56 protein-coding genes and 1 other annotated feature (2 of these 57 cut by a window edge) are annotated in these 57671 nt (G+C 44.1%); of the genes, 48 read left to right on the top strand and 8 right to left on the bottom strand.

The annotated features are described in order from the left end of the window. The 5 genes from typA to A8708_RS35710 all read left to right on the top strand — a co-directional run. Positions 1-1203 carry the 3' portion of a translational GTPase TypA gene (gene typA / locus A8708_RS32185; protein WP_068670741.1) on the top strand. Its footprint begins 639 nt before the window's first position, so only the last 1203 of its 1842 coding nucleotides appear in the window; its start codon lies off the left edge, out of view; its stop codon occupies positions 1201-1203. 146 nt (positions 1204-1349) lie between these two features. Then, positions 1350-1625, top strand: a complete 276-nt coding sequence (locus A8708_RS32180) for a YlaH-like family protein (protein WP_068671052.1) — start codon at positions 1350-1352, stop codon at positions 1623-1625. A 21-nt stretch (positions 1626-1646) separates the two neighbouring features. Continuing rightward, positions 1647-2081 (top strand): hypothetical protein, encoded by a 435-nt coding sequence (locus A8708_RS32175; RefSeq protein ID WP_068670740.1) that lies wholly within the window; start codon positions 1647-1649, stop codon positions 2079-2081. Between the two features lie 5 nt (positions 2082-2086). Further along, positions 2087-2368, top strand: a complete 282-nt coding sequence (locus A8708_RS32170; protein ID WP_068670739.1) for a hypothetical protein — start codon at positions 2087-2089, stop codon at positions 2366-2368. Positions 2369-2557: 189 nt separating this feature from the next. After that, positions 2558-2701 (top strand): hypothetical protein, encoded by a 144-nt coding sequence (locus A8708_RS35710; RefSeq protein WP_157265149.1) that lies wholly within the window; start codon positions 2558-2560, stop codon positions 2699-2701. A gap of 40 nt (positions 2702-2741) precedes the next feature. On the opposite strand, the gene A8708_RS32165 is transcribed toward A8708_RS35710, so the two are convergent. Then, complete coding sequence (locus tag A8708_RS32165) at positions 2742-3290, bottom strand: YhcN/YlaJ family sporulation lipoprotein (protein ID WP_068670738.1); 549 nt, start codon at positions 3288-3290, stop codon at positions 2742-2744. A gap of 113 nt (positions 3291-3403) precedes the next feature. Here A8708_RS32165 and A8708_RS32160 point away from each other — a divergent pair, with 113 nt between their 5' ends. Continuing rightward, entirely contained in the window at positions 3404-4735 is a 1332-nt protein-coding gene (locus A8708_RS32160; RefSeq protein WP_056609685.1) for a PhoH family protein, read from the top strand. A 44-nt stretch (positions 4736-4779) separates the two neighbouring features. On the opposite strand, the gene A8708_RS32155 is transcribed toward A8708_RS32160, so the two are convergent. From A8708_RS32155 to A8708_RS32145, 3 genes are all read right to left on the bottom strand, one after another. Next, positions 4780-5271, bottom strand: a complete 492-nt coding sequence (locus A8708_RS32155; RefSeq protein ID WP_068670736.1) for a hypothetical protein — start codon at positions 5269-5271, stop codon at positions 4780-4782. Between the two features lie 40 nt (positions 5272-5311). Beyond that, complete coding sequence (locus A8708_RS32150) at positions 5312-6409, bottom strand: murein hydrolase activator EnvC family protein (RefSeq protein WP_068670734.1); 1098 nt, start codon at positions 6407-6409, stop codon at positions 5312-5314. Positions 6410-6509: 100 nt separating this feature from the next. Beyond that, entirely contained in the window at positions 6510-7478 is a 969-nt protein-coding gene (locus tag A8708_RS32145; protein ID WP_068670732.1) for a hypothetical protein, read from the bottom strand. Positions 7479-7568: 90 nt separating this feature from the next. Between A8708_RS32145 and A8708_RS32140 the strand changes: the two genes are divergently transcribed. Beyond that, on the top strand, positions 7569-8699 hold the full coding sequence (locus tag A8708_RS32140; RefSeq protein ID WP_082927943.1) for a class I SAM-dependent methyltransferase: 1131 nt from the start codon (positions 7569-7571) through the stop codon (positions 8697-8699). 34 nt (positions 8700-8733) lie between these two features. On the opposite strand, the gene A8708_RS32135 is transcribed toward A8708_RS32140, so the two are convergent. Beyond that, complete coding sequence (locus A8708_RS32135) at positions 8734-8964, bottom strand: DUF2626 domain-containing protein (protein WP_028558057.1); 231 nt, start codon at positions 8962-8964, stop codon at positions 8734-8736. A gap of 389 nt (positions 8965-9353) precedes the next feature. Between A8708_RS32135 and A8708_RS32130 the strand changes: the two genes are divergently transcribed. From A8708_RS32130 to ileS, 38 genes are all read left to right on the top strand, one after another. Next, positions 9354-10007 carry an RsfA family transcriptional regulator gene (locus A8708_RS32130; protein ID WP_068670729.1) on the top strand — a complete coding sequence of 218 codons (654 nt, stop codon included), beginning with the start codon at positions 9354-9356 and terminating at the stop codon, positions 10005-10007. Positions 10008-10109: 102 nt separating this feature from the next. After that, entirely contained in the window at positions 10110-11063 is a 954-nt protein-coding gene (locus A8708_RS32125; protein ID WP_068670727.1) for a ketopantoate reductase family protein, read from the top strand. 13 nt (positions 11064-11076) lie between these two features. Further along, positions 11077-11478 carry a DUF3397 domain-containing protein gene (locus A8708_RS32120; protein ID WP_082927942.1) on the top strand — a complete coding sequence of 134 codons (402 nt, stop codon included), beginning with the start codon at positions 11077-11079 and terminating at the stop codon, positions 11476-11478. Between the two features lie 389 nt (positions 11479-11867). Beyond that, positions 11868-13550 carry a peptide ABC transporter substrate-binding protein gene (locus A8708_RS32115; protein WP_068670725.1) on the top strand — a complete coding sequence of 561 codons (1683 nt, stop codon included), beginning with the start codon at positions 11868-11870 and terminating at the stop codon, positions 13548-13550. A 98-nt stretch (positions 13551-13648) separates the two neighbouring features. Beyond that, positions 13649-14581, top strand: a complete 933-nt coding sequence (locus A8708_RS32110) for an ABC transporter permease (RefSeq protein WP_068670723.1) — start codon at positions 13649-13651, stop codon at positions 14579-14581. Between the two features lie 3 nt (positions 14582-14584). Further along, positions 14585-15517 carry an ABC transporter permease gene (locus tag A8708_RS32105; RefSeq protein WP_068670721.1) on the top strand — a complete coding sequence of 311 codons (933 nt, stop codon included), beginning with the start codon at positions 14585-14587 and terminating at the stop codon, positions 15515-15517. A 16-nt stretch (positions 15518-15533) separates the two neighbouring features. After that, positions 15534-16568: an ABC transporter ATP-binding protein gene (locus tag A8708_RS32100; protein ID WP_239696916.1), complete on the top strand. Its 1035-nt coding sequence runs from the start codon at positions 15534-15536 to the stop codon at positions 16566-16568. Further along, positions 16561-17535 (top strand): ABC transporter ATP-binding protein, encoded by a 975-nt coding sequence (locus tag A8708_RS32095; protein WP_068670717.1) that lies wholly within the window; start codon positions 16561-16563, stop codon positions 17533-17535. The genes A8708_RS32100 and A8708_RS32095 overlap by 8 nt, the downstream gene beginning before the upstream one ends. 156 nt (positions 17536-17691) lie before the next feature. Further along, positions 17692-19326, top strand: a complete 1635-nt coding sequence (gene bshC / locus A8708_RS32090; RefSeq protein WP_068670715.1) for a bacillithiol biosynthesis cysteine-adding enzyme BshC — start codon at positions 17692-17694, stop codon at positions 19324-19326. An 11-nt stretch (positions 19327-19337) separates the two neighbouring features. Beyond that, positions 19338-20600: an adenosylhomocysteinase gene (locus A8708_RS32085; RefSeq protein WP_068670713.1), complete on the top strand. Its 1263-nt coding sequence runs from the start codon at positions 19338-19340 to the stop codon at positions 20598-20600. A gap of 152 nt (positions 20601-20752) precedes the next feature. After that, on the top strand, positions 20753-21835 hold the full coding sequence (locus tag A8708_RS32080; RefSeq protein WP_068670711.1) for a DUF4349 domain-containing protein: 1083 nt from the start codon (positions 20753-20755) through the stop codon (positions 21833-21835). 125 nt (positions 21836-21960) lie between these two features. After that, positions 21961-22398 carry a division/cell wall cluster transcriptional repressor MraZ gene (gene mraZ / locus A8708_RS32075; RefSeq protein WP_068670709.1) on the top strand — a complete coding sequence of 146 codons (438 nt, stop codon included), beginning with the start codon at positions 21961-21963 and terminating at the stop codon, positions 22396-22398. Between the two features lie 69 nt (positions 22399-22467). Further along, a complete protein-coding gene (gene rsmH / locus A8708_RS32070) occupies positions 22468-23418 on the top strand; it encodes a 16S rRNA (cytosine(1402)-N(4))-methyltransferase RsmH (protein ID WP_068670707.1) in 951 nt (316 codons plus the stop codon). 18 nt (positions 23419-23436) lie between these two features. Then, entirely contained in the window at positions 23437-23898 is a 462-nt protein-coding gene (locus A8708_RS32065) for a septum formation initiator family protein (protein ID WP_068670705.1), read from the top strand. Between the two features lie 84 nt (positions 23899-23982). Next, positions 23983-26202 carry a penicillin-binding transpeptidase domain-containing protein gene (locus tag A8708_RS32060; protein ID WP_068670703.1) on the top strand — a complete coding sequence of 740 codons (2220 nt, stop codon included), beginning with the start codon at positions 23983-23985 and terminating at the stop codon, positions 26200-26202. Positions 26203-26288: 86 nt separating this feature from the next. Next, positions 26289-28217, top strand: a complete 1929-nt coding sequence (locus tag A8708_RS32055) for a stage V sporulation protein D (protein ID WP_068670702.1) — start codon at positions 26289-26291, stop codon at positions 28215-28217. 111 nt (positions 28218-28328) lie between these two features. Beyond that, entirely contained in the window at positions 28329-29819 is a 1491-nt protein-coding gene (locus A8708_RS32050; protein WP_068670701.1) for a UDP-N-acetylmuramoyl-L-alanyl-D-glutamate--2,6-diaminopimelate ligase, read from the top strand. After that, positions 29816-31198, top strand: a complete 1383-nt coding sequence (locus A8708_RS32045) for a UDP-N-acetylmuramoyl-tripeptide--D-alanyl-D-alanine ligase (protein ID WP_068670700.1) — start codon at positions 29816-29818, stop codon at positions 31196-31198. The genes A8708_RS32050 and A8708_RS32045 overlap by 4 nt, the downstream gene beginning before the upstream one ends. Positions 31199-31333: 135 nt before the next feature. Beyond that, a complete protein-coding gene (mraY, locus tag A8708_RS32040; protein ID WP_068671046.1) occupies positions 31334-32269 on the top strand; it encodes a phospho-N-acetylmuramoyl-pentapeptide-transferase in 936 nt (311 codons plus the stop codon). 3 nt (positions 32270-32272) lie between these two features. Further along, positions 32273-33667 carry a UDP-N-acetylmuramoyl-L-alanine--D-glutamate ligase gene (murD, locus tag A8708_RS32035; protein WP_068670699.1) on the top strand — a complete coding sequence of 465 codons (1395 nt, stop codon included), beginning with the start codon at positions 32273-32275 and terminating at the stop codon, positions 33665-33667. Between the two features lie 56 nt (positions 33668-33723). Beyond that, the gene (gene spoVE / locus A8708_RS32030; protein WP_068670698.1) at positions 33724-34821 is read left to right on the top strand and encodes a stage V sporulation protein E; all 1098 of its coding nucleotides are present in this window, start codon (positions 33724-33726) and stop codon (positions 34819-34821) included. A 7-nt stretch (positions 34822-34828) separates the two neighbouring features. Then, a complete protein-coding gene (locus A8708_RS32025; RefSeq protein ID WP_068670697.1) occupies positions 34829-35899 on the top strand; it encodes an undecaprenyldiphospho-muramoylpentapeptide beta-N-acetylglucosaminyltransferase in 1071 nt (356 codons plus the stop codon). A 212-nt stretch (positions 35900-36111) separates the two neighbouring features. After that, on the top strand, positions 36112-37017 hold the full coding sequence (gene murB, locus A8708_RS32020; RefSeq protein ID WP_068670696.1) for a UDP-N-acetylmuramate dehydrogenase: 906 nt from the start codon (positions 36112-36114) through the stop codon (positions 37015-37017). Between the two features lie 15 nt (positions 37018-37032). Beyond that, entirely contained in the window at positions 37033-38301 is a 1269-nt protein-coding gene (gene murA, locus A8708_RS32015; protein ID WP_068670695.1) for a UDP-N-acetylglucosamine 1-carboxyvinyltransferase, read from the top strand. Between the two features lie 109 nt (positions 38302-38410). Beyond that, positions 38411-39247, top strand: a complete 837-nt coding sequence (locus A8708_RS32010; RefSeq protein WP_068670694.1) for a cell division protein FtsQ/DivIB — start codon at positions 38411-38413, stop codon at positions 39245-39247. Positions 39248-39546: 299 nt separating this feature from the next. Continuing rightward, positions 39547-40791, top strand: coding sequence for a cell division protein FtsA (ftsA, locus tag A8708_RS32005; RefSeq protein ID WP_068670692.1), 1245 nt, complete (start codon positions 39547-39549; stop codon positions 40789-40791). A 28-nt stretch (positions 40792-40819) separates the two neighbouring features. Continuing rightward, positions 40820-41947: a cell division protein FtsZ gene (gene ftsZ, locus A8708_RS32000; RefSeq protein ID WP_068670690.1), complete on the top strand. Its 1128-nt coding sequence runs from the start codon at positions 40820-40822 to the stop codon at positions 41945-41947. Positions 41948-42168: 221 nt separating this feature from the next. After that, the gene (spoIIGA, locus tag A8708_RS31995) at positions 42169-43104 is read left to right on the top strand and encodes a sigma-E processing peptidase SpoIIGA (RefSeq protein ID WP_338044257.1); all 936 of its coding nucleotides are present in this window, start codon (positions 42169-42171) and stop codon (positions 43102-43104) included. 99 nt (positions 43105-43203) lie between these two features. Beyond that, positions 43204-43926, top strand: coding sequence for an RNA polymerase sporulation sigma factor SigE (gene sigE / locus A8708_RS31990; protein ID WP_068670686.1), 723 nt, complete (start codon positions 43204-43206; stop codon positions 43924-43926). A 160-nt stretch (positions 43927-44086) separates the two neighbouring features. Further along, the gene (gene sigG, locus A8708_RS31985) at positions 44087-44869 is read left to right on the top strand and encodes an RNA polymerase sporulation sigma factor SigG (protein ID WP_056612640.1); all 783 of its coding nucleotides are present in this window, start codon (positions 44087-44089) and stop codon (positions 44867-44869) included. A gap of 142 nt (positions 44870-45011) precedes the next feature. Then, positions 45012-45311: a YlmC/YmxH family sporulation protein gene (locus A8708_RS31980; protein WP_056612638.1), complete on the top strand. Its 300-nt coding sequence runs from the start codon at positions 45012-45014 to the stop codon at positions 45309-45311. 114 nt (positions 45312-45425) lie between these two features. Next, the gene (gene pgeF, locus A8708_RS31975; RefSeq protein ID WP_068670684.1) at positions 45426-46283 is read left to right on the top strand and encodes a peptidoglycan editing factor PgeF; all 858 of its coding nucleotides are present in this window, start codon (positions 45426-45428) and stop codon (positions 46281-46283) included. A 39-nt stretch (positions 46284-46322) separates the two neighbouring features. Continuing rightward, positions 46323-47009 carry a YggS family pyridoxal phosphate-dependent enzyme gene (locus A8708_RS31970; RefSeq protein WP_068670682.1) on the top strand — a complete coding sequence of 229 codons (687 nt, stop codon included), beginning with the start codon at positions 46323-46325 and terminating at the stop codon, positions 47007-47009. Between the two features lie 54 nt (positions 47010-47063). Next, the gene (locus A8708_RS31965) at positions 47064-47486 is read left to right on the top strand and encodes a cell division protein SepF (RefSeq protein WP_056612633.1); all 423 of its coding nucleotides are present in this window, start codon (positions 47064-47066) and stop codon (positions 47484-47486) included. 71 nt (positions 47487-47557) lie between these two features. Further along, entirely contained in the window at positions 47558-47800 is a 243-nt protein-coding gene (locus A8708_RS31960) for a YggT family protein (protein WP_239696915.1), read from the top strand. 5 nt (positions 47801-47805) lie between these two features. Further along, the gene (locus A8708_RS31955; protein WP_068670680.1) at positions 47806-48585 is read left to right on the top strand and encodes a YlmH family RNA-binding protein; all 780 of its coding nucleotides are present in this window, start codon (positions 47806-47808) and stop codon (positions 48583-48585) included. 150 nt (positions 48586-48735) lie between these two features. After that, entirely contained in the window at positions 48736-49212 is a 477-nt protein-coding gene (locus tag A8708_RS31950; RefSeq protein ID WP_068670678.1) for a DivIVA domain-containing protein, read from the top strand. A gap of 72 nt (positions 49213-49284) precedes the next feature. Then, positions 49285-49533: a binding site (T-box leader), on the top strand. Positions 49534-49596: 63 nt separating this feature from the next. After that, the gene (gene ileS, locus A8708_RS31945; protein ID WP_068670676.1) at positions 49597-52365 is read left to right on the top strand and encodes an isoleucine--tRNA ligase; all 2769 of its coding nucleotides are present in this window, start codon (positions 49597-49599) and stop codon (positions 52363-52365) included. A 70-nt stretch (positions 52366-52435) separates the two neighbouring features. Here the strand turns inward: ileS and A8708_RS31940 are convergent, their stop codons facing one another. Beyond that, positions 52436-53173, bottom strand: coding sequence for a TraR/DksA C4-type zinc finger protein (locus A8708_RS31940; RefSeq protein ID WP_068670674.1), 738 nt, complete (start codon positions 53171-53173; stop codon positions 52436-52438). A 178-nt stretch (positions 53174-53351) separates the two neighbouring features. On the opposite strand from A8708_RS31940, the gene lspA reads away from it, so the two are divergent. The 3 genes from lspA to A8708_RS31925 are packed head-to-tail and all read left to right on the top strand — an operon-like array spanning position 53352 to position 56002. Next, positions 53352-53870, top strand: coding sequence for a signal peptidase II (lspA, locus tag A8708_RS31935; protein WP_068671042.1), 519 nt, complete (start codon positions 53352-53354; stop codon positions 53868-53870). After that, positions 53845-54795: an RluA family pseudouridine synthase gene (locus A8708_RS31930; protein ID WP_068670672.1), complete on the top strand. Its 951-nt coding sequence runs from the start codon at positions 53845-53847 to the stop codon at positions 54793-54795. Before lspA ends, A8708_RS31930 begins: the two co-directional genes overlap by 26 nt. Positions 54796-54847: 52 nt before the next feature. Beyond that, positions 54848-56002, top strand: coding sequence for an aminotransferase A (locus tag A8708_RS31925; RefSeq protein ID WP_068671040.1), 1155 nt, complete (start codon positions 54848-54850; stop codon positions 56000-56002). Between the two features lie 495 nt (positions 56003-56497). Here the strand turns inward: A8708_RS31925 and A8708_RS31920 are convergent, their stop codons facing one another. Both A8708_RS31920 and dapD read right to left on the bottom strand, forming a co-directional pair. Further along, positions 56498-57619: an N-acetyldiaminopimelate deacetylase gene (locus tag A8708_RS31920; RefSeq protein ID WP_068670670.1), complete on the bottom strand. Its 1122-nt coding sequence runs from the start codon at positions 57617-57619 to the stop codon at positions 56498-56500. Positions 57620-57646: 27 nt separating this feature from the next. Further along, on the bottom strand, positions 57647-57671 hold the final stretch of the coding sequence (dapD, locus tag A8708_RS31915) for a 2,3,4,5-tetrahydropyridine-2,6-dicarboxylate N-acetyltransferase (RefSeq protein ID WP_068670668.1). Its footprint extends 686 nt past the window's final position; only the last 25 of its 711 coding nucleotides appear in the window; its start codon lies beyond the right edge, outside the window — the gene reads right to left on this strand; its stop codon occupies positions 57647-57649.

The following is a 57671-nucleotide window of genomic DNA, read 5'->3' as shown; positions in this document are numbered from 1 at the left end:
ATGGATTACAATGAGTACTTGGGTCGTATCGGTGTAGGCCGTGTGAACCGTGGTAAAATCCGTCAAGGACAAACTGTTGCAGTTATGACACGTGAAGGCGGACAAAAACAAGCTAGAATCGAGAAACTTTTCGGGTTTAGTGGTTTGAAACGTATTGAAATTGAAGAAGCAGCTGCAGGGGACATTATTGCCATAGCAGGTATCAAAGATATTAACATTGGTGAAACAGTAGCTGATCCTACGAACCCAGAAGCTTTGCCAGTTTTGAAAATCGATGAGCCAACGCTTCAAATGACATTTATCGTGAACAACTCGCCATTCGCAGGTCGTGAAGGTAAATGGGTTACTTCCCGTAAAATCCGTGAGCGTCTATACAAAGAGCTTGAAACAGACGTTTCTCTTCGTGTTGAAGATACAGACAGCCCGGATGCCTTTATCGTATCTGGCCGCGGTGAGCTTCACTTAGGTATTTTGATCGAGAACATGCGCCGTGAAGGCTTTGAATTGCAAGTTTCCAAACCAGAAGTTATCATTCGTCAAATCGACGGACAAAAAATGGAGCCGATTGAGCATTTAATCATCGACGTTCCAGAAGATAGCATGGGTTCCGTTATGGAGAGCCTAGGTTCCCGTAAAGCCGAAATGGTCAACATGATTAACAACGGTAGCGGCAACGTTCGTCTAGAGTTCAAGATTCCTGCACGTGGTTTGATCGGTTACAGAACGAACTTCTTGACATTAACGCGTGGTTACGGAATTATGAACCATGCATTTGACAGCTATGGCCCTTACCAAGGAGCTGGCGTTGGCGGACGTCATGAAGGCGTACTTGTATCCAGCGAATCCGGTGTATCCACACTTTACGGAATTCTTTCCGTTGAAGATCGCGGTATCTTGTTCGTACATCCACAAACAGAAGTTTACGAAGGTATGGTTGTTGGTGAGCACACGCGTGACAATGACATCATCGTTAACATATGCAAAGAAAAAGCAGTAAACAACATCCGTTCTGCGAACAAAGAAGAAACCGTGAAAATGAAAACACCTCGCTCGTACTCTTTGGAGCAAGCGCTTGAGTACTTGAACGATGATGAGTATTGTGAAATTACACCGAAATCGGTTCGTATTCGTAAAAAGATTTTAAACAAGAGCGAGCGCGAGCGTGCTGAGAAGCACCGCAAAACAGCGGAAGCTAACGTTTAATTCACAAAGTATTCGAATAAAGGGAAATGTGGGCTTTCTAGCCGCATTTCCCTTTATTTTATTGTCGTTTTAAGGGATAATGAAGAATGACTTACCTTGGATGACTGAACCTATTAATGAAATGGAGTGTATATTCGTTGACTGCCCTGAATGAATGGTTTGCCGATCACCTCTTTATAACGTATCTTTTAATCTTTATTTTCATGTCCTATGTGTACAATAAAGTATTTCGTACCCGTAAGCTGCCTGTGCTTAAAACAGCTCTAATCTATGTGTTGTTAGCAATCGGTTCGGTAATGCTGCTCGTATTCCAAATTGTAGGCTTGCCAATTGTACTTTGCTTGGCTGTAGCGATTTCTTTGATGTTCATGGTGAGAATTCGTTATTTTATTGAAAAAAGAACCGGCAAAAGGCCGACTTAACGAGTAAGGAGTTCATGCCTTATGACCCGATTTTGGTTGACGCCTATTCTTAGTTATTCACCGCTTGTGTTAGGTGCCGAGCGCATAAGCTGCCTCCCCGACGCGGAGCTCGAATCGTTCCGTCAACTGGCAAGCAATCAACATCCTCGCTTGCTGCCTATGTTCAAATCGAGCCTGCTGCTCAGTGATGAAGAAGAGGTATGTGGTTCAGACTTCGTAGAATTAGATTTAATGCGTGAAGGTGATATTGTCTTTGATTCTAAGCCTTTTCATCTTTCGCACTGTGCAGAAGCCTTTATGGACCGTTTGTTGACTAGGTTGGAAGTCAAGGCACTTCTAATGGCGATGGATGAACATCGGGAAGTTAGCTTTGGCAAGCATGCAGTATGGATCAAACAATGGATGGATTGGTTACATGCCGGTTATGATATTGTTCTACTAAGAGAGGATGGCTGATTTCAATGAAGTTAGGGGATGCTTTTTTCAATTGGCTGCAAATGCATATCGTATCTCAGGCTCGTCCTGAGGATGAAGCGGCGAAGGATACGTTGGATTTCTTTGCTCTTATTTTAGTTGAAGATCACGGGGTCAGCAATCTTGAAGTTCTCCCCATAGATGATCCGATGAAAATATGGATTGGCTATGATCATGAGGGCGAATATCATAAGCATTGTTTCGACCGGGAGAGTGCGGAAAAGCTGTTGGATGATATCAACTCGAATCCGATTTACAATAATCAGTAGCGGTCAGACCCTATGAACATCCGTGGACATAACTTTAACAAATCAACGTACACTTAAATATATCTGGGCAATAAAGGAGTGCCTGTTGATTTGAAAATAGATACATAATGGTGGAACGCTTGGCACTCACTATGCTATACTGTAAGTGTAAGGAGCGTTTTCAACCACCTAGTAGGAGGCGCAAACGATATGGCTGAATATCTTACTGCTGCACCGATGCAATGGATAGCTAGCGCCCACATGATGAATCCAGCCCAATATGCGAAAGCTTGTGAGAGCCGAGATGCCCTTATTTCACTCGGCCAAGTTTTTGATGCGATAAAAAAAGCCTAGATCTGCGTTTGCAGTCAGGCTTTTTGTCATCTACAGCCAATTATCGGGCTGGTACCTGGGTGCTATCTCCATTCGGACCTGCGTTATCGATGTCTGGATCGTTTCGGATATCACGTGGCAGTTGCGGCATGACGCGACCGACGATATCAGCCATTTGTTCTGCAAAGCCTTGTATAGGTCTTCCTGCTTGAATGTTATCCCGGATGTTGCGTAAGCGTTGATCCAAATCCATATCAGCCGTTACGATCGCATTAACCCCATAAGGATCTTTCTTGAGTGCTTCGGCGACCGAATATTTAACGGTTCCGACTTTGGCTCGATCAAGCTCCTTCTTAATATTAATGCCGACAACAGCTGTATTGCCGAAGACGACGCAATGTGCGCTTTCAACCTGCGGGATACCCAATGCTAGGTTTTCCAAATGCGCTGCAACCGCCTTAGAATCTTTGATTTCTAGCTTTTGCGGAGCAATTTGTTGAACTTTTACTTGATTTTGATTCGTATCTTGAGAGGGGGCACCACTTTTCGGCGCTTGACTGCAGCCTACCGCGAGGATCAGTATCAGTCCGCATACGTATATTAGTCTCACCAGAATCGTTCCCTTCTTTCCTTGAATCTCGCGTTTAGTTTGTCCTGTACAGTTAGGTTGTATGTATGAATATAACCAATGATCTAACGCCAAATCTGGGAGGGGACACACCAATGAAAAAAATTTACGTGTTAGATACCAATGTACTTCTTCAGGATCCCAATGCTTTATTCGCATTTGAAGATAATGAAGTGGTCATACCCGCCGTGGTGTTGGAAGAAATCGATTCTAAGAAACGAAATGCGGATGAAATCGGTCGCAATGCTAGACATGTTTCGAGATTACTAGACGGATTAAGAGCGAAAGGCAATTTATCCGATGGTATTACACTTGGACATGGCGGCAGCATTAAAGTGGAGCTTAATCATCGCAGCTTTGCCAAGCTGCAAGATACGTTTGCGGAATTAACGAACGACAATCGCATTCTAGCGGTTGCTCTTAATTACCATTTGGAAGAACAAGAGAATGATGTGGCAAGACCTGTCGTTATTGTTAGTAAAGATACACTGGTCCGAATTAAAGCGGACGTACTGGGTATCCCGGCGCAGGATTACTTAACAGATCGGATTGTCGCCCAAACCGATATGTATACGGGCTATATCACACTCTTTGTTCACCCTTCGATTATTGATGAATTCTATTCGTATCGCTTCTTGACCGTGACATCACTTAATTTGAGCTATATGCTGCATCCGCATGAATTCGTGATTCTTCGTGATGAGCTAGGCTCCTCCAAGTCCGCATTGCTCAAAGTTACACCAGATGCCAAAAAGCTTGAGCCGCTTTACATGAGTAATGATCCCATCTGGGGAATCGCCGCGCGTAACGCGCAGCAGCGAATGGCACTTGAGCTACTGCTCAATGACGATATCCCGCTCGTCACCCTAACTGGGAAAGCGGGTACAGGTAAAACGCTGCTTACGTTAGCTGCGGGGCTCATGAAAATTGAGGATGATCGTAAATATAAGAAACTGTTAATTGCTCGTCCGGTCGTTCCGATGGGCAAGGATATCGGTTACCTGCCTGGTGAAAAAGATGAAAAGCTGCGCCCATGGATGCAGCCGATCTATGATAATTTGGAATACCTTTTCGATACCAAAAAACCAGGTGATATAGAAAAAATACTTGCCGGTCTAGGTAGTATTCAAGTGGAAGCATTAACGTACATTCGTGGACGCTCCATTCCTGGGCAATTTATTATTATCGATGAAGCACAGAACCTCTCGAAACACGAAGTGAAGACGATTGTATCTCGGGTTGGAGAGGGCAGTAAAATCGTTCTCCTTGGCGATCCTGATCAAATCGACCATCCTTACCTCGATGCTTCCAGCAACGGGCTTACGTATGTGGTAGAACGCTTTAAACAGGAAGGTATCAGTGGACATATCACATTGGAACGCGGTGAACGGTCACATCTGGCCCAATTGGCAGCCGATTTGCTCTAAAACAAGAAAAGCCCACATCAGCTGATGTGGGCTTTTTGCTGCATTTAACGTACGATTTCAATGCTGACACGATAGGCTTTGGCGATGCCGTGCATCAGCTCCTCGAATTGTCGATCAGCAATATACACGTCGCGGTGCTCAGCGTCCTTATATTGTGCAATAAGGTGCTCTTCGACCTGAAGAGCTGCTTGATCAACTTCAACGGGGGAGCTATCCGCAGTAAAGCGGAAGGGAATCACGATTTTATCGTACACATAGTTATGCTCTGCGCGGCTGGTGAACCCGTAATCACTGAATAGGTCTGTTAATTCGGCCGATTCATCCAGAAGGCGAAGTTCCATTATAGATGTCTCAATGTGAAAGTGGTTCATCACTTCAAGCGCAGCACGTTGCTGTTCCTCATTGCTGACAATTAGCATTTCTTTATCACGATCGAATAGCTGGACTTTACCGGCAAGTGCTTTGACGATTTGGGCATAGAAGCCAGGTATTTTTCCGTCTGGTAAATCCATCATTATACCTATCTTGAATTCCATGGTGGGTTGTCCTCACTTTACATTCATTATCCCTACTAGTTTACAGAGATAATTTAAGTTTAACAACTGCCACGCCTTTTTTGGTTTCGACACTGGTCACATCAAGGTAACTGATTACTTTTTTTGGTACAAAACCAAGTGAGAATTCCTTCGTAAAGTCCTCAATGGTTGTGTCGGGCAGCTTAAAGCTATTAAATTCTAGATTATTAACAACAAATCGTATTTCATTTAACTTTTCAGCGTTCGTAAGAAGAACGAAGTTGCCCTGTATCGCGATCTGCAAGTCACCTTTTTTACCAGTAGCGACCATTGAGCCATCATTGAATTCGAAATTTAACGTTTTTAGAAGTTCACTCTTGGAGTGAAGATACGCATTGAAATCGGCATCCGTGAGATTGATGATTGGCGTAGTTGAAGTCATGCTAATATACTTGGTATCTCCGATCAAGAATTGTGGCAACTCGCGGAAAGCCATAGATAAATTGTCTAAGTAATCTCTGGCCAAAGGCAAACCTTCCTGTTTCCATTGATCATTCAAGCTTTTAATCTGCGTTGCAATGACTTGTGCTTGGGCATTCACGGCCAATTGTTTGTCCAATTCTTCTTGGAGTTTAACGAGTCTCTCGCGCTGCTGTAGAAATTTATCTTTGGTAACTTGTAAATCAGTCCTAGCAGTTGCGAGTTCCGTTTGCAACTTGGTGAGTTGCTTGAAGGAATCCGTAAACTTCTCTAGGGAGCGATGGTCATTTGTGACGATCATCTGTAAGTATTCGAACATGCGCAAGACGTCGGTGAAAGAGTTTGCCGCGAAAAGCAGCATCCAGATGGAGTCTCGATCTCCTGTATAGTACGCACGGAGCACTTTGCCTGCATGCTTGCGAGTTGCATCCACATTACCGCTTTGTTTTACGATATCTTGTTCATTCTGTTTGATCTGCTCACCGATTTTGGAATCCTGCTCATTGAGTCGAGCGACCTCTTTATCGATTTCGAAAATCGTGAGCCCTTTCTGAAGCAGTTCCTTGGCTTCATCTTGTGATGATTTGGTTTCCTCGGCCAAAGCACCGCCATAAGGCATTGTAAGTTGTGTGAATAAAACAATGGATAACAGCAAGGCTGTGAGTTTTTTAGAATTCATTGATGGTATTCTCCCCCTATGAATAGATTATCATATTTCTATTAAATGAAGCACAAAAAAATACTTACCATTGGGGAAAGGTAAGTATTTAACCTTGTTCCTATTTTTTTGCGGCAGGTGTTAAGAGCTTAAGAATATCATCGAAACTCTTCACTTTAGCAGGAATTTCCTTTGTCAGTGGGGTGCCTTGATTAATCGCATCACTGGTTTGATGAAGGGTAATGTGATTGTCGAGGGCTTTGCCATCGAGGGTCACTGTGAACGTGATATCGAGTGTTTGATCACGAATAAATCCTTGATCGTCTATTGCGATCTTCATGCTGCTCGGTGCTTTAAGTGCAATGCTGTTCATCCCATTTTTCTTGAGTGCATCTGCTTTATCGGCAGTTAATAATCCGTTGGTTTGTAGAGTTCCAATGAACTCTGGTAACTTGGCTTGGAATTGAGTGTTTATTTCTTTTACATTTTTGGAAGTTAGCTCAACTTGAATCGATTTGGCTGAGGAGCCATCTGCTAGCTTAATGGGGTCTTTGGCTTGTTTAAACCATTTCGCATCGAGTCCTTCAAAAACCAATTTCGTAAGTGCTGTAGAGACTTGAGGTGTGTTCTTTAATGTATCAGCCGAAAGTGGACTTGGCGATGTACTGCTCATTTTGGTCAAATCAATTGTATAGAACTCATCCGATGTCTTATTTAATGCTGGCATATTAAAATACAATAGGCTATCTTTAATGAGGATTGGTATATCGATAGGGGATGTAGATCCCTTGGGAGTTATACGTAAATCTGATTGATATTGTAGGGGCTCTACTTGGCTAATACCTTTCCAAGTGATCGTGCTCTCTCTAATCAAAGATAACAGCCCGTTCGTAAGTGGGTTAGCTGATTTCATGAGGCCATCACTAATCGCGAGAGCTGTGCTTCCATCAAACGTATACGATTTCAGTTCCGATTGTTTGTTAACGGATTGTTGAAATGCTTCTTTAACTTGCGTATTGTCTGTACATGCGGTCAATGAGACTAGGCCAATTGCCGTAATCGCTGTTAGGGTAATCCATTTTTTTGTCATGCTGGGCTGTCTCTCCTTCCATAATCCTTTATCATTATAAGGGTTTCTCATTCATTTGTCTGTAAGTAAAGAACTGGGGGTTTTACAATCGTGAATCAACTAGGGTCAACTAGCATTGCGGCTATACTAAAGGAACGTATTGGCTCGACGCGAGATCAACGAATATCCTTTCGAGACTATATGGAAATATGCTTATACGAAGATACTGTCGGTTATTACCAGAAGGATCGAATAAAGATAGGCAAGCAAGGAGATTTCTATACAAGTTCTTCAATTGGTACCGTAATGGGGGAAATGGTTGCCGCTTTCATATCTAAACAGTTGCACACACGTGCCAATCACCTTCATGCAATTGAAATCGTGGAATGGGGTGGAGGCAACGGGCGAATGGCGCGCCAATTACTTGATGAAATGAAGCGGGTTGATCCCGACTTATACCAACTTATCACGTATACACTTATCGAATCGAGTGCCTATCATCGTGGGTTGCAACAAGATCAGCTTGTGGAACACGTGGAACGAATTCGTTTCTTGGATGAAACTAGTTGGCTAAGTGAGTCTCCGCGTGATCATGTGTTTGTATTAGCGAATGAATTGTTGGATGCCTTCCCGGTTCACCGACTGCAATACAGGGATCGGGCCTTTCATGAATCGCATGTGATCTGGCAGGATCGTGAGCCCTATTTGCAAGAGATCTGGTCACCGCTTGAGCCTGGACGCATATTAGACTATCTAAACGCATTAGAAGTTCAATGGCAAGATGGACAGATGAGCGAAATGAATTTAGAAGCAATAGATTGGTATGTCCGGCTAACGAACCGGATGCTAAGCGGGTGTGTAATTGCCATTGATTATGGTGATATAGAGGAGGAGTTGTATGCCTCTCATCGCCATCAAGGGACATTAATGTGCTATCAGAAGCACGAAGCGCACGATAATCCTTTTATCGCCCCAGGTGAACAGGATATTACGGCGCACGTCAATTTCAGTTTATGTCACAAGGCGGCGGTTTCCGCAGGTTTTGAACCGTTCGTGTTTCAGACGCAACGTCAGTTCTTAGTAGAGCAGGGCATATTGGAAAAATTGCAAAATCATTTCGATCCGAATCCATTTAGTGAGGTGTCCAAAAGAAATCGGTCGATCCGACAATTGCTGTTAAGTGATGGCATGAGTGAATTGTTTAAAGTATTTGTTGCTATTAAAAAAGGTGAACCGGCATAATGCCGATTCACCTTTTTGTTTGTTGTCATCAGTGTTAGATGGACATTTTGAAAAATGACCAATACGTAAATCCGCTGAAGGAGATAATCATATATCCCCAGAACAGCAATATGTAAGTACGTTCTGACAAGCGCATATAGCCTAGAATGACGAATACGGCAGTTTGAAAAAAGAAAATCAGAGACATAGGTATCATATCGCCAGCTAAGCTCATTAGTGCGATAACAAGTGTCCAAAACCCTAGAACCCGAAACATGCGATCCATTCTCGTTACATCCCCCTCTCGTACCACGTTGCACAATAACTACAACACATTATACCGTTTGATCTTAGTGGTGTAAACCGTCAAACGGTGACGAAATTGAAAACATTTCATCATATAGACGTAGTATGTCTTTTTATACGAATCCCATGTATGAGGGTCAAAAAATTTGGCAATACCATTTAGTATCAAATAGATTCTATGAACTCTAGTACGGGCATAGAAATAGTAATAATGGCAACGAATCAATTGATACCTGTCTGACTAATTGATTCTTATTTATGATGTATCCGCAGGTAGGAGAGAATTTGATCAGGATTCGAAGCTCCCGAAAAGGAGAGACTTTGCTCTCCGACCAAAGATCCCTATAATTTGTTAGGAGGTTTGGCCTTATGTCGGCTATTAGACAAGATGCTTGGAGCGATGAAGACGACTTAATTTTAGCGGAGTTGACATTGCGTCATATCCGAGAAGGAAGTACACAACTATCTGCGTTTGAAGAAGTTGGGGAGCGCATTGGAAGAACCGCAGCAGCGTGTGGATTTCGTTGGAACAGCTTTGTCCGGAAGAAATATGAAGCAGCTATACAAATTGCAAAAGCACAGCGTCAGAAACGGACGCAGCTGAAAAAGCATGCACCAGTTTCTATTTCCGGATCTTCTTCGATTAGTTTATTGGAGAATCCAGATGTATCTACTGGCAAGAATGAAGTGTTTACGGAAGAAACGTTATCGATTGATGCCGTTATTCGTTTCTTGCGTCAATGGCGGAGTACCTATCAGGATATGAATCGACATATCAAAACGTTGGAAAAAGAACTGCAGGATAAAGAGGACGAACTCGATAGACTTGGCAGAGAAAATAATAAGTTGAATAAACAAGTCAATGAAGTTGAAACCGATTATCGTGTTGTAAATGATGATTATAAAGCGCTTATTCAAATCATGGACCGCGCTAGAAAAATGGCCTTTCTCGTTGAGGAAGAGGAAGAAGAGAAGCCGCGTTTCAAAATGGATGCCAATGGTAATTTGGAAAGAGTCGATTAATCTTCAAACTGCTTAGTATAGAAAGCCGCGAATCAAGGGGAGCCTTGGTTTGTGGCTTTTTTGCTGTATAATAATGGCTAATAAGTTAAAGGTGGTATTTACATGCATATCATGATCATCGGCGCAGGTTCTCTCGGCCTTCTCTTTGCTGCTAAACTCGCTCCAATTTGTTCGCGGTTAACGGTAGTAACACGATCTGAAGGACAAGCTGCTGAATTGGCGGCATGTGGTATTCAAATCGTTGGCATGGACTCGCAAGAGCCGACTCTAGAGAAGTCTATCCGATTTCGATGCTATTCCGAGGCGACGAGCGAAGATGTAGATCCGCTTGCGCAGCAAGTCGATTATATTCTCCTTATGGTAAAGCAGCCAGCAATATCTCATGAACTTATCAATTATATTCAAAGCCAGATGACTTCGAACACTTTCCTTATATGCTTTCAAAATGGCGTTGGCCATGAAGTGAAATTAAGTCAAGCTATCGGGTGGAGCAAGCTTTTATTTGCCGTCACAACAGAAGGGGCCAAGCGAGTAGGACCTGCATCTGTCAAACATACAGGACATGGCATAACGTATCTGGGGGCGTTGCAGACAGATCGTATTGAAACTTCTAATGATCAACATATTTTCATTGTACAGATGTTAGAGTTAGCAGGATTTTGCGCGGAATTGTCGAAAAATATGGAAGTTAGAATCTGGAGTAAGCTAGTCATCAATGCCGTCATTAACCCACTTACAGCTATTCTAGGTATTCCCAATGGTGAATTACTGCATTCAACATGGCGTCTTTCTTTAATGAAAGATCTTTATCAAGAAGCGATTGGATTGGCTGCTGCCAAAGGTGTTAAGCTGCCAGCTGAGTTATGGGATACCATTCCGGCTGTATGTGAGGCGACACAAGCGAACCATTCCTCCATGTTGCAAGATATCGAGGCGTCGCGACTTACGGAAGTTGACTATTTAAATGGCAGTTTAGTGGAGATGGGCAATGAAATAGGCTTAGAACTACCTATACATAGCTTGGTGTATAGATTGATAAAAGCGATAGAAAATTAAGAGGTGAAACCTTTTGCTGAATAGTTTCGTTAGTCTATTATCTACCATATATGCCACGTTGGCTGTGGCGCCATTTATCACGTTTGTTTTGGTATGGTTCCTCATCTTCCTATTTCTGAAGGATAAGAAGATGACAACGAGGTTTACAATGGATGTCACAACTATGTTTCTGCTAGGGTCTGTATCCTTGATGTGGAATAAATTATTTCACACCCAATTTGGTTTCTGGTTAATTGTCCTAGTCTTATTAATTGCTTTTGGGATTATTGGTGGTTATCAAAATCATTTGAAGGGGGAAACTAATCTAATCAAAGTAGGCAGACTGGTATGGCGGCTTAGCTTTGTTGGCCTATCTGCGTTATATATTCTGTTGTTTTTCGTTCACATAGGTAAAAACTACCTTTTTTCAACATGAAAATCATTTTATTTTCCACAAATTAAATATTATGGGCAAAAATTAAGCGGATGATTGTAATATTTCTTTGAGATTTGTAGAAAATAACAAAGAAAATCGTCTAGATTTTATTGACCGATGGTTGTATAATTAAAAATCGTTAAGGTAAATTTTTTTACTTGTTATTTAGTCAAAGGTAAATTAATTGTAGACAAACTCTATGTATATGTTATAATTCCTTGCGTAGACTCTAGTAAATTTTTTTACCAGAGGTTTGAGGGATATAAACTAACATTGAAAAAGCGGTTTCACTAGTTTTTGGGTTGAAGGTGTAATGCTTATGTAATGAAAGCTAACAAAACACCTGACCATAGATGTCTAGACATACATATTTTAAAGGAGGAGTTTATATGAAAGCGACAAAGTGGGTTACTACAGCAGTAGCATTAACGCTTATGGGTAGTGTGGCAGTTGGTTGTGGTAAAAGTGAGGAAACTCCATCAGTGTCACCAACGGATGGTACAAAAGGTACTTCGGCTCCAGCTTCCAACAAACCTCAAGAAATTAAGATCAACTTCTCTGCTGAGCCTCCGATTATGGACAGCTCCAAAGCAACTGCAAATGCTGCTTTTACTTTTATTAGCGCATTTAACGAAGGTCTATATCGTACAGATAAAGACGGTAAAGCAGTAGCTGGTCTTGCAAAAGATATGCCTAAAATCTCTCCTGATGGTTTGACGTATACGATCGACATTCGCGACAATGCGAATTGGTCTGATGGACAACCAGTGAAAGCACAAGATTTCATTTATTCCTTTAAACGTACGTTGGATCCTGCTACAAAAGGGCAATATAGCTTCGTAGTAGCTTGGATTAAAGGTGGAGAAGCTGTTACTAAAGCGAAAACTCCTGAAGAAGTTAAAAAAGCACAAGATGAACTTGGCGTTAAAGCGATCAGCGACAAGCAAATTGAAATTAAACTAGAAAAACCAGTTGCTTTCTTTACACAAATGCTTGCATTCGGAACTTTCTTGCCACAACGTGAAGATTTCGTAACGAAAGCTGGCGACAAATATGGTGCAGAAGCTGATAAAGTTATCGGTGCAGGTCCGTTTATTTTGAGCAAATGGGATCATGGCCAAACACTTGAGCTAGTTAAAAATGAAAAATATTGGGATGCTGCGAATGTGAAATTAACAAAAGCAACAGTCAATATCGTTAAAGACACAAACACAGGCCTTAACCTATATGAAACAGACGCGGCTGATTTGACAGAAATCAATCGTGATCAATTAACTTTGTACAAAGGAAAACCGGACAACCTACCTAAACCAGAGTTGACGAACTCTTACTTGATGTATCAAGTGAAAAAACAACCAGCTCTTGCGAACAAAAAAATTCGTCAAGCACTCGGTATGGCAATCGATCGTCAAGCTTATGTAGATACAGTTCTAGCTAATGGTTCCGTTGCTTCCACGGGTCTAGTGCCAGGTGGTACTTCCGACGGTGCTGGCGGTGAATTCCGTAAAACAGCTGGTGAGACACAACCGAAGTTCGATGCAGCAAAAGCAAAAACGTTGCTTGCAGAAGGTTTGGCTGAGCTTGGTTTGAAAGAACTTCCTAAAATGAAAGTGAACGCAGACGATACTGAAACTGCAAAAAAATCACTTGAGTTCATCCTTGCACAATGGAAACAAAACCTTAACTATGTTGCTGAAGCGAACCCAGTTCCTCACGCATTGCGTATCGAGCTTTCCTCCAAGAAAGATTTCGATATCGTTCTATCCCTATGGGGAGCAGATTACAACGATCCAATGACGTTCTTGGATATGTGGGTAACAGGCGGAGAATTTGACGAAGGCGATTACAGCAATCCTGAGTACGATAAGCTTGTGAAATCCGCTCAAACGGAAACCGATACAACGAAACGTGCTAAATCTTTGGTTGAAGCTGAGAAAATCCTTATGGATGATCAAGGTGTAGCTCCATTGTACTTCCGTACTCGTGCGTACCTGAAAAAAGCTAATATTGATGGTTTGATTCTTCCATCTTTTGGTCAAGAGTGGGAATTGAAATGGACTTCGGTTAAGTAATCTTGAAAAGTAGTTTGAATCAGAAGAGGCCGTTCGCACCTCGTGGGAGCGGCCTCTTCTAACTTTCTTGTCTTATATTTTAATAAAGGAGGAGCAATATGATTAAGTTCATTCTTCGCCGTTTCCTATATGCGTTGATTACGTTATGGCTAATCGCAACATTTACTTTCGTTCTAATGAAAAACTTGCCAGGTAATCCATTAGGAGAAGGCGCTGAGAAGATTCCGAAAGCTACGAGAGATATGTTGATGAAGCAATATGGTCTTGATAAGCCATTGTGGGAACAATACTTAACATTCATGAACAATATCATCCATGGCGATTTAGGAGCTTCCTTTCAATTTCCTGCTCATAAAGTTACGGATATCATCAAACAAGCTTTCCCGTCATCCTTAGAACTTGGATTAATCTCAATTGTGATCGCAATTGTTGTTGGTTTAACTTTAGGGATTATTGCAGCCTTGAAACATAATAAAGCTGGGGATTACACAGCTATGTTCATTGCGATTCTTGGTGTTTCCATTCCTTCCTTCGTACTTGGGCCAATGCTTTCTTATTACGTAGGTGTTAAGTGGGGGATTTTACCTGCTGGTTTATGGAAAGGTCCTGAATACAAAGTATTGCCAGCTATTGCCTTGTCCTTTGGTACAATTGCAATCTTGGCGCGGTTAATGCGTACTTCTATGTTAGACGTTTTGAATCAAGATTATATTAAAACAGCGAAATCAAAAGGTTTATCAACTATGACAGTTGTAGTTAAGCATACAATTCGTAATGCAATATTGCCGGTTATCACGATTATCGGTCCAATATTTGTAAACGTCATCACAGGTACGTTAGTTGTTGAACAAATTTTTAGTGTACCAGGTTTGGGTAAACATTTTGTATCGTCTGTATATTCGAATGACTATACAATGATTTCTGGATTAACGATATTTTACTCAGCAATTCTGATTGTCGTTATTTTTATTACTGATGTTGTGTATGGCATAGTAGACCCCAGAATTCGTCTTGGGAAAGGCGGGAAATAGTTCATGCAAACTCCAAAAGATTCAACAGAGACTTCCTTCAAGTTTGCTCCCGTTGCAAATAAATCTCTAACTGGTGAAGTCATTGTTAGACCTTCACTCAATTATTGGCAGGACGCTTGGAGACGACTTAAGAAAAATAGACTGGCTATGGCTGGCTTAATTATATTGGTTGCTTTAATCGTACTTTCGATTATCGTGCCATTTGTTTCAAGCTACGATTATCAGACGCAAAACTTAAAGCTTAAAAATGCAGTTCCAAGCAGTTCACACTTTTTCGGGACAGATGACTTCGGTCGAGATGTCTGGACACGTGTATGGTGGGGGACGCGAATCTCCTTATTTATTGGTATTACAGCTGCATTAATTGACCTAGTGATTGGTGTCATATACGGAGGGATTTCTGCGTATTACGGTGGGAAAGTTGATGAAGTCATGCAACGTTCCATTGAGATTGTCTACGCTATTCCATTCTTGTTGATTGCTATTCTACTGATCATGGTTATTGGCTCAGGGGTTTCTTCGATTATTATCGCCTACAGTATTACAGGCTGGGTTCCCATGGCGCGGCTTGTGCGTGGTCAAATGCTTACGCTCAAAGAACAAGAGTTCGTATTGGCTTCGCGCACACTGGGAGCTTCTCCCATGAGAATAATTATGCGTAGTTTAATCCCCAATGCGCTTGGTATCATTATTGTACAGATCACATTCGTTGTGCCATCTGCAATTTTTACTGAAGCATTCTTGAGCTTTATCGGTCTTGGTGTAAAGCCGCCGCTGGCATCGCTAGGTAACTTGTTGTCAGATGGGGCTAACTATATTCGGTTATATCCGCATCGCCTTATTTTCCCGACGATTGTGTTCAGCTTAATTCTATTGAGCTTCAATCTACTCGGCGATGGGCTTCGTGATGCGCTAGATCCAAAAATGCGCAAGTAAGAAGGGGTGAATCATGATGAGCACCAAAGACAATTTACTAGAAGTGAAAGATTTGAGAGTTTCATTCCAGACTTATGCGGGTGAAGTTCAAGCTGTTCGCGGCGTATCTTTTTCTTTGAAAAAAGGTGAAGTGTTGGCGATTGTAGGTGAATCCGGATGCGGTAAATCCGTAACGGCACAAACGCTCATGCGTTTAATTCCTACTCCGCCTAGTTATATAAAAAGCGGTTCGATCATGTTTGATGGGAAAGTGGACATTACCAAGCTTTCCAACAGACAAATGGAGAAGATCCGCGGCTCAGAAATGGGTATGATTTTCCAGGATCCAATGACTTCATTGAATCCAACGATGAAAATCGGTGATCAGATTACGGAAGGTTTGATCAAGCACGAAGGTTTAAGTAAAAGTGCTGCAAGAGAAAGAGCGATTGAAATTCTAAAGCTTGTTGGCATCAATTCGCCTGAAGGTCGTATTCATCAATATCCACACGAACTTTCTGGTGGTATGCGCCAACGTGTTATGATCGCAATTGCTCTTGCGTGCTCGCCTAAACTTCTAATTGCCGATGAGCCGACAACAGCGTTAGACGTTACTATTCAGGCACAGATTATTGATTTGATGAAGAAAATTTCTGTCGAAACGGACTCATCCATCATCCTGATTACCCACGATCTTGGTGTTGTTGTTGATATGGCAGGGCGTGTTGTCGTTATGTATGCAGGTAAAATTATTGAGCAAGGCACCGTAGATGAAATATTCTATGAGCCGCAGCATCCATATACATGGGGTTTGCTTCGTTCTGTACCGCGGTTGGATACGAACACAAATGAGGAGCTTGTACCAATTCCAGGTACTCCACCAGATTTGTTCGCTCCACCGAAAGGGTGTGCTTTCGCAGCAAGATGTCCGTACGCGATGAATCACTGTTTGGAAGAAGATCCAGCACATTCCGTACTGTCTGAAACACATTCAGCAGCTTGCTGGCTGCTTCACCCGGATGCGCCGAAGGTTGAACGCCCAGTAGGAGTGGGAGGTAATAGGCATGTCTAACACATTGGCGAAGTCTGAAAAGCCGATTTTGCAAATCCGCAATATGAAGAAGCACTTCAATCTTGGAAACGGCAAGATTCTGAAAGCCGTAGACAACTTTTCTATAGAAATTAAACGTGGTGAAACGTTTGGTCTTGTTGGTGAATCCGGTTGTGGGAAATCAACGGCTGGAAGAACCATCATTAAGCTTTATGATGCAACGGAAGGCGAAGTTATTTTCGATGGCGAAGATGTTCATAAGCTGACTGGGAAAAAGTTAAAGGAATTCAACCGGAATATGCAAATGGTATTCCAAGATCCCTACGCATCCCTAAACCCGCGAATGACTGTTGGAAATATCATTGCTGAAGGTATTGATATCCATGGTTTATACAAAGGTGCCCAGCGGAAGGAACGCGTTATGGAATTGCTCCGCGCAGTTGGGTTGAATGATGAACATGCTAGCCGTTTCCCGCATGAATTCTCAGGCGGTCAACGTCAGCGTATCGGGATTGCCCGTGCGCTTGCAATTGAGCCGAAATTCATTATCGCGGATGAGCCGATTTCCGCTTTGGACGTTTCCGTACAAGCACAAGTCGTTAACCTTTTCAAAAGATTACAGAAGGAAATGGGCTTGACATACTTGTTTATCGCGCATGATTTGGCGATGGTTAAGCACATCTCTGACCGTATCGGGGTTATGTACTTAGGAAACCTTGTAGAAGTAACGACATCCGATGAACTCTACGCAAAACCGTTACACCCGTATACACAATCATTGCTATCTGCAATTCCGATCCCAGATCCGGAAATTGAACGCACGCGTGAGCGTATCATTCTTCAAGGTGATGTACCGAGCCCGCTCAATCCACCAAGTGGTTGCCCGTTCCGTACACGTTGTCCACAAGCGATGGCGAAGTGTGCGGATTCCATGCCGCCTAGTAAAGAAGTGGAACCAAATCATTTTGTAGCTTGTCATTTATACTAATCAGGTTAACCGTCCCGCGAGGGGCGGTTTTTCCTCGTTGCTAGCTACGTGCATAATTGTAATTAGAAAAAATACAGTTTTGACGATTTCAGAGCTACCGTGTACAATCAAAGGATAGATGTTTTATTTGTTATGAAGAGGAGAAACTGGTCGCATATGCAAATGGAAACTTTTCATTGGAAGAAAAATCAGACTTTGGCGGAAGATTATATAACAGATAAAGGCAATGCGAAATCGTTGTTCCCTTATCATTTTGGAAATGTGGAAGATTGGCAAGGGCGTGTTCAATGGTTGGATGGAGCTAATGCTGCTCCGCACGTCGACCGAAAGCGGCTTGTAGGGGCGCTAGAAGCCTATAATAGACGTGTAGGGAATACGGAAGAGGCGCTTAAACATATCGCGGCATTAGGGGATGAGGGGACGCTTGCCATCGTTGGTGGCCAACAAGCAGGATTGTTTGGCGGACAGTTAATGATTCTATACAAAGCCATCACGATTATTCAATTGGCAAGAGAATGGCGCACCAAGCTGCAGCGCGCAGTTGTCCCGATTTTCTGGATCGCTGGAGAGGATCACGATTTCGATGAAGTCAACCACGTCCATGTGCTTTCGAACACGGGGCAAATTGAGAAGTTGAAGGTAGACCATCCCTCTGGTATTAGGACCTCTGTGAGTCGCCTGCCATTATCCTCAGAAGCGTGGGAAGAGGCCTTGCATAAGTTGGATCAATCGTTAATGGATACGGAGTTCAAGGCGTCGTTATTAGAGAAAATGCGTTCAACAGTTGGAGATGGAGCAACGCTTTCAGATGCATTTGCTCGTTGGATGGCGATGCTGTTCGGTGAGTACGGGCTTGTGTTGATCGATGCTGATGAACCTTCGGTTCGTGCGTTAGAATCATCAATGTTTGAGAATTTAATCGAGCAGAATGAATCGTATGCCGCTTCCTTAATGCGAAGTCAAGCTGAAGTCAGCCAAGCGGGATATGGCATACAAGCAGAGATTCATGAAGATGCAGCGAACCTCTTTGTTTTCGCCGATGGTGCGAGGTTGCTGCTCCATCGTGAGGATGAGCACTTTGCAGATAAGAAAAATACAGTTAGGTACACGAAAGCAGATCTGCTTGATAAAGCAATATCAACACCAGATCAGTTGAGTAACAATGTTATGTCTAGGCCGCTTATGCAGGAATATTTATTTCCGGTTCTGGCGACAGTGCTAGGCCCTGGGGAAATTGCTTACTGGGCACTGACGAAGCAAGCGTTTGAGCATTTTCATATGCGTATGCCGATAGTGGTGCCGCGCTTGGAGTTCACTTTGATCGAGGGCACGGTCAAGAAACAGATGAATAAATATGAGCTTACTTTGACGGATGTTCTGGAACGCTTCGATGAGAGGAAACAAGCTTGGTTGGATGCACAAGACACACTTCAGCTTAACGAACGCTTCCAGGCTGTTAAGGAATCCTTCCTAAGCACATACGCTCCTCTAGTTGAGTCTCTTGGTGGGATCAATCCCGGCGTCAAAAAGCTTGGCGATACGAATCTAGCTAAAATCGTGGAACAAATCGATTATTTGCATCATAAAGCAAGCGAAGCGTCGCATACGCAATTCGATGCTGCAATCAGGCAGCTGGACCGGGTTCGATTAACTATTTTTCCGTTAGCCAAGCCCCAAGAAAGAGTGTATAATGGGTGTGCTTATCTCAATCGTTATGGGAATGTTTGGCTTCAACATTTGCTTGAGACGCCAATACCGGTAGACGGCACGCATCGTATCTATTATTTGTAGGAGGAACGAAGATGACAACGGCAACGAATAGTATTGTAACTGATATGGCGCTCGCGCCAGAGGGGCATTTGAAAATTGATTGGGTTCAGGCGCATATGCCTGTTTTGAATCGAATTCGTGAGCAATTTGAGAAAGAACAACCGTTCAAAGGGTTGAAAGTTACAATTTCTTTGCATTTGGAAGCTAAAACAGCTTATTTGGCCAAAGTTGTCAAAGCTGGCGGTGCTGAAGTTACGATCACAGGAAGTAACCCCCTGTCCACGCAAGATGATGTATGTGCGGCGCTTGTGGAAGATGGAATCACGGTATTTGCTAAATACAACCCGAGCTCAGAAGAATACAAAGAACTTCTAATTAAATCTTTGGAATCCAAACCAGATCTCATCATTGATGACGGTGGCGACTTAGTCTCACTTCTTCACTCGGAACGTAAAGATCTGGCTGTTAATGTGCGCGGTGGCGCAGAAGAAACAACAACTGGTATCCTTCGATTGAAAGCGATGGAGAAAGAAGGGAAGCTTGGTTTCCCGATGGTAGCTGTTAATGATGCATACTGCAAATACTTGTTTGATAACCGTTACGGTACAGGTCAATCCGTTTGGGATGGCATTAATCGTACAACCAACTTAGTCGTTGCAGGTAAAACAGTTGTTGTAGTTGGTTATGGCTGGTGTGGTAAAGGTGTGGCCATGCGTGCTAAAGGCTTAGGCGCTAATGTCATCGTGACTGAAATAGACGCTATCAAAGGCGTTGAGGCGTATATGGATGGTTTTGCTGTTATGCCAATGATTGAAGCGGCGAAATTAGGTGATTTCTTCGTTACAGTTACTGGAAACCGCGATGTTATCCGTGGCGAACATTACAAAGTGATGAAAGACGGTGCGATTCTATCGAACGCAGGTCACTTCGATGTTGAAGTGAACAAACCTGAGCTAGAGGCGTTGTCTTCTTCCAAACGTACAGTTCGTCGTAACATTGAAGAGTATCAACTAACAGATGGTCGCAAAGTGTATATTTTAGCGGAAGGTCGCTTAGTTAACCTTGCTGCTGGAGATGGTCATCCTGCTGAAATTATGGATATGACGTTTGCGCTTCAAGCGATGTCCTTGAAACATGTAAATGATACGTATCAATCTTTAGGAAATACAGTTGTCAATGTTCCTTATGTCCTGGATGAGCAAGTTGCTCGCTTTAAGCTTGAGTCCCTAGGTACAAGTGTAGATGCGCTCTCAGATGAGCAAAAGGCTTACCTAGATAGCTGGGATGAGCACTAAAATATAAATGCTTGATGAAGATGCCCTTTGGTCCACAGTTGTGGATCGGAGGGTGTTTTTCTTTTTATTTGTGTTGTTTCCGTGCAACTTTCGAGTTCAATATTCCGTTTGAAGGGTGTATATCCTGTAAATGGAAATGGGGGCATCATGAAATGAGAATAAAGAAAAGAACAAGGATTGGGGTAATGGTCGTCTTGTGTATGTTGGTGTTGGGGGCTTTGGCAGGATGCAGCTCATCTTCCAAGAGTGAACATTCTGCGTCCATGGCAGATTCCAAAGGTGAAATGAACAGCGTACAAACAACCGGCGCGACAGCGGATCAGTTTACCAACAAAGATGTAAACGCAAGCAATGTCGCTCCAGCTCCAATCGCGAAAGAATCAACAACGAAAGCATCAACGACAGAAGGTAAAGCTGCTGTGCCAAATGCGGTGATTCCTGCAAGTGGAAACGATCAAGAAGCTGGCTTCAATCGCAAACTTATTTATCGGGCCAATCTCGTAATGCCAGTCGAAGACTACAGTAGTGCTCAAACCCAGCTGCGGGATCTCGTTGCATTAAGCGGTGCTTACATTTTGCAGTTCTCCGAGAGTGCGAATACGGGTGAAAAGGGTGGGACGTATACGATTAAAGTCGCAGCGAATGGATTCGTTTCTATGCTGGATGGCCTAGAAAAGATAAGTCCAGCACTTCAGAGGAACGTTCAAGGACAGGACGTAACGGAAGAGTATGTTGATCTCAGCTCGCGTTTGACGGCTAAACAGCTCGTTGAGTCCAGGTTGCTAAGCTTTATGGAAAGGGCATCGAAGACAGATGAATTACTAGCATTCTCGAATGAACTTGCCAAAGTTCAAGAGGCGATTGAGCAAATCAAAGGCAGAATGCGTTACTTGGATCAAAATGTTTCGTATTCCACAATAGAGCTGCGGATGTATCAACAAACGGGTAAAAAGCCGTTATTGTCTGACCCGAATGAACTAACTCTAGCAGAGCGCGTTGAGAAGGCATGGGGCTCCAGTCTGAATGTATTGTTTGCAGTTATGCAGGGAGTTCTCGTTTTTCTTGCGGCCGCGGTACCAGTTCTGGTAATTTTACTGATTATTGCCATCCCCATATGGGTATACAGACGCAAGCGGAATGAACGCTTGAGGGAATTGCGAATCCAACTGAAAGATCAGCAAGTATCTGAAAATACACTTGAAGGTACGGAACAAGGAACAAAAGGCACAGAATAGACCCAAAAACCGAAATAATTTTAATTAATCCTGCTAACTAAGCAGGATTTCTTTTATTTTTAGCGAATATTGATTCAAATGTGGTGAAAAGTGGTACAAAGTGGAGGGAAGGGGGGCTTGATGCTATGTTTATGGGTGAATATCAACATAGCATTGATGAGAAAGGCCGAATGATCATACCGGCCAAATTCCGTGAAGCCCTTGGCGAAGCTTTTGTCATCACCCGTGGTCTTGATCAGTGCTTATTTGTATATCCGCAATCCGAATGGTTAATTCTCGAACAGAAGCTGAAAGCATTGCCATTAATGAAGTCAGATGCACGTGCTTTTACCCGGTTTTTCTTCTCTGGTGCAGCAGAATGTGAGCTTGATAAGCAGGGGAGAGCCAACATTCCAAGTAATCTTATCGACCATGCCAAGTTAGAGAAAGATTGTGTTGTTATCGGAGTTTCTAATCGTGTGGAGATTTGGAGTAAGCAAGTTTGGGAAAGCTATGCCAATGAGTCTGAACAATCATTTAATGAAATAGCAGAGAAGCTGGTCGATTTTAATTTTGATCTATAGAAATTTTGAGTTTAAGAATATGCTTACGAAGTCAGTTTTGCCAAGGCGAAACTTTTAGGAGGACAAGTAGTGTTTCATCATGTGACTGTACTTAAAGAAGAATCTGTGGAAGGTTTACATATAAAACCAGATGGTGTGTACGTGGATTGTACGATGGGAGGCGCGGGGCATAGCTCGCTAATCGCATCCAAGCTAGGACCAGAGGGGCTGCTCATTGCCCTTGATCAAGATGATATTGCCTTAGCCAACGCACAGACAGTGCTTGCGCCCTATTTAGATCGTGTAGCAATAATCAAAAGCAACTTCAGAGAAATCGAGCACGTACTTCGCGGTGTGCCCAGGGCTATGAAGGATGGAAGACCCCAAGTTGATGGCATTCTTTTCGATTTAGGTGTTTCTTCTCCACAGCTGGATGATGGTGATCGTGGTTTCAGTTACAACCATGATGCTGAGCTCGATATGAGAATGGATCGGGATACACAGCTTACCGCCAAAACGATCGTTAATGAATGGCCAGCTGACAAAATTGCTAAAGTACTATTCGAATATGGGGAAGAAAAGTTCTCAAGACGAATTGCCGGTGTGATTGTAGAAGCAAGAGAAAAGAAACCGATTGAAACAACGGGGGAACTCGTAGAATTGATCAAAGAAGGGATTCCTGCTGCCGCAAGACGGACAGGGGGGCACCCGGCCAAACGAAGCTTCCAAGCATTGCGAATTGCTGTGAACGACGAGCTGGGCGCATTTGAAGAAGCGCTGCAACAATCACTTCGTTGTTTGGCGCCTCAAGGACGCATTGCAGTCATTACATTCCACTCCTTAGAGGATCGCATCTGCAAACAGTTTTTCGTGAAAAATGTGGAGAAGTGTACATGTCCACCAGCTTTTCCAATGTGCGTATGTGAGAAACTTGGAGATTTGAAGCTCGTTACACGAAAACCAATTCTACCTAGTGAACATGAATTAGAAGTCAATCAAAGAGCCAGATCGGCAAAATTAAGAATAGCAGAAAAGCTTTGACCAAGGGAGGAATAAGCGATGGCATCATATATTCAAGGCAATTTGGCACTTGATCCGAAACGGAAACCAAATTCTGGGCAACGTGTGAAGATAAAAGAAACAACGAAGGTCGTTTATCGCAACTCCTCATTGCCAGCGCAAGAGAAAATGCTCTATTTATTCACAGTCGTACTTTGTGTTATTGTTGCTGGAGTGATCATTTGGCGATTTGCTGCGATCTATCAGATGAATGCGAATATTTTGAAGATGCAAGGTGAAATCCGTGAAATTCAAGCACAGAACAGTGCGCTCAAGCAAGAAGTTGAGAAGCTGCAAAGTCCAGATCGTTTAAAAGAGGAGGCAGTACGCCTCGGGTTTAATTTACAAGATACGAAGCAAGGTAACGTTGTGGCGCAGTCAAATTCATCTACAAAGACGAAATCTAGTACTACTACTGTAACAACTGGTGGGAAAAGTACGAAAACAGCTTCTAAACCGTAACAGGCAGGTACTCATATGACAAAAAAAATTAAGTTACGTTCTTTGCTACTTGGAGGGTTTTTTACCCTTCTTTTTGTTGTCCTCATGGTTAAAGTCTATTGGATTCAAGTGGTAGAAGCATCATGGTTGCTAGAGAAAGCTGAGAAACGTTGGGAAACAGATAAAGTGCTGGCTCCTGTACGCGGTTCAATCTTGGATCGTAATGATAAGGTGCTTGCCGTAGAAGCAACGGCCTATACGATTGCACTAAATCCGAAAGTGATTGATGCTTTGCACATTGCTGAGGATGTGACTCAGGGGTTGGCGGATATATTGAAGGATTCAGAAGCGTCCCGTGCAGAGCTTGTCGATAAAATTCGCAAGTTAGCGACAAAGAGGAATTTGGATGGAACGGACTTCGCTGCAAACGTAGAAGTGAGAAATGAAGGTTGGAAGATTGAGAAAGAGAAGGCGGATCAAGTTCGCGCGCTCATTACCAATTTGCAAACGAAACTGGGCACCAAGAAAAGTATGGGTATCTCGATTCTGGAAGATGAAAGGAGATACTATCCTGGTGAATCCTTGGCCTCGCATATTTTGGGATATACCAATAAGGAAGGCGAAGCCGCACTGGGGCTGGAGCTTAAACTAAACGATACGTTGAAAGGCGTTCCCGGTATGTTGAGCTACGAAAAGGATGGTAAAGGGGTGGAACTTCCCGATGCCAAAGTCAATTTCAAACCTGCGGAAGATGGAAATAATGTCAGACTCACAATCGACAAAAACATACAGTTTTACTTAGAGAGCGCATTAGCCAAGGTGAATGACAAATGGCACCCGAAAAGCTTGACAGCTATCGCAGTTGATCCGAAAACGATGGAAATACTTGGCATGGCGAACACGCCGAGCTTTAATCCGAATACGTATTGGAACTACGATCCTCAGAAAGATTTTCGAAATGGCGCCGTTGCTTCTCGGTATGAACCTGGATCCACCTTCAAATTAGTTACCCTTGCTGGAGCTGTTGAAGAAGGACTGTTTAATCCCACAGAAACCTATCAATCGGGTTCGATTAAAGTCTCAGACCGTATTCTCCATGACCACAATCTCGTCGGTTGGGGGAAAATTACTTTCTTAGAAGGATTGAAGAGGTCAAGTAACGTCGCTTTTGTAAAGCTAGGCATTGAGAAATTAACACAGAACAAACTACGCGATTATATTAATAAGTTTGGATTCGATCAAAAAACGAATATTGATATGCCTGGTGAAGTTAAAGGACTGATTGACATGAAATATCCTTCTGAGTACGCAACAGCAACATATGGGCAAGGGAAAGTCGTTGTAACGGCTATCCAACAAACCGCAGCGTATGCAGCAATTGCGAATGGCGGGAAATTGATGTGGCCTCACATTGTGAAGGATATTCTTGATCCGAAAACAGGCAAAGTAATAACAGCATATGAACCTCAAGTTATCAGACAAGTTGTAAGTCCACAAACAGCGGCCACCGTAAGTGGCTACTTGGAGCAAGTCGTATCCGACCAAGAAGTAGGGACTGGCAAGCTTGCTTATATGGAGGATTATCGAATAGCTGCCAAAACAGGGACAGCCAATATCGTACTTCCTGGTGAAAAAACGTACTCGCCCGATACGTGGGTTATCTCATTTATTGGCTATGCGCCCGTAGAGGATCCACGAATTCTAATTACATTGATCGCTGATCAGCCTGATCTAGGCGGAAACTATCATCTAGGCGGACAAGTCCTAGCGCCAGCATTTAAAGAAATCGTTGGTGAGTCTTTGCAATATATGGGCGTTGCCTCAAGTAAGAAGCCGAAAACGATTACTAAAGTAGCGAATCGCCTTAATGTACCCAATATGATGGATGCTACATCGACTAGTGCAAAAGACACTGCCAAAGATATTGGCCTATCCCTCGAAGTATTTGGGAAAGGTGAGAAAGTAGTCGATCAGTTTCCGAAGGCTGGAACTCAAATTTTATCAACGCAGCATATATATGTCGCCATGCAGCCCGTAGAGGAAATGCCGCTTCCGAATCTAGTCGGCAGATCGCTTCGAGATGCAGTTGAGACGTGTTCCTTTTTCAAAATTGACTGTCAAACCTCGGGAGAAGGGTATGTGTCGGAACAATCCGCTGCAGGAGAAGGTCGTGGCGTTACGCTGCAACTTAGACCACTAGGGGATAATTCGGACACGAGCAGCGGATCGAACCCTGCTGCAACACCAGGAACTACCCCGACACCTTCAGCAACACCTAACTCCAAAACGGAGACACAACGAACGACAGCAAATAAGCAGCGTTAGTGAATAGCTTGTTCTAACCCCTGTTTGTCCCGAATAGTCATGTTAGGAATGAACATGACAATAGTGGGAAGGGAGACTGAACGTTCATGCGGGCTTCTAACGTTACCGTTCGTCGGAGATTGTTTACGGCGTTAATTATTGCAACTGTCATCTTTACTGCACTTATCATCCGCTTAGCTTATGTCCAGCTAGTAATTGGACAAGATCTAGCGAAGAAGGCTGAGGAGAGTTGGCGAAGAGAGATCGCTTTTGCGCCGAAGCGGGGTGAAATTCAAGACCGCAACGGGTTGACTTTGACTTATAGTATGAGCACGCCGACGATTATCGCCATTCCCGTGCAAATTCAAGATGCCCATGCAACGGCTGCCAAGCTTGCAGAAGTACTGGAAGGCAACGAAGAAGATATTTACAAACAAATTACCAAAAAAACTTCGCAAAACAATATAAGGCCCTCTGGTCGTAAAATTTCGATTGAGAAGGCACAAGAGGTAAGGAAATTAGAATTGCCGGGTATCGTCGTTGCGGAAGATAATAAACGGTACTATCCCTATGGGTCATTAGCGGCACATATCCTTGGATTTGCGGGAATTGATAAAGGGTTGACTGGAATCGAGTCGAAGTATAATTCACAGTTGACTGGGTTGGCAGGCAATATCGCCTATATGACAGACGCAGCTGGCCGGAAATTGGCTGGCACAACGGATACATACACGCCTCCCAAAGATGGGCTCAACGTGAAGTTGACCATCGACAGCCATTTGCAATCCGTAATGGAACGTTCGCTTGATCAAGCGATGGTGCAATATCAAGCGCAGAATGTCATTGCGATCATGATGGATCCGAATACCGGCGAGATCTTGTCAATGGGTAGCCGTCCAACCTATGATCCAGGCAAATATACGGAGTCGCCAGCGGAGACGTATAATCGAAATTTACCGATTTGGAAAACGTATGAGCCTGGTTCTACTTTCAAGATTATTACGCTTGCTGCAGCACTTGAAGAGAAGAAAGTTGATCTAAAGAATGAACAGTTCTTTGATCCTGGTGCCATTGAAGTTGGTGGCGCTCGCTTGCGTTGTTGGAAACGTGGTGGACATGGCAGTGAAACGATGCTGCAGGTCGTTCAGAACTCATGTAACCCAGGGTTTGTCGTAATGGGACAGCGATTAGGCAAAGAGAAATTATTTGATTATATTTCCCGATTTGGTTTTGGCAAGAAGACAGGGATTGACCTTGGCGGTGAAGAGAATGGGATTATGTTCAAACCATCGCAAGTAGGTCCTGTGGAGTTGGCGACAACCGCATTCGGACAAGGGGTTTCGGTTACGCCAATTCAACAAATTACAGCAGTATCCGCAGCAATTAATGGTGGAAAGCTGTTCAAGCCATATGTAGCAAAGTCGTTCTCCAACCCAGATACAGGTGAAGTTGTCGATGTGGTCGAGCCTGAACTCGTGCGTAATGTCATCTCCGAAGATACGTCCAGACAAGTGCGTGAGGCGCTTGAGAGCGTTGTAGCGAAGGGGACAGGGCGGAATGCCTTTATTGATGGCTACCGTGTAGGCGGGAAAACAGGAACAGCCCAGAAGGTTATTAATGGACGTTATTCACCTGATGAGCATATCGTATCATTCATTGGTTTTGCGCCAGCGGATAATCCGAAGATTGTTGTGTATGCAGCTGTGGATGATCCGAAAGGCATTCAATTCGGTGGCTTGATTGCAGCTCCATTGGTCAGAGATATCATGGCAGATGCGCTGCGTTACATGAAGGTTGAACCGGACAAAAATCAGCTGGATAAAGAATATCGTTATGGTGAAATTCCAGTAGTTGAAGTTCCGGACTTGGTTGGAGCGTCAGTTGATGATATATTAGAAGACCTGAATATGAATTTTAAGCTCGCCAAATCAGGAAATGGGAAATATGTCATCTCGCAAGCACCTAAAGCAGGCTCACGCGTGGATCAGGGTTCTACGATTCGTATCTTCTTATCCAATGTGGATCCTGAGAAATAGGGATTGCATACTTCTTGCGAAAAAAGATTTGCAAATAAGACATGTTTAGCTTTTCTACTCGCATAAAATTGTCCATAATAGATAGATAAATCTAGGAAGAGAGGGTTGCTTATGAAACTGCAGGAGCTTGCTTCCGCACTGCTCATTACCCATATACATGGCGATAAAGACACGGAGATTACGGGAATTGAGGCAGACTCTCGTAAAGTAAAACAGGGTGATTTATTTCTGTGCATCCCTGGATTGACTGCTGACGGTCACGACTATGCCCCCAAAGCGATTGCGCTCGGGGCTTCTGCGCTTGTTACTGAGAGAGTGCTTGACGTATCTGTCCCTCAACTCGTTGTGAAAGATGCCAGATATGCGATGGCTGCTATTTCCGCCCATTTCTTCGGATACCCAAGTAAAGAACTTAAAATTATCGGTATTACGGGAACGAATGGTAAAACAACCTCTACGTATATTTTGGAAAAAATTATAGCAGATCAAGGCCATCTGACAGGTTTAATGGGTAATATCCATATCAAAATTGGCGATGAATACATAGAAAATAAAGCGACGAATACACAAGAAGCTTTGGAGCTGCAACGTATTCTAAGAAAAATGGCAGATGCCGGTACTGATTATTGCATCATGGAAGTTTCCTCTCATGGTCTTGATATGGGCAGAGTGAAAGGAATTCAATTCCGGTCCGGTATATTTACGAATTTGACACAGGATCATTTGGACTATCATAAAACGATGGACGGTTACGCAGCAGCGAAAGGGCTGCTATTTTCTCGACTGGGCAATGGTTTCTCGTCAGATCCGAATGCTCGCCAGTACGCCATCCTGAATGCGGATGATGAAGCATCTCAGATGTTTCATCGCTTAACCGCTGCTCAAGTGATTACGTACGGCATTCACAACGATTGTGATGTGCGTGCTTCCGATATTCGGATGACGTCACAGGGGACTGAGTTTCAGCTTCATTCCTTTGCAGGAGAAGCTTCCATTCACATGCAATTGGTAGGGAAGTTCAATGTGTACAATGTGCTCGGGGCGATCGCTGCTGCCCTAGCGGAAGGCATTCCTTTGGCGGCCATTCGTACAAGTGTAGAACGTATCGCAGTTGTTGAAGGCAGAATGGAAGTTGTCAATGAGGGCCAGGAGTACTTGGTCTTGGTTGACTATGCGCATACGCCCGATGGTTTAGAGAATGCTCTTTCTACGGTAAGTGAGTTTGCGGAAGGTAAGATTATTACCGTGTTTGGCTGTGGCGGGGATCGTGACAAAACGAAGCGCCCTCTTATGGGGAAAGTAGCTGCCCATTATAGTGATTTTGTTTATGTGACGTCTGATAATCCTCGAACAGAAGATCCAGATGGAATATTGGCAGATATTGAGCCGGGGCTCAAAGAAGTGAATTACCCTTCAAATCAGTATATTTTGTTGGCGGATCGTAAAAAAGCGATACAAAAGGCTATTGAAGAGGCAGGCCCTAAAGATGTAATATTGATAGCGGGAAAAGGCCACGAAACGTATCAGGATATCATGGGCGTCAAGCATGATTTCGACGATCGTTTGGTGGCTAAGGCTGCGATAAAGGGGAGAACACAGTGATTCAGCGTACATTAGGTCAAATAGCAACGATGCTCCGCAGCGAGGTGTCGGGTGTGCATGGTGACATTTTGATTAAGGGAGTGTCTACGGATACACGTTCGATTCAGGCTGGCAGTCTGTTTATCCCGCTTATCGGAGAGAATTTCGATGGTCACCAGTATGCGCAAGATGCTTATCAGAAAGGGGCTGCGGCTATTCTCTGGCAAGCTGACCATGGCTTGGTGCCAAGCGATATCCCTTGCATTCAAGTCGAAGATACACTTGAAGCGCTTCAGGGTTTGGCCAAAGCTTACCGCAAAGAGCTCCCCGTACGGATCATCGGTATAACCGGGAGCAATGGGAAGACGACAACCAAAGATTTGGTTGCAGCTGTCCTAGGGAGCACATACCAGGTTCATAAAACAAAGGGAAACCTGAATAACCATATTGGTTTACCGCTTACACTCTTGCTGCTTGAAGAAACGACGGAATTTGCAGTCGTTGAAATGGGCATGAGTGGACGCGGCGAAATTGCTTTATTGTCTGAAATCGCAGAGCCGGAAGCTGCCATCATCACCATGATTGGTGAATCGCATATGCTTCAACTTGGTTCCAGAGATGAAATTGCCCGTGCCAAAGCTGAAATCGTGACAGGCATGCCTGCCCATGGCTTGATTATCTATAACGGGGATGAACCGTTAATTGAGCAAGCATTAGGCGAGCTGAAGTTACCTGAGGGGCTGCGTCGCATTCGTTTCGGCCAAGACCACGATAACGATCGTTACCCAACTGCTATCCGGATGGATGCGGATGGTGCCTACTTCACCATCAATTCCTCTGAGTATGAGGAATTGTTTATCCCTTTGCTTGGCACGCACAACGTTGTGAACACGTTAGCGGCCATTGCCGTCGGCGAGGCCTTCGGCGTCACGCCAAGTGCCGTTGCAGCGGGGCTTCGCGCGCTGCAGATGACGAGCATGCGCATCGAGAAGCTCACGGCAGCCTCTGGGCTGACCGTGCTTAACGATGCGTACAACGCCTCGCCCGCCTCGATGCGGGCGGCGATTGCCCTGACCGAGCAGCTGAGCGGCTTCGGTCGGAAGTTCCTCGTGCTCGGCGACATGCTGGAGCTTGGCGAGCACGAAGAGCAGTTCCATCGCGGCATTGGCGCGATGTTGTCTCCGGAACGTGTAGACTACGTCTTCACGTTCGGGCGTCTTGGCCGCTTCATCGCGGATGAAGCGGTGAAGCAGTTTCCGCAGGCGCAGGTGCGTGCCTACGACGACAAGGCGCAGCTCGCGGAGGAGCTCGCAGCACTCGCAAGCGCCGAGGATCTCGTGCTCGTGAAGGGCTCGCGCGGGATGCGGCTTGAGCAGGTTGTCCAAAGCTTATTAATTTGAAAGAAAGACCCTCAAATTGGTTGTGCCAATTTCGAGGTTTCCATAACGCGGCCCTTAGAAGGACATCGTTATTTCAGGAAAGAGTGACGGAAATGAGCAGGGGGAACCAACGTGGAAAACGCGGTATTATTAACAATGGGTGTAGCATTCGTGCTGGCGCTAATCATGGGGCCGTTATGCATACCTATTTTGAGAAGGATGAAATTTGGACAGCAGATTCGTGAGGATGGCCCGCAAGGACATCTCAAGAAGCAAGGTACACCAACGATGGGCGGCGTCATTATTTTACTCGCGCTTTCCTTGGCTACACTTCGTTTTGCTGATAAAAATACAGATTTACTCATTTTATTATTAGCTTCCTTAGGTTATGGACTTGTTGGCTTTCTTGATGACTATATCAAAATTATTTTCAAGCGTTCTTTAGGGCTTACAGCGAAACAGAAACTTTTTGGTCAATTATTGATTTCAGCCATTGTCTGTTATTTACTCGTTATGCAAGGACACAGCACAGATATTTACGTACCATTTGTATCGTATCATTTGAATGCAGGCTGGTTGTACTTTCCGTTAATGGCCATTTTGATGCTAGGCGCTTCGAATGCCGTTAACTTTACAGATGGCTTGGACGGCTTGTTAGCGGGGACAAGTGCAATTGCATTTGGCGCTTACACGATCATTGCCATGAACAACACACAGCCAGAAGCAGCTATCTTCTCAGCAGCCATGGTTGGCGCTGTGCTAGGATTCCTCGTTTTCAATGCGCATCCTGCCAAAGTCTTCATGGGTGATACAGGCTCATTGGGAATCGGAGGCGGACTAGTCGCCGTGGCTATCTTAACGAAAGCAGAACTGCTTCTTGCCATTATTGGCGGAGTTTTCTTAGTTGAAATTTTATCCGTCGTCATCCAAGTAGTTTCTTTCAAAACAAGGAAGAAACGCGTGTTCAAAATGAGTCCGATTCACCATCACTTTGAGTTGGTTGGATGGTCGGAGTGGCGAGTTGTAATTACTTTCTGGGCTGTAGGTCTCGTACTTGCTCTGCTCGGATTATATATGAATGAGGTGTTGTAGAACATGAAGCATCCGCGGGATTATCGTGGACTTGAAGTGATCGTACTTGGCTTGGCTCGCAGCGGTGTCGCTGCAGCTAAGCTTTTTCATCAAAAAGGAGCTCTCGTCACAGTCAATGACAAAAAAGAACGAAGCGCGTGCCCTGAAGCCGACGAATTGGAGGCTCTGGGTATTTCTGTTGTATGCGGGTTTCATCCGGAGTCCCTTGTGCATGAAGGGGTTGCGCTAGTTGTCAAGAACCCAGGAATTCCCTATTCGGTAGATCCTATTCGAAGAGCAGAAGAGCTGGGTATTGAGGTTGTAACAGAAGTTGAAGTCGCCTATCAATTTTGCGAAGCGCCGATCATCGGGATTACAGGCTCCAATGGGAAAACGACGACAACGACGCTTATCGGCTTAATGCTCGATGCTGCAGGTTTGAAGCCTGTGGTAGCAGGAAACATTGGCCGTGCATTAACGGAGGCTGCACCAGAGGTAACTGCTGAGAATTGGATGGTTGTTGAATTAAGTTCTTTTCAATTAAAAGGGACAACAGCATTTCGTCCAAACATTGCCTTACTGCTGAATATTTACGAAACGCACTTGGATTATCATGGCTCAATGGATGATTATGTCGCTTCGAAAGCTAAGATTTTTGAAAATCAAACGGAAGACGATACCGCTATTATGAATTGGGATCACGAAGTATGTCGCCGTCTCATGTCCAATTTAAAAGCGAAACAATTTCATTTCTCGAGGGAAACTAAGCTTGGTCATGGCGTTTATTTGGATGCCGAGACGAACTGTTTGGTGTATGCGAACGGTCAAGGTGCCATTCAAACCATCATGCCAGCTTCTGAAATGGGCATTCCAGGAAGCTTTAACGTGGAGAATGCGCTTGCGGCCGCTGCAGCGGCCATTACAGCGGGTGTATCCCTAGATGTGATTGCTAATGTATTGCGCAGCTTTCGGGGCGTAGAGCACCGTCTCGAGCTCGTGAGAGAGCTGGAAGGTGTAACCTTTTATAATAACTCGAAAGCAACGAATTCCTCGGCTACTATTAAGTCGATAGAAGTTTTCGAACAACCGGTTATCCTGATTGCCGGCGGCTTAGATCGAGGTTCGGATTATATGGAACTACTGCCAACCTTCCGTGAGCGGATCAAAGGCGTTGTCACATTAGGGCAAACGAAAGAAAAAATCAAGCATATTGCCGAATTGGCAGGGATTAGCAAGGTACAAACCGTCGATACTGCTAAGGATGCTGCGGACGCGGTTGAACAAGCCGTTCAGCTTGCTTGGCAAATGAGTGAAGGAGGAGACGTTGTACTTCTTTCGCCAGCTTGTGCAAGTTGGGATATGTTTCCATCCTTTGAGGACAGGGGACGCATGTTTAGGGAGTCCGTGCATAACCTTTAAGTAGGGCTTATCCACTTTATAGAGGGAGGCCCACAACTGACAAAGAGGTGTCTGTAATGGGTAAAGCACGCTCCGCTCCTGACATTTGGATTATTATTCCGACCTTGCTGCTTTTGACAATCGGCGTTATTATGGTCTACAGCGCAAGCAGTGTACTTGCATTTCGTGAATTCGGTGATTCTTTTTATTACTTAAAAAGGCAGCTGATTTTCGCTGTGCTGGGCATCGTTGCCATGTTCTTTACCATGAACGTTGATTATTTGGTGTGGAAACGATTCGCTAAGTTGGCCTTGTTTGTGTGCTTTGGCATGTTGGTCATTGTACTGATTCCTGGTATCGGCGTTATTCGTGGTGGTGCCAGAAGTTGGCTAGGTATCGGTGCTTTCGGGATTCAGCCTTCTGAATTTATGAAGATAGGGATGATTCTCTTTCTTTCCAAAATGCTATCTGAAAATCAATCTAAAATTACACTGCTAACCAAAGGTTTGGTGCCGCCTCTGGGTATTATGGGGCTGGCATTCGGTCTAATCATGCTGCAGCCAGACTTAGGAACAGGGGTCGTGCTTGTTGGTGCGTCTCTTCTCATTATTTTCACTGCTGGTGCGAGATTGCTTCATCTTTCCTATCTAGGTATGATAGGGGTTGCGGGTTTTATCGGACTCGTTATCGCCGCTCCCTATCGTCTGAAACGGATTACCGCTTTTCTTGATCCTTGGCAGGATCCGCTTGGCGCTGGATATCAATCTATTCAATCCCTCTATGCAATTGGACCTGGCGGATTAGTAGGTCTTGGACTCGGCATGAGTCGGCAGAAGTATAGTTACTTACCAGAGCCGCAAACTGATTTTATTTTTTCCATCATCGCTGAAGAGCTAGGTTTTATTGGAGGCACGTTGGTTCTGCTACTCTTTACCATCTTAGTATGGCGAGGGATGCGTGCAGCTATAACGGCACCTGATACATTTGCCAGCTTAATTGCAGTAGGCATTATCGGCATGATTGCCGTTCAAGTTATTATTAATATCGGCGTAGTTATCGGTATGTTCCCGGTAACGGGGATTACGCTGCCATTCATAAGTGCAGGGGGGTCTTCGTTGACGCTCATGCTGACATCCGTCGGCATCCTGCTTAATATATCCCGCTATTCGAGGTGACAGGGGAATGAAGACAATTGTATTTACCGGAGGTGGCTCCGCAGGCCATGTTACGCCTAATCTAGCGCTGATGCATAAGTTGAAGCAACAAGGTTGGGATGTCAAATACATAGGCTCGGCTACTGGTATTGAAAAAGAGATTATTAATCGAGAAGGGGTTCCCTTTTATCCGATTTCTTCAGGGAAATTGCGTCGATACTTCGATCTCAAAAATATAAAAGATCCATTCAAAGTCATGAAAGGTGTTTATGAATCGTATCGGTTACTTAAACGTTTGAAGCCCGCCATTGTCTTTTCGAAAGGCGGGTTCGTTTCCGTTCCAGTTGTTTTGGGAAGTCGAATGAACAACATCCCTGTTATTATCCATGAATCCGATATGACGCCTGGACTTGCGAATAAGATTTCCATTCCTTTTGCAACGAAGGTCTGTGTAACGTTTCCAGAATCCCTTTCGCATATTAAGGGCGGAAAGTCTGTTCTTACTGGCTTGCCGATCCGTGAACATATCAGTTGTGGTAAAGCGTCACGCGCGCTTCAGTTATGTGATTTCCATACCCAGAAACCAGTGATACTAGTCATGGGAGGTAGTTTAGGGTCACAGGTATTGAATCAAGCAGTACGTGCGAACTTAGGTCGTTTACTCCCCCAATTTCAAATCGTGCATCTGTGTGGCAAAGGGAATGTATCTGATGAGCATCTTTCTACCCGTGGCTATAAGCAATTTGAATACTTGAACGAAGAGCTGCCTGATGTGTTGGCGATGACAGATCTCGTTATTTCACGTGCAGGTGCAACGTCGATCTTTGAGTTTCTAGGTTTAGAGAAACCCATGCTCTTAATTCCGTTATCCCGTCAAGCCAGTCGAGGTGATCAGATACTGAATGCAGCGTCATTTCAGAAGGCCGGTTACGCCGATGTTATTCAGGAAGAGGACTTATCTCCTGATAGGCTTGCCGATCAGGTCGAAGCACTTTACAAGAATCGTGAGATCTATAAAGCAGCGATGCAATCACGTAATGAGAGTGATGCTGTAGCTGCTATCGTTAAATTGATTGAAACGCATAGCCATTCATTGTGATTTTGTTAAACCGTATAGGCGATTGTCACACTCTAACCGATTTTACATAAACTACACTATAACCGTGACAGACACCTAAGGCTTCATAAGTGAACAAGGAACGAAGATCGGCCGACTTCGCTCCAATCCTTTTGAATGAAATGTAAGAACTTGTATGATATCAATCTTACATCTCTACATTTCGCCCTACGTTCTGTGAAGGAGGTTTTCCCATGCAGAAGTTAATAGCCGACTTAAAGGCATCCAATATTGGCGAGATAAGAACGAATGAACGACTAGCTCCATACACCACTTGGAAAATCGGCGGTCCGGCTGATTGCTTGATTATTCCCCACTCCAAAGAGCAGGTAGCTGCTGCCATCAAGTTTCTACATGAGCGCGGCTTACCTTGGACAGTGATTGGCAGGGGTTCTAACTTGCTTGTCGGAGATAGAGGAATTCGAGGTGTCGTGATTAAGTTAGGCCATGAGTTAGATACCCTTCGTTTTGAAGGTTCCATGGTCTATGCGGGAGGTTCCTATTCGTTCATTAAATTATCCGTACTCGCAGCCAAAGAAGGCTTGACCGGACTGGAGTTTGCTTCAGGAATCCCCGGTACAGTGGGAGGCGCCGTATACATGAATGCAGGGGCTCACGGGTCCGATGTGTCACGCATACTCAAGCAGGCTGAAGTCATCTTGGATACAGGGGAATTGGTCGTTATGCAGGCAGAAGATTTACAATATGCTTATCGACATTCTATTTTGCACACATTGCCTGGCATTGTAACAGAGGCTGTCTTTGAATTACAGGTTGGAGACCGCAACGAAATCGCAGGGGCTATGGCTGCTTACCGAGATCGACGTCTGCGTACGCAACCTTTGCAATTAGCTTGCGCAGGAAGTGTATTCCGTAACCCCGAAGGGGGCTTTGCAGCAAAGCTCATCGAAGAAGCAGGCCTGAAAGGCAAACGTGTCGGTGGAGCAGAAATCTCTATGCTTCACGCCAATTTCATTGTTAACACGGGAGAAGCTACAGCCGAGGACGTTCTTACTCTTATCAACGAAGTACAGCTGATCGTAGAGCAATCGTACGGTATTAAGCTAGTACCTGAGGTTCTGGTAATGGGTGAGAGGTAAATCGGAGGTGGAATTTTGGAGAAGCTCGTTATCGAAGGTGGAAGACCTCTTACGGGAGCCATCCAGATACACGGCGCTAAAAACGCCGCATTACCTATATTAGCTGCGTGCTTACTTGCTAGTGGTACGCATACTTTGCACAATGTTCCTAATCTGCTCGATATCGACACCATGCTGCGTATTCTACGAGCACTTGGTTGTCGAGCCGAGCAGCAAGGAGATACGGTAACCATTACAACATCCACAGTTCATTCCTCCCACATCCCCGAAGAATTGATGGGTCAGATGCGCTCTTCCATCTTTCTCATGGGTCCGCTTCTCGCTAGATTCGGCAGTGTCACTGTCTATCAACCTGGTGGCTGTGCAATCGGCGAACGTAAAATCGATTTGCATCTCAAAGGTTTACAGGCTCTGGGAGCCGATATTGAAGAATTTTCTAACAGAATTGTCTGTTCTGCCGAAGCACTGCAAGGTAATGAGATCTTCTTGGATTTCCCAAGTGTAGGGGCGACTGAGAATATCATGATGGCCGCTGTGAAAGCGGAAGGTACGACAACGATTTATAATGCTGCACGCGAACCAGAGATACAGGATTTGCAAAACTTCCTGAATGCGATGGGCGCTGATATAATTGGAGCAGGAACGGATACAATCACGATTCGTGGTGTTACTGCTTTATCTCCTTGCACGTACCGGATAATTCCAGATCGTATTGTTGCAGGAACCTTTCTAGTTGCAGCAGCGGCTACCAGAGGTAATATTACTTTGGAAAGAGTAAACCCTGCTCATTTAACATCGGTTATCCATGTGCTTAAGCGTGCAGGTGTTCAAATCATCGCAGACGGTGATATAATACATGTAAGCTGCAAGGCAAGACCCAAGGCAGTTGAACGTATCGTGACGTCGCCTCATCCTTCTTTCCCAACGGATTTACAATCGCAAGTCATGGTACTTTTATCTCTAGCAGATGGACTAAGTGTGATGAAAGAAACGATATTTGAAGGTAGATTTAAGCACGTGGATGAATTGTCTCGGATGGGGGCAGACATTCGCGTAGATATGAGTTCAGCCTTTATCCGTGGTGTCCCAAGGTTGTATGGTGCTACAGTTGAAGCGACCGATTTGCGAGCTGGTGCTGCTCTTGTAATCGCCGGTTTAGCTGCGCATGGCACAACGATCGTTGAGCAAATTCATCATATCGATAGAGGGTATGATAGGATCGAACATATGTTAGTCAGACTAGGGGCTTCTGTGCGTCGTCAAGCGCCGGTTCCCAGTGAGTAATAGGTGGTGTGACAATCGCGTATCCCTTCCTGCTTGCAGGAGGGGATTCACGATATTCATTGGATTAGGTCATAGGAATGGATATAAATATAATTAGGTGGTGCCCCTCTTGTCCGAAGATGTCAAAGTACCAACGTTGCCAGTACCTAAGCCACGTGCGCGTACGAATCGGAAGCTGCTCTCTTTTTTGATTATTTTTTTCCTAACGGTACTCGTTATTTTGTTTTTCCAATCTTCACTAAGTCGGATTAGTCGGATCGAAGTAGAGGGGAATGTGCTACTAGCATCTGACGTAATTGGACAAGCTACTCAAGTTGCAGTAGGTGATCGTTTTTTTGCAGTGAGCTCTAAGACGATTGAACAGCGGATCTCTGGGATGCCTATGATTAAAAGTGCTGAGGTGACCAAAATGTTTCCCGGTGTCATTCACATTGGAGTCGAAGAATTTCCTAAAGTAGCTTTTCAGATAGATCCTAACGGCAAAAAGCAAGCTGTGCTCGCTGACGGCAATGTGATTGATCTGCCAGCTGGCAGCGGTATCCCGCTCGACATGCCCATCTTGACGGGATGGACGGATACAGATCCGAATAAAGCTGCGCTGTGTAAAGTGCTAGGAGAGATCCCGCAGAGTGCGTTGTCAGACGTATCAGAGATTAAGCCGGATCCTTCGGAATCGTACCCTGACAAAATTAAGATTTATACGCGCTCACAGTTTGAAATCCATACAACCATTACCTATCTGCCTGATAGAATTGATAACTTGCCTGGGTATATTGCGGGTCTAGCAGAGGATCACATTTCTAATGGCGTAATTACCATGCTTGAAGTTGAATACCACACACCTTTCGCAACAAGTGGAGATTCTAAAGCAGATTCCAAAAGTGATTCCAAAACAGATCCTAAGTCAACACCGAAAGCAACGCCGAAATCAACACCGAAGCCATAACAACCGATATCGAGCGGAAAGGTTTACAAAAAATCTTAGCAGAGACTACTCAATCTCTGAAAAAAATGTTAAAATTAGTTTTATGGTTAAATAGGATCTATCTGCATACTCTATTTTTTCTTGTATTTACTAGACGAAATTATTTGCATTTTACAACAGTGAAAACAGAAATTGAAGTTGGTTTTTAAATGCGAAAATACTGTAGAAAAAAGAGGGAATATGGCGGTTGTGTGGAATACGTATAGGAGTATTTGTGAAGATTTTGCAATTTTACCTAAGTTACAGGAGGTGCCAGGGGCTTGAGCAACAATGATATCATTGTTAGTTTAGACATCGGTACATCCAAAGTTCGAGCTATTATTGGGGAAGTTGTTAACGGAACCATTAATATAATAGGAGTGGGATCTGCCGAGTCAGAGGGGATTCGTAAAGGCGCAATCGTTGACATTGATCAAACTGTGCATTCAATCCGAAGTGCTATTGATCATGCTGAGCGAATGGTCGGTATACAAATCTCCGAGGTTTACGTTGGAATTTCAGGAAATCATATTTCTCTTCAATCAAGTCACGGCGTAGTAGCTGTTTCCAATGATGACCGAGAAATCGGAGAAGAAGATATTGATCGCGTCATTCAAGCGGCAAGGGTCATCGCATTACCTCCCGAACGTGAAATAGTTGGAGTTGTACCTAAGCAATATTTGGTAGATGGGCAAGAAGGTATTAATGATCCACGCGGAATGATCGGTGTTCGTTTGGAAGTAGAAGCGACGATTATTACTGGAGCCAAAACGGGCATACATAATTTAATGCGTGTTGTGGAAAAATCCGAATTGAAGGTTGCAGGACTTATTTTAATGTCGCTGGCTTCTGGTAATTTGGCACTTTCCAAAGATGAGAAGGCTGTAGGGACCGTATTAGTTGATATCGGTGCTGGTGCAACGACAATTGCTGTTTTTGACGAAGGTAATTTAGTTGCAACGTCAACGATTCAGATTGGCGGAGAATTTATCAGCAATGATATTTCGATTGGCTTACATACGCAACTGGAAATTGCTGAAAAGATCAAATTGAAATATGGCTGTGCATCCGTAGATGATTCCGCACCTGATCAAGTGTTTAAAGTGACGAGAATGGGCAGCAATGTCGAAAAAGAGTTCTCTCAAGTTGATCTTGCAAATATCGTTGAGCCTCGTGTCGAAGAGATTTTTCAATTAATTCGTGCGGAAGTTCATCGTTTAGGTTTCGGAAATCTTGCAGGAGGGTATGTACTTACGGGTGGAACTGTGTGTATCCCAGGTATTCTGGCGATTGCACAAGCTGAACTGGCTACATCTGTACGTATTGCAGTGCCTGATTACATCGGGGTACGTGATCCTTCCTACACGAGCGGTGTTGGTATTATTCAATTCGTCTCCAAATACATGAAGAATCGTAATTCAGGTGTCACCAAAAAAGTGGCTGCAAAGACTACCAAAAAATCCTCCGATAGTCAAAAGCCAGGTTGGGTTGATCGAGTTAAGAATTTCTTCAGTGAATTTATTTAGTGAACGTTAAGTTAGGGGGATATGGCATATGTTTGAATTTGATATGGATTTAGATCAATTGGCTCAAATTAAAGTCATCGGTGTTGGTGGCGGCGGTAGCAATGCAGTGAATCGTATGATTGAAAACGGTGTTAAAGGTGTTGAATTTATTACCGTTAATACGGATGCACAGGCACTTCATTTGGCAAAGTCCGTTCATAAATTGCAAATTGGTGATAAATTGACCCGTGGTTTGGGTGCAGGTGCAAATCCTGAAGTCGGGAAGAAAGCAGCAGAAGAGTCAAGGGAGACGATTCTGAATACGCTTCGCGGCGCAGATATGGTGTTCGTAACGGCAGGTATGGGCGGCGGTACAGGTACAGGAGCTGCTCCAGTCATTGCTGAAATCGCAAAAGAGGTAGGCGCACTAACGGTTGGCGTAGTAACACGACCGTTTACTTTCGAAGGACGTAAGCGTTCTTTACAAGCAGAGCAAGGGATTGCTGCATTGAAAGAGAAAGTTGATACGCTTATTATTATCCCGAACGATCGTCTACTTGAGATTGTTGACAAGAAAACTCCAATGCTTGAAGCTTTCCGTGAAGCGGATAATGTTCTTCGCCAAGGTGTTCAAGGGATCTCTGATTTGATCGCAGTACCAGGACTTATCAATTTGGACTTTGCAGATGTCAAAACGATTATGACTGAACGTGGTTCCGCCCTTATGGGTATTGGGGTTGCTACAGGTGAGAATCGCGCGGCAGAAGCAGCCAAAAAAGCGATCTCAAGTCCATTGCTAGAAACATCCATCGAAGGCGCACGTGGCGTTCTTATGAATATCACTGGCGGTATGAATCTCAGCTTGTACGAGGTGAATGAAGCGGCTGATATCGTGGCATCTGCTTCTGACATTGAGGTTAATATGATTTTCGGTGCTGTAATTGATGAGAAGTTAAAAGATGAGATCTTAGTTACGGTTATTGCAACTGGTTTCGAACATAAAGCGGCTCCTATTCATCAGTCTATCAAACGTCCGGTTTCCCCAGGACAACCAGAGACGTCGTCAGCACCTGATAACCGCTTAAATAATCTTAAACCTTTTGGTGCACAACCGTCTAATGATCAATTAGATATTCCGACTTTCTTACGAAACCGCGGACGCAATACTGACAAATAATTACATAATAATTGTCTAGAGACCGAAGCCCTACTTGATGTAGAAGCTTCGGTTTTTTGTTGTTCTGCAAGGTTTTCACCTATAGACAGGACCGCGTTAACTGACAAAAAAAGTAGCTTCCTACTAGCATGTTTAGACAGACTTTGAATTTAGAATCCAATATACTGATTTAGAAGCGGAAAGTTTCGTCACGAAATTGCTAGATAGTGCCCTTCTTGGAGGTGAGACATGGCATGGTCGTCTATGCGGATCTCATTTTCCTATTGAACTTTGTGGTGGATGCAGCCTTACTCTTAGTCACTGCAAAAACGCGGAAAATAGCGTTCACATGGTGGAGAATTGCACTTTCTGCAGCATTAGGGGCTTCATATGTCGTTATGATGTTTTTACCAGTTCCCACATTGTTATTTACATTTTCTGTGAAATGTATGTTTTGTACAGGTATGATTATGACCGCTTTTGGGTACGGTTCCTTACAAAATTTATTGCGGAATATGGGAACATTCTTAATCATTAATTTTGCTGTTGCTGGCGGGATGTTCGGTATTCATTATGTGCTGGCCTCTTCCTCTGATGTTATGAAAGGAATCGTGTTTACGCAATCTGGGGTCGCCATGTTTCAATTCCAAATCGGCAGCATCTTGTTTGTGGTCTTGCTCCTGCTTCCTCTTATCTGGTGGTTTAGAACCGTATTCCAGAGCAGTAAGCAGCGTGAAGTTATGAGTACCTATTTGGCGGAGGTTACCATTCACGTAGGGGATTTCAGTGCAACCTGCAAAGGCTTGATCGACACGGGGAATCAACTCTATGATCCATTGACGCGCACACCCGTTATGGTTATGGAAGTATCGGAATGGGGAGATGTTCTTCCTGAGCAATGGCTGCAAAGAATTCGGTCAGCAGATGTGGATCAAATCATTAGCGGTATAGGAGTAGAAGAATTTGTTTGGCAGGACCGTTTGCGACTCGTACCTTACCGTGGGGTCAATCGTAATACGCAATTTATGTTGGCTATTAAACCCGATAAGGTGGTGATTATTCATAATGAATCGCAATTGGAGGCTACGAAAGTGCTCATAGGACTGGATGGAGGAAAGCTGTGCAGTGATGGTTCCTATCAAGCCATCATTCATCCTGCATTGATTCAAGCTGGTTAATGATTGGTTCAACTTTACAAAGTCAGTTTTCCATTGGAAAACGCAGCTTAGCTTACGATGAAAGTTTTGCCATGGCAAAACTCTTAGGAGGAAACTAACATGTTCTTGAAGTGGAAACTGCTTATTCAACTAACGTATTATCGTATTTTAATGATGCTAGGACTCAAAGGTGAAGAAATCTATTACATTGGTGGTAGTGAAGCATTGCCACCGCCGCTTACGCGTGAAGAAGAAGAATACTTATTGGAAAAATTACCATCCGGGGATGCGGCTATTCGTGCTATGTTGATTGAACGCAATCTGAGATTGGTTGTCTATATAGCGAGAAAATTCGAGAATACGGGTATTAATATTGAGGATTTGGTTTCCATCGGAGCGATTGGCCTTATCAAAGCCGTAAATACATTTGACCCCGAGAAGAAGATTAAGCTTGCAACTTACGCATCGCGCTGCATCGAGAATGAAATCCTGATGTATTTGCGCAGAAATAGTAAAATTCGAACAGAAGTATCGTTTGATGAACCTTTGAATATTGATTGGGATGGTAACGAACTTCTTTTGTCTGATGTATTAGGGACAGAGAATGATACCATTTACCGGAACATTGAAGAACAAGTGGATCGGAAGCTGTTACATAAAGCACTAGATAAACTTAGTGAACGTGAACGTATTATTATGGAGCTGCGGTTCGGGTTGCAGGATGGGGAAGAGAAGACACAGAAAGACGTTGCAGATCTGTTGGGTATTTCGCAATCTTATATCTCTCGATTGGAAAAACGCATTATAAAGCGGCTTCGCAAAGAGTTTAACAAGATGGTTTAAAAAAAATTTTTGGCCGTCTTTGTCGAAATTGTTCAGGTGTCACGGGAGGGAGCGAGTCAGTACCCTTTTGTCAAGTGCCTGAGCAAGGGATGAAGCAGGAATAAATCGACAGCTCACGGGGATAATTAACAGTAATGTTTCTCCTTGGGAGGTAATCACGGTGACCCGAAATAAAGTTGAGATATGTGGAGTTGACACCGCCAAACTGCCTGTGCTGACCAATGCAGAGATGCGTGAGTTGTTCACTGACCTGCAAACTAAACAGGAACGAACTGCAAGAGAGAAATTGGTCAATGGCAATTTAAGGTTGGTACTGAGTGTGATTCAGCGGTTCAACAATCGTGGAGAGTATGTGGACGATCTCTTCCAAGTTGGCTGTATTGGTTTGATGAAAGCCATTGATAACTTTGATTTAAGTCAAAATGTCAAATTCTCGACCTATGCCGTACCGATGATTATAGGTGAGATACGCCGCTACTTACGAGATAATAACCCGATTCGCGTTTCTCGTTCCTTGAGAGATATTGCTTACAAAGCATTACAAGTTAGAGACAGTCTAACGAATCAAAACTCACGCGAGCCATCGATTTATGAAATTTCTGAAGCATTGAATGTACCCAAAGAAGATGTCGTGTTCGCACTGGATGCTATACAAGATCCTGTATCGTTGTTTGAGCCCATCTATCATGATGGTGGCGACCCTATTTATGTTATGGATCAAATCAGCGATGAGCGCAATAAGGACATGTCATGGATTGAGGGTATCGCATTGCGTGAAGCGATGCATAAGCTAAATGCAAGAGAAAAGATGATACTTTCCATGCGATTCTTTGAAGGGAAGACCCAGATGGAAGTGGCAGATGAGATTGGCATTTCTCAAGCACAGGTTTCAAGGTTAGAGAAATCAGCTATTTGTCAGATGCAAAAACATGTGAAATCCTAATGGTAAGTAACAAAGACTGGAACGGCTTAGGTAGACAAGCCGTGAAGGTCTTTTTTTGTTTGACAGGACATTTTGCCCATAAGGCACATATACTAATACAAATTCAGTACAAATTCTAATGAGATATGTGGTGATAGGCCTCATGAAAATATCTGATTTCCAGACGAAGGATGTAATTAATATTGTAGACGGCAAGAAGCTTGGACAAATCAGTGATTTGGAGCTTGATCTGCGCCAAGGACGAATCGAATCCATTGTTGTTCCGAATCAGAGTCGTTTTTTTGGGCTGTTCGGAACAGGAACCGATGTCATTATTCCGTGGAAGCATATCGTGAAAATTGGTGCTGACGTTGTGCTCGTGAAGCTAGAAGACGTACGGCCGTATCGACAAACGGACGACACCGAAGTGGTATATGAGTTTAATCGTCAATTTAAAAATTGACGTTGGACACACGGGGGAAGCTGGATCAGCCGTACAAACAGCTGAGCAGACATCGTGTGTCTTTTTGTTTTGTGCTAAAGTAGAGAGATACAATATGGGCTGGAGGGATTTAGATTGGAACCATTTGCGTTAGAACCAACCGTACATTCAGACGAGGATCGTCCGGTCCTTTTACCAATAGCCTCTTGGATCTCATTATTTCCTGAGATTACAGCTGGTTTTAGCACACGTAAAGGTGGTGTAAGTGAGGCTCCCTATTCAACGTTAAATCTCGGTCTGCATGTGAATGATAATCCGGTCGATGTTGTGCGGAACCGTGAGCGCGTTGCTGAGGCTGTAGGGCAGCCCTTTACATCGTTTACATATGCAGAGCAGGTCCATGGGAAAGACATTGCTATTGTCAGTTTAGACGAGCAAGGCAGGGGGCGTGACAGTAGGGAAACAGCTTTGCAAGCGAAGGATGGATTTATAACCAAAGAGAAAGACATTGTGCTCTGTGCGCAATTTGCGGATTGCGTACCGCTATTCTTCTATGATCCCATCCAGCGTGTGGTAGCTCTTGCACATGCAGGGTGGAAGGGTACTGTGCTAAACATTTCCATGGCTACTATATCCTTAATGACACATACTTTTGGTAGTCGGCCTTCGGATATTCGAGCAGCCATAGGGCCCTCAATTGGCATTTGTTGTTATGAGGTTGATCAGACGGTTGCCTCACGCGTAAGGTTGGTTTTTGAGGAATCACAGTTATCCACAGAGGATCAAGAAGCAATTATCAAGGATAATGGTAATGAGAAGTACATGTTGAATTTGCAATTATTAAATCAGAAATTAATCGAGCAAGCAGGAATATTGTCGTCCCATATCGAAGTAACTCAGTTATGTACGAGTTGCCGAACCGATCTTTTCTTTTCGCATAGAAAGGAAGGCGGTTCCACAGGGAGAATGATCGCTTGGATCGGTCTTCGTTAACGGGAACCGGGAATGTGCTTATATTGAGGTGTAGAGAGAATGAGCGTATTGGAACGCAAACAAGAGGTTGAAGCTCGAATAGCAACAGTATGCCGAGAGTCAGGCCGTCAAGAAAATGACATTAAGATCATCGCAGTAACCAAATATGTATCTTTGGAAACGACAGAACAAGTATTGAACACGGGTTTACAGCATATTGGAGAAAATCGTTGGCAAGATGTAAAACCGAAATGGGAAGCACTGCATGAGCGGGGTACATGGCATTTTCTAGGGCATTTGCAGACGAATAAAGTGAAAGATGTCATCGGTAAATTCGCTTATATTCACTCCTTAGATCGGATGTCCCTTGCAAAGGAATTGGACAAGCAAGCTGCTGGATTGGGGATAACGGTCAATTGTTTCTTACAAGTGAATATTTCTGGCGAAGCAACCAAATATGGTGTATCGCCGGAAGACTTCTTCCAATTTGCAGAAGAGGTAAGTAAGCTTACTCATATTCGCGTCTGTGGCTTGATGACGATGGCTCCTTATGAGTTAGAATCCGAAGAGACGAGACCTGTTTTTCGAGGATTACGTGAGCTGCGGGACCAATTGAATGAACGAAGGATATTCCCTTATGAAGTGACTGAGTTATCTATGGGGATGTCAGGCGACTTCGATGTGGCCATTCAAGAAGGTGCAACGTGGGTTAGATTGGGTACTGTATTAGTAGGTAAAGAAGGCTAAGGGAATTAGGAATAAGGATTCCTATGTGCAGGATTTCGATAGGAGGGAAGCGTTATGGGTGTATATAACCGATTTATGAACTTTCTGGGACTTCAGGAAGAGGAAGAAATCGTAGAGCGTGAACGGATTGTAGAAGCGACAGAAGAACCTGAAACCAATCCATATGAATTACGTAATAAAAATAAGGCGAATGTCGTCAGTATTCATTCACAGAAGAATTCGCGCGTTGTCCTAAGTGAACCTCGCACTTATGAGGAAACACAGGATATTGCGGACCATCTGCGTGCTCGAAGAGCGGTTGTCGTAAATTTGCAACGAGTTCGCGGCGATCAAGCGATCCGAATCGTAGACTTCTTGAGTGGTACGGTTTACGCATTGAATGGGTCTATCTCTAAGCTTGGACCGAATATTTTTCTCTGTACACCAGACTCAGTAGATATTCATGGTCATATCTCTGAGATGATGGGCGAGGAATAGACGCATATCCCCAAACACATAGACAGAGGTGGGAAACAACCGTGGATAACGTTTACTCTTTTTTAAGCGTTTTGACAGAAATTTATTATTTCATGATTATTGGTTATTTGATCTTATCGTGGTTTCCAAACGCACGTGGCAGTTTTGTCGGGGGACTGCTTTCGAAGCTGGTTGAACCCTATTTGGCTCCATTCCGCAAAATCATACCAAGTATCGGTTTCATTGATCTGTCGCCCATCGTGGCGTTAATTGCCTTGAAATTCGTCGTAATGGGTATCTTTGCAGTACTTGATTTCATTGTGGGGCTGTTCTAGTCCTTATGAAAGATATTTATGGACATTTTCACCAAGACGAGCATCATTTTGTGGATAAAGCCTGGGATTGGGTGGAGCGCGCCGCGCAGCAACATGCTGTGAAATTAACCGATTTCCTCGATCCCAGACAGGCTTTCATTCTCCAGTCACTCGTCAACCGACACCCGGATGTACATTGCCGATTGGATGGCGGCTATGAAGCAGCAGAGCGTAAGCGGGCTATTATAGCACCAGACTATCGCAATTTGGATCGTGATGACATGGCAATGGCTGTGTTAGCAGTATCCTCAGGGGATGGCAAATTTCTTACATTGGAACATGGAGATTACATGGGCGCCATTCTTGGACTCGGCATGAAGCGGGACAAGGTTGGCGATATTCATGTTATAGAGGGTGGCTGCCACTGCTTGGTAACTCAGGATGCAGCCGATTATTTGCATTTGAATCTGTCGCAAGTACATAGAGTGCATGTCCAGACGGAATTGCTTTCTTTGGATAAACTGGAACTTGCGCATGTTCAATTAGATGAATTGCATTTATCTGTTGCTTCCATGCGTATGGACGGGATAGTAAGCGATGTATTCCGTCTAAGCCGAGCCAAAGTATTGATACCGATTCAAGCCGGTCGGTGCCGTGTGAATTGGAAAGTGGAAGAAGATCCGAGTAAGCCGCTTAAAGAAGGCGATATGATCTCCTTGCAGGGTTTTGGTAGGTTTAAAGTGCTTGAAGTGGAAGGCGTATCGAAAAAAGGTCGAATTCGTGTGAAAATCGGCAAATTTGCATGATCATGGAACATTTATCCACGAACTATGCAGGAATTGCCGATTTTCTGTCGAACTGAACTGTATAGACATGGGTGTAGGCTGGCATTAGACATGCTCAGCTTATACTTACGAAGTCAGTTTTGCTGCGCAAAACGCTAAGGAGGGGCACTGATGCCATTAACACCGCTAGATATACATAATAAGGAGTTTTCACGTTCGTTTCGTGGTTATGATGAGGATCAAGTGAATGAATTCCTAGATCAAGTCATCAAGGATTATGAAGCGCTTATTCGTGAGAATAAGGATTTGCAGAACCAATCAATGGCCTTGCAGGAGCGTTTGGATCATTTCACGCATATTGAAGAATCGCTGAGCAAAACGATCATCGTGGCTCAAGAGGCTGCTGATGAAGTTAGAAGCAATTCGAAGAAAGAAGCTCAGTTGATTCTGAAAGAAGCGGAGAAAAATGCGGATCGGATTATTAACGAATCATTGACGCGTTCACGTAAAGTTGCTCTTGAGATTGAAGAACTCAAGAAACAAGCTTCCATCTATCGTACGCGCTTTCGGACATTACTTGAAGCACAGCTTGAATTATTGAACACAGAAGGCTGGCAAAGTATGCAGTTTGAAAGTAAGGAAGATTAGCTTAGGTGCTGTAGGACCTTATCATATTGACTATGCCTGCCAGATTGGGTATACTCCTGTTAAAAGTATCGCAATAAAGCTATGACTGGAACGAGTAGGGCGTTATGAGCAGTGTCAGCGAATTAGGGTTGTGGTGTGAGCCTAATCTCTGCAGCGTACCGAATATCCCCCAGGAGCGTCTCTTGAAACCTAGTAGAGAGAAACGGGTCATGCCGTTACACATGATCGAGTGAAGAAGCTCTGTTCGACGCGCCAATTGGCACGTGTGCATGATGCTTTTTAACGAGGGTGGTACCGCGAGTTAAGTTTCTCGTCCCTTTTGGGATGAGAGGCTTTTTTGTTTTTTAGACAAGGATAGATTGAAGCAGGAGTGGAGTGGTAAAGATGGATTATGGAAAAACATTAAACCTATTACAGACAGAATTCCCGATGAGAGGTAATTTGCCTCAAGCGGAACCGAAGATGCAAGAGCATTGGGCGGCTGAAGATATTTATGCCAAAGTGCAAGAGAGCCGTAAGGGCAGAACGAAATTTATTCTACACGATGGTCCTCCTTACGCGAATGGAGATATTCATATCGGACACGCACTTAACAAAGTGCTTAAGGATATTATCGTACGTTTCAAAACACTACAAGGCTTTGACGCGCCTTACGTTCCAGGCTGGGATACGCATGGTTTGCCAATCGAGCAAGTGATCACAAATAGCGGAAAAGTCGATCGTAAGAAAATGACGGTTCCGGAATTCCGTGAATATTGCAAAGAATACGCCTTGCAATCTGTTGAGAAGCAGAAGAGTCAATTCCAACGCCTCGGTATCCGTGGAGATTGGAAGAACCCGTATATCACACTACAACCGGGCTATGAAGCACAGCAAATCCGTGTTTTTGGTACGATGGTACAGAAGGGTTTCGTTTACAAAGGGTTGAAGCCTGTTTACTGGTCCCCGTCTTCAGAGAGTGCTCTGGCTGAAGCTGAAATCGAGTACAAAGAGAAAACATCAACATCCATCTATGTAGCGTTCCCGGTTAAAGATGGCAAAGGTAAGCTGCCTCAAGATGCAGCCATCGTCATCTGGACAACAACAGCATGGACGTTACCTGCGAACTTAGGGATCTCCTTACACCCTGAATTCGAGTATGCAATTGTGCAGGTGAACGGCAAGAAATATGTGCTGGCACAAGGACTTCTTGCAGCAGCGGCTAAGGAAATTGGCTGGAGCGATTACGAAGTATTATCAACGGTCAAAGGCAGTGAGTTAGAGTATGTTACTTGCCAACATCCGTTCTACGATCGCGAATCCCTGGTTATGGTTGGCGAGCACGTAACATTAGAAGCGGGTACAGGTTGTGTTCACACAGCTCCTGGGCACGGGGAAGATGACTTTGCCATTGGTGGGCGTTATAACATTGGTGTTCTTTGTCCAGTAGACGATCAAGGACATTTTACGGCTGAAGCACCAGGTTATGAAGGTATGTTCTATGAAAAAGGCGGCAAGCTGATCATTGAGCAGCTGAAAGAGTCAGGTTTATTGCTAAAAGCTGCTGACATTCAGCATCAATACGCACATGACTGGCGTACGAAGAAACCTGTCATTTATCGTGCAACTGAGCAATGGTTTGCATCCATTGATAAGTTCAGACAAGAAATGCTGGATGAAATTAAGCAAGTGAAATGGACGCCAGAGTGGGGCGAAGTACGTCTACACAACATGATCGCTGATCGTGGAGACTGGTGTATTTCCAGACAACGGGCATGGGGCGTTCCGATTCCGATTTTCTACTGCCGCAGCTGTAACGAACCGCTTGTTAACGAACAAACGATTGAGCATGTTGCTCAGTTATTCGAGCAAGAAGGTTCCCAAGCTTGGTTTACGAAGGAAGAAAAAGATCTGCTTCCGCAGGGTACTACTTGTTCCAAATGCGGTCATAGTGAGTTCCGTAAAGAAACTGACATCATGGACGTATGGTTTGATTCCGGTTCCAGTCATGTTGCGGTCCTTGAGTCACGTCCTGAACTACAGTGGCCAGCTGATTTGTACTTGGAAGGTTCAGACCAATATCGCGGTTGGTTCAACTCTTCCTTGATCACTGGTGTGGCAACGAGAGAGAAAGCTCCGTATAAAGGTATTCTAAGTCATGGCTTTACACTTGATGGCGAAGGACGCAAAATGTCCAAATCCATCGGAAACACGATTGATCCGAATGTGGTTTGCGGTAAATTAGGCGCTGATATTCTTCGTCTATGGGTTTCTTCCGTGGATTATCAGTCCGATCACCGGATTTCGGACAATATTTTGAACCAAACGACGGAAGTTTATCGTAAAATCCGTAACACAATGCGCTTCTTGCTTGGTAATTTGAGTCAGTTCAATCCAGCTACAGATCGTGTTGCGCTTACGAGTTTATCCGAACTGGATCGTTATGCGATGATTCGCTTGAACCGCATGATTGAGAAAGTTATCAAAGCCTATGAAGCTTACGAATTCCATGTTGTGTATCAAACGATTCATCACTTCTGTGCTGTCGAAATGAGCTCTTTCTACTTGGACATCATCAAGGATCGTCTCTATGCGAATGCGGCTGAGGATGCAGCACGTAAAGCGTCTCAAACTGTGCTTTATGCTGCATTAACTGCCATTACCAAATTGATTGCACCGATTCTGCCTCATACAGCAGATGAAGTTTGGAGGTATATTCCAGGAATGGAATTAAGCTCCGTACAACTTGCTGAATTACCTGAAGTAGAAACAAGTGTTTACGATGAGGAATTGGAAAATAAGTGGAACTCCTTCTTGGAGGTACGTGACGACGTGCTGAAGGCGCTAGAAGAAGCGCGTAAGGAGAAAGTTATTGGGAATTCCTTAGGGGCAGCAGTGAATTTGTATCCGAATGAAACGATGTTTGCTTTATTAACACAATTCGAACAATTGGATCAGTTGTTCATCGTGTCCGCGGTCAACCTACATCCAGTAGGTACTCCCGTACCTGAAGGTGCACTTCAATCCAAAGATGTTGCCATTGCCATCGCTGTTGCAGACGGTGAGAAATGTGAACGTTGTTGGATAGTGACACCAGAGGTTGGGCACAGTAAAGAGCATCCAACTCTCTGCGTCAGATGTAATGATGTTGTGACTGCTCATTATCACGAGTAGAGGAACCAAACGAGCTTACGCAACATGCGAAGCTCGTTTGTCCTGTTTTTATCAAGCTCAACTATTGCATCTACTCATCATCTAAATCGGCAGTTCTGTCGGGTTCAAGAAATGGATCGCCTTCGTCACTGTGCATATACTCGTTATAAGCTTTACTTCGTACAATCGTAACATGTTCGCCGTAGAGATCAGTGGCTACAAAACTTTCGAATGACTCGACATAGCCTTCCAATTCATCGGATTCGATGTACATGTCATTGTAGCTCTCCACTTGGTTGCTTTCAGCGAAAGCGGGTGTATTTGAGGTTCCCCAGCTTTCAACGATTTGCCAGGCATCCTCACCGTCGAACTCAGTTTCGTTATTTTTCTCGTCGAAGCTTGTTCGCCCGAACGGTGGGTAAAGAACCTGCTCTTCAACAGGGCGCCGAAATGATTGGTCAGGATCTGGCACGTGTTCTATGCTATATAAAGTTGTAGGTATAGCTTGTAGGCGTTCATACGGGATGGGCTGATTGCTCAGAACACATATACCATACTCCCCACTGTCGATACGGGCTAATGCCTCATTGATTTGTTCTAAATGCATCTCAGCATGTTCATTAAGCGAGATATCTTTCGCTCGTTCGAAAACTTCGGACCCGATATCACCGGGATGATTATCATACATGGAGAGCTCTCCTATGGAATCAGAGAACGAATTCGCGAGTCCAAATTGATCATTCGAGGCGAAATGCTTTTCAAGTGCAACCTTTTCCTCCAACAGTTGTACGTATAAGGTTTGTAATTGCTCATCAGTTAAATGGCTCATAGGTCGTACAGCTCCCTTCTAACAGCTCACTCATACCGTTTAGGATGCCGATAGACCGCTTTTTTTAGTGAGGTAATTCCTTGAAAAATAGGAATGTACAAGTTTTTTCACATAAGGTGATGCTTACGAAGTCAGTTTTCTGACGAACACTTTAAGGAGGTACTCTTAGATGAAATATTTGAAATATTATCTGTATGCGCTTCTTGCATTCATCCTAGATCAAGTTACGAAATGGATCATTGTGAAAAAGGTTCCGCTCGGCGAAGAACGTCCAGTAATCGGGGATTTTTTCATGATTACGTCCCATCGTAACCGGGGGGCAGCCTTTGGTATTTTACAAAATCAACGGTGGTTCTTCATCATTGTTACGATTCTCGTGTTGGCAGGTATTATTTGGTACATGCAGAAGACGATTCGTGAAGGCAAGGTATTGTTGCCGTTTGCGTTATGCTTGCTTTTTGGTGGAGCTTTCGGGAATTTCGTAGACCGTGCCTTATTCGCAGAAGTGGTGGATTTCTTCCAATTTACATTTGATTTTAATTTTTTCGGCAAAGAAGTTGATTATATCTTCCCAATTTTCAATGTGGCCGATTCTTGTATTGTTGTCGGGGTTATTCTGATCTTTATTGAGTCGATACTAGCATCACGAAAAGAGAAAAAAGGAGCAACACATGAACACAAACCAGACCTCACCTGAGTCCGTATCCCAAGAATTGATCGAATGGACCGTTGAATCTCAATTTGAGGGTGAACGAATCGATAAATGGATTACGGAGGCGTTGGAAGAAGATACTTCACGAACACTTGTCCAACAATGGGTCAAAGATGGTCATGTTAAGGTGAATGGGAAAACGGTAAAACCCAATTACAAATTGTCTTCGAAAGATGTCATTGCGTTAGTCATTCCAGAGCCTCAAGGCGTTGAGTTGCTAGCAGAAAACATTCCATTGGATGTTGTGTACGAGGATAGCGATGTGATTGTCATCAACAAACAGCGTGGACTCGTTGTTCATCCTGCACCTGGACATTACTCAGGTACCTTGGTGAATGCGTTAATGTACCACTGTAAGGATTTATCCGGCATTAATGGCGAACTTCGCCCCGGTATTGTGCATCGAATTGACAAGGACACTTCAGGCTTAATTATGTCTGCCAAAAATGATAAAGCGCATGCAAGCCTTGCGGAGCAATTGAAAGCACATACCGTCAATCGCAAATACATTGCCTTGGTACACGGGCATATTCAACATGATCAAGGGACAATCGATGCACCAATTGGACGCGATTCTCATGATCGTAAAATGTACACCGTTACGGAGAAAAACAGTAAAACTGCGGTAACGCACTTCGTCGTTATCGAACGATTTGGCGATTTTTCTCTCGTAGAGTTGAAATTGGAGACCGGTCGTACGCACCAAATTCGTGTGCATATGAAGTTCATTGGCCATCCGTTAGTTGGAGATCCGATGTATGGCAAGAGCAAAGGGATGTTGATGGATGGACAGGCTCTGCATGCGGCGATTCTTGGCTTTGAACATCCGCGTACTGGGGAATGGATGCAGTTCGAAGCGCCTATTCCGCCAGATATGGAGCACCTAATATCAACGATACGGACAACCTAGTTCTTGTTGGCGTAGCCGTTTATTTTGAATGGAGAGAGGAGAGCTACGCATGTTGGAACATTTGATTAACCCGCAAGTCAAAGATATTCAAATCTCAGGTATCCGCAAAATTTCGAACCTCGTCAGTACAATTCCTGGAGCATTAACGTTAACGATAGGGCAACCTGATTTCCCTACACCGCGGCATATTATCGAGGCAGGACAAAGAGCCTTGGATCAGAATAAAACAGTCTACACGCCAAACCCAGGATTAATCGAGCTTCGAGAAGCTGTTTCTAACTATGTAAAAGTCAAATATGGCCAAGTGTATCGCGCGGCGGATGAGATTATCGTCACAGCAGGTGCCAGTCAAGCGGTTGATATTACTTTGCGTACGATCTTGACGCCAGGTGCTGAGGTCATTATTCCTGCTCCGATTTATCCTGGTTATGAGCCATTAATTCAATTGGCAGGTGGCGTTCCTGTTTATGTGGATACAAGGGCGAATGGATTGAAATTAACTGCTGAGCTGTTGGCGCCGTACATAACCGAGAAAACACGTTGCGTGATTCTATGTTACCCGTCAAATCCAACAGGCCAAGTGCTCACGGAGAAGGAAATTGCTGATTTAGCTGAACTATTAGCTGATCGCGATCTATTTATTTTATCAGATGAAATCTATAGTGAACTCGTGTATGGGGTCCAACATCATTCCATTGCTACAGTTGGCAAGTTACGTGAAAAGACAGTCGTCATTAATGGCTTGTCCAAATCTCATGCGATGACAGGTTGGCGTGTAGGTTTTACACTGGCTCCTGCGTACCTTACAGCGCACATGGTGAAGGTTCACCAATATAACGTGACCTGTGCAAGCTCAGTAAGCCAATACGCAGCTTTGGAGGCGTTGACGGTCGGAATCGACGATGCACTTCCGATGCGTGAAGCCTACGTAGCTCGCCGGGACTATGTCTACGATCGCTTGATCGCAATGGGGATTGAGCTGGAAAAGCCTGACGGAGCGTTTTACTTGTTTCCGTCAATTGCTAAGTTCGGCATATCGTCGCAAGAGTTTGCGATGAGATTGTTGCAGGAAGAGCATGTCGCCGTTGTGCCTGGCGATGCTTTCACTTCCTACGGGGAAGGCTACATCCGGATATCTTATGCCTATGCTCAAGAAGTGTTGGAGCAATCATTGGATCGACTTCAGCGCTTTGTAAGTAAGTTATAGAGAAGGGACCATCGCTGGTTGCAGCGGTGGTTTTTTTATTTTGGTCTGTATGCGCACCCGGCAAACTAATTGGTAGCGTCTAATCGCTAAGCGCACAATAATAAATGGAAAAAATACAGTAATTATCTCAATGTTTAGCCGGATTTATTGATTAGCTGGGTAACCTACAGCTATTTACAAGGGAATAACGAGATTCAATGAAAATTAGCAATTTAAGCTGCATGAAATCCAGTTAGTTGCTCTAGTGATAGGTGGAAGTTGAAGGTGGATTAGTGGTGGGGAAAGATGGAAAAAGTTGGAGTAGAGAATCGGCAGGGAATAAGTGGTTGAAAGCTAGAGAAGGTGAGAAGTGGATCAAAGTTAGGAGAGATGTAGAGGGAATAAAGTGAAGGAAAGTTGAAATAGAGCGTTTATAGTAATTGAGGTGGAGTTCTAAACATTTCACAAAAAAAACCTCCCAATCAACTTGTAGTTGATCGAGAGGCACTATTCTTTCTAGCTAGACTTGTATCTCAGATATGCCGTAATCGTTTCTATGGCTACATCGATGGCGCGCTCATCAGGATCAAGTTTGGCATTATGCAGGCCATGAGGTGTATCTACCCCTAACCAGAACATGAAGCCAGGAATTTTCTCCAAAAAGTAACCAAAGTCTTCGCCAGTCATGGCTTCCGTACACTCGAACAACGTAACATTATCACGTCCACGAAGCCAGTCCATGAATTCCAAGGTTAAGGCAGGGGCATTGTACACTTGACGATAATTCGAACCCCAGTCAATGCTGACTTGGCACTCGAAGGAAGCTTCAATGCCCGCGGCAACCGCTTCGATACGACCTTTGATCTTGTCCATTGAAGCAGCAGATAACGTGCGAATCGTGCCCTCTAAGCGAGCCTTCTCCGCGATGATATTCTGCTTGGTTCCTGCCTCCATTTTGCCAATCGTAATCACTGCGGAATCCAAGGGATTCACGTTTCGAGACACGATGGTTTGAAGCTGTCCAACCATCAGCGTTGCCGCGATGATCATATCATTCGCTTGGTGCGGGTAAGCCGCGTGGCCACCTTTTCCAAGAAGATCAATGAACAGTTCGGACGTGTTAGCGAACAAGATTTCTGGTCTGACAGCGATTGTACCAACAGGATACTCGGGTGCAATATGGAGTGCAACCATCTGATCCGGCATCCAATCTTGCAATTCCTCGGCAGCCAGCATCGGTAATGCACCGCCAGGACCTTCCTCAGCTGGTTGAAACAAGACAACGAGATCATCCTGCATCGGATTCGTCACGAAGTGAGTGACAACGCCCATTCCGATGGACATATGAAAATCATGCCCACAAGCATGCATATAGCCAGGATGCTGTGATGGAAATGGCAACGACGTCTCTTCCGTGATTGGAAGCCCGTCCATATCAGCACGATACCCAAAGCGTTTGCTTGGGTTTAAGCCTTTGATATAGACGAGAATACCCGTACGCCATGTCCGAATGGTTAGACGATCTTGCGGGAGCTTGGACAGCTGTTCAAGAAGAAGTTGCTGTGTCTTGAACTCTTGGAATCCCGGCTCAGGGATTTGATGCAGCTGGCGTCGCAGCTCTACAAAAGGGCTAAGCATAACGATTTCCTCCAGATCTAGATTACCTTATAGGGTACGTAGGTCTGCTAGA

The sequence above is a fragment of the Paenibacillus oryzisoli genome (genome assembly GCF_001653565.1).
GTDB classification, from domain to species: Bacteria; Bacillota; Bacilli; order Paenibacillales; family NBRC-103111; genus Paenibacillus_E; species Paenibacillus_E oryzisoli.
Note: the sequence above shows the minus strand (reverse complement) of the source record. Positions and strands in the feature narration are given on the sequence as shown.

Coding starts and splice junctions, on each gene's coding strand:
- A8708_RS32130 (WP_068670729.1), top strand. CDS start 9,354: ATGTCGGCTATTAGACAAGATGCTTGGAGCGATGAAGACGACTTAATT.
- ileS (WP_068670676.1), top strand. CDS start 49,597: ATGGATTATGGAAAAACATTAAACCTATTACAGACAGAATTCCCGATG.
- A8708_RS32125 (WP_068670727.1), top strand. CDS start 10,110: ATGCATATCATGATCATCGGCGCAGGTTCTCTCGGCCTTCTCTTTGCT.
- sigE (WP_068670686.1), top strand. CDS start 43,204: ATGTTCTTGAAGTGGAAACTGCTTATTCAACTAACGTATTATCGTATT.
- A8708_RS32150 (WP_068670734.1), bottom strand. CDS start 6,409: ATGAATTCTAAAAAACTCACAGCCTTGCTGTTATCCATTGTTTTATTC.
- A8708_RS31950 (WP_068670678.1), top strand. CDS start 48,736: ATGCCATTAACACCGCTAGATATACATAATAAGGAGTTTTCACGTTCG.
- A8708_RS35710 (WP_157265149.1), top strand. CDS start 2,558: ATGGCTGAATATCTTACTGCTGCACCGATGCAATGGATAGCTAGCGCC.
- A8708_RS32105 (WP_068670721.1), top strand. CDS start 14,585: ATGCAAACTCCAAAAGATTCAACAGAGACTTCCTTCAAGTTTGCTCCC.
- A8708_RS32095 (WP_068670717.1), top strand. CDS start 16,561: ATGTCTAACACATTGGCGAAGTCTGAAAAGCCGATTTTGCAAATCCGC.
- spoVE (WP_068670698.1), top strand. CDS start 33,724: ATGGGTAAAGCACGCTCCGCTCCTGACATTTGGATTATTATTCCGACC.
- ftsZ (WP_068670690.1), top strand. CDS start 40,820: ATGTTTGAATTTGATATGGATTTAGATCAATTGGCTCAAATTAAAGTC.
- A8708_RS32135 (WP_028558057.1), bottom strand. CDS start 8,964: ATGGATCGCATGTTTCGGGTTCTAGGGTTTTGGACACTTGTTATCGCA.
- A8708_RS31920 (WP_068670670.1), bottom strand. CDS start 57,619: ATGCTTAGCCCTTTTGTAGAGCTGCGACGCCAGCTGCATCAAATCCCT.
- bshC (WP_068670715.1), top strand. CDS start 17,692: ATGCAAATGGAAACTTTTCATTGGAAGAAAAATCAGACTTTGGCGGAA.
- A8708_RS32065 (WP_068670705.1), top strand. CDS start 23,437: ATGGCATCATATATTCAAGGCAATTTGGCACTTGATCCGAAACGGAAA.
- A8708_RS32025 (WP_068670697.1), top strand. CDS start 34,829: ATGAAGACAATTGTATTTACCGGAGGTGGCTCCGCAGGCCATGTTACG.
- A8708_RS32080 (WP_068670711.1), top strand. CDS start 20,753: ATGAGAATAAAGAAAAGAACAAGGATTGGGGTAATGGTCGTCTTGTGT.
- A8708_RS32170 (WP_068670739.1), top strand. CDS start 2,087: ATGAAGTTAGGGGATGCTTTTTTCAATTGGCTGCAAATGCATATCGTA.
- A8708_RS32175 (WP_068670740.1), top strand. CDS start 1,647: ATGACCCGATTTTGGTTGACGCCTATTCTTAGTTATTCACCGCTTGTG.
- A8708_RS31965 (WP_056612633.1), top strand. CDS start 47,064: ATGGGTGTATATAACCGATTTATGAACTTTCTGGGACTTCAGGAAGAG.
- A8708_RS32060 (WP_068670703.1), top strand. CDS start 23,983: ATGGTTAAAGTCTATTGGATTCAAGTGGTAGAAGCATCATGGTTGCTA.
- mraZ (WP_068670709.1), top strand. CDS start 21,961: ATGTTTATGGGTGAATATCAACATAGCATTGATGAGAAAGGCCGAATG.
- A8708_RS31930 (WP_068670672.1), top strand. CDS start 53,845: ATGAACACAAACCAGACCTCACCTGAGTCCGTATCCCAAGAATTGATC.
- A8708_RS31970 (WP_068670682.1), top strand. CDS start 46,323: ATGAGCGTATTGGAACGCAAACAAGAGGTTGAAGCTCGAATAGCAACA.
- A8708_RS31940 (WP_068670674.1), bottom strand. CDS start 53,173: ATGAGCCATTTAACTGATGAGCAATTACAAACCTTATACGTACAACTG.
- A8708_RS32160 (WP_056609685.1), top strand. CDS start 3,404: ATGAAAAAAATTTACGTGTTAGATACCAATGTACTTCTTCAGGATCCC.
- A8708_RS32100 (WP_239696916.1), top strand. CDS start 15,534: ATGAGCACCAAAGACAATTTACTAGAAGTGAAAGATTTGAGAGTTTCA.
- A8708_RS32050 (WP_068670701.1), top strand. CDS start 28,329: ATGAAACTGCAGGAGCTTGCTTCCGCACTGCTCATTACCCATATACAT.
- A8708_RS31955 (WP_068670680.1), top strand. CDS start 47,806: ATGAAAGATATTTATGGACATTTTCACCAAGACGAGCATCATTTTGTG.
- A8708_RS32155 (WP_068670736.1), bottom strand. CDS start 5,271: ATGGAATTCAAGATAGGTATAATGATGGATTTACCAGACGGAAAAATA.
- mraY (WP_068671046.1), top strand. CDS start 31,334: ATGGGTGTAGCATTCGTGCTGGCGCTAATCATGGGGCCGTTATGCATA.
- murB (WP_068670696.1), top strand. CDS start 36,112: ATGCAGAAGTTAATAGCCGACTTAAAGGCATCCAATATTGGCGAGATA.
- A8708_RS32110 (WP_068670723.1), top strand. CDS start 13,649: ATGATTAAGTTCATTCTTCGCCGTTTCCTATATGCGTTGATTACGTTA.
- A8708_RS31980 (WP_056612638.1), top strand. CDS start 45,012: ATGAAAATATCTGATTTCCAGACGAAGGATGTAATTAATATTGTAGAC.
- A8708_RS32085 (WP_068670713.1), top strand. CDS start 19,338: ATGACAACGGCAACGAATAGTATTGTAACTGATATGGCGCTCGCGCCA.
- A8708_RS32145 (WP_068670732.1), bottom strand. CDS start 7,478: ATGACAAAAAAATGGATTACCCTAACAGCGATTACGGCAATTGGCCTA.
- A8708_RS32055 (WP_068670702.1), top strand. CDS start 26,289: ATGCGGGCTTCTAACGTTACCGTTCGTCGGAGATTGTTTACGGCGTTA.
- A8708_RS32115 (WP_068670725.1), top strand. CDS start 11,868: ATGAAAGCGACAAAGTGGGTTACTACAGCAGTAGCATTAACGCTTATG.
- murD (WP_068670699.1), top strand. CDS start 32,273: ATGAAGCATCCGCGGGATTATCGTGGACTTGAAGTGATCGTACTTGGC.